Below are 57,671 nucleotides of genomic sequence, written 5' to 3'. Positions count from 1 at the left end.
TTCTGAAATACCAGCAAAGTATTGATTCAAGTCAACATCTGCTAAAGCTTCCGCTACACTTTGGCGATCAAATCGGACCCCTTTGAGTTTGTCGGCTAGTTCAGTAGCGTCTTTAGGGCCAAAGTAATCACCGAAAAAGACCACGTTTTGAATTTTACCGTCATCAATTTGTAAACGGGCATCAATCGTTCCGTTGGTAAAGTGTTGGCGTTTTTTCACTGAAAATTCTGGTGAGTTACCGTAAACCCAATCCCAATTGTTGTAAAGGTCATCAAAAATCTTATCAATAGCAGCATTATCTTCATCTGTTAGCTGGTATTCCTTATCAGCAATTTCTTGAAGGTCGTTCACGTGGAATAATTCCTTCAATAAAATATCTCGAAATTCTGGGGTGGTAATGTTTTGATACTCACCACTAAGGTATGGCTTTAAGTTGGTCACCCGTGACCGGACGGACTTAATTCCTTTGGACTTAATTTTGTCTTCAGGAACGGTTAGAGCTTTGCCTACTACAGACAAATCAACGTCCAACATCAAAGTGCCATGGGAGAAAGTCTTGCCGTGTTTGGTGTACATGGCATTACCAGAGAACTTCTTGCCATCGATTAAAATATCGTTACGGCCACTAACTTCTGCAGACGTTGCGCCCATATCATGTAAAGCGTCCACAATTGGTTGGACAAATGACTTAAAGTCACCAAATTCCTTACTATCACTATCCACCACAAAACTAAAGCACAAGTTGCCTAAGTCTTGATATACAGCTCCCCCACCTGATAAGCGGCGGGTAACTACAATGTTATTTTCATCCACATACTGCTTGTTAATTTCTTCAAGCGTATTTTGGTTGCGCCCTACAATAATACAAGGTCCTTCGATGTAGAACAGAAGCAATGGCTCGTCAAAGTTCTTCTCATTCATTAAGTAAGTTTCCGTAGCTAGGTTTCGACGGATATCATTAGATTTCATTGAAACGTAATACATTGACAGGACTCCCTTTATTTTTGATGAGTTTATCATAGCACTTTTTGTAAGCGATAACAATCTTTCATAAAAGACATTTTTAAGCGCTCAGGGATTACATCCTGGACAAGGAATGGTAGAATTAAGGAGAAAAGAAAGTATAGGTTGAGGTGATAATTATGAATCAACAATACAAAAATGTCTTAGTTCCAGTAGATGGTTCCAAAGCAACTGAACATTTGCTTAAACGAGCTATCGAAGTCGCCAAAGAAAACAACGCCCATTTGGATATTTTGAATGTTTTAGAAGTTAACCAAACCTATGGCGGAGCGGTCAGCGGTGACGTAGTTTTTAAGTTAACTGAAAACACCGAAGAACAGTTGCATAAGATGGAACAAACTGCTCGTGATGCAGGCCTTGATGACGTGGACATCCACATTCGGTTTGGCAATCCTAAACCAATCATTGCCAACGAATTTCCCGTAGATCATAATACCGATGTCATCGTGATCGCCTCCACCGGTCTGAGTGCCGTTGAACGAATTATCATGGGCTCTGTTACTAGCTTTGTGTCCAGAAACGCTAAATGTGACGTTTTAATCGTTAAATTACCTAAAGATGCCAAAAAGTAATTATAATTACCAGGGATTCGGTTACTTGTAGCCGCGTCTCTTTTTTTATTTAAGGGAGAAATATAATGACCAAATGGTTGTTTCACCGCCAACTAGATTCTGCAGTGACCGCTCAAAGCCTTCGCACCTTATTATCCGATGAATGGTTATTGCCTAAATACTTAATCCGGCAACTACGGATCGATCAGCGGGTGTTAGTTAATCATCAATATCATCCCGTCAACACAATTGTCCACGCTGGCGACCAAATCCAGTTAGAGTTTGTTACCTCTGATTTTACCCACCTGCCCCACCCCATTACCGTTGATCCTGCCGGAACCGTTGAAGTAGTGTATGAAGACCACGACCTCTTAATTGTAAATAAGCACCGTGGCGAAAAAACTCACCCTAACCAACCAGGAGAATTAGGCAGCACCCTTAACTTTGCTGCCAATTATTTGGCAAGTAAAGGTGAAGCGCCGTACATGGTTCACCGCCTGGACATGGAAACTAGTGGAGCTCTAATCATCGCTAAAAACCCCGTAGCCGTCCCTATTTTAAACCGCCAAATTAGTAATAAAATTATTAAGCGGACCTATTTAACTTGGGTTCATGGAACTGGATTGCCTAAATCTGGCACAATTGATCTACCTATTGGCCGTGATCCGGAAGATAAACGAAAACGGAAGGTGAACGGAATCAACACTCAATCTGCTCTAACTCATTATCAAGTACTAAAAGAACAAGCTGGAAATTCCTTATTGCAAGTTAACCTAAAAACCGGTCGGACTCACCAAATCCGAGTGCATTTGGCAGCTAGTGGCCATTCTTTAATCGGCGATCCCCTTTACAGTAACGATAATATTGAACAACCAATGCTGTTACATTCCTGGCAGGTGGTCTTCCCACTGCTATTCAGTCATCAATGGCAAACTGTAATGGCCCCCGTTCCAAAAGGTTTCGAGCCATCAAGTTAACCACAAAAAAAGCCAACCGCAAATGCGGTTGGCTTTTTAGCTTAATAAGTAATCAAATTACTTGTTAAGTGGTTCCCACTTCCAGTTTACAACTTCTGGTAAGTCGGTACCTTCTTCACGGATGTAGGCATTGTGCTTAGCAACCATGTTGTTCATTTCGTGAATGAAGCTCATTCCCTTAACGCTGTATTCTGGAGTGTTATTAACAACATCGGCAGCAACGTGGAAACGATCCATTTCGTTAAGAACTCGCATATCAAATGGAGTAGTAATATCACCTTGTTCACGGTAACCATGAACGTGTAGGTTATGGTTGTGACGATCGAAGAAGATTGACTTGATCATGTCTTCGAAACCGTGGTAAAGGAAGAATACTGGTGCATCAGTTGTAAACAAAGTATCAAATTCTTCGTCAGTCAAACCACGAGGGTCAACATCTGGACGACGTAATTTAAGAATGTCAACAACGTTGATGTAACGAATCTTCATTTCTGGGAAGTTCTTGTTCAAGATTGAAATAGCAGCAAGGGCTTCCAAGTTAGGTTCTGAACCAGCAGCAGCGATAACAACATCAGGTTTTTGACCTTGATCAGTAGATGCCCAATCAATGTAGCCAAGACCATTGTTTACCAAGTTAGTTGCTTCTTCAATTGAGTACCATTGTGGACGTGGGTGCTTTGAAGTAACGATCAAGTTGATAGTTTCGCGAAGTTGGAATGCAGTGTTACCAACAGCTAACAAGGTGTTAGCATCAGCTGGTAAGTATTCGCGGATAAGTTCAGGTTTCTTTTCAGCCATGTGAGTAAGCATACCTGGATCTTGGTGAGTGTAACCATTGTGATCTTGTTGGAATACAGTTGAAGTGTTAACAAAGTTCAATGATGGGTAATCATGACGCCATGATTGTTCTGAAGCTTTACGTAACCACTTCATGTGTTGAGTCAACATTGAGTCAACTACTCGTCCGAAGGCTTCGTAAGTTGAGAAGAAGCCGTGACGACCAGTCAAGACATAACCTTCCAACCAACCTTCAGCTTGATGTTCTGAAAGTTGTGAATCGATTAATTGACCTGAGTGAGCAACATCTTCGTCATAAGGAAGGTTGATATCTTCCATCCATTGACGAGGAGTAGCAGCAAGCAAGCCATAAAGACGGTTTGACTTAGTTTCATCAGGACCAAATGAACGGAATGAATCTGGGTTCATCTTAGTAACAGCGCCTAACCATTCTGACCAAACGATCATATCTGATTTTTCTTCGGCACCGTGTTCCTTAATGTCAACAGCAAATTCCTTGTAATCAGGAAGTTTTAATGGTTCTGGGTGGATACCACCGTTAGTGATTGGGTTCATAGCCATCCGTTGGTCACCCTTAGGAGTGGTGTCAGCAATTTCTTGCTTCAATGAACCGTCTTCGTTGAATAATTCTTCTGGCTTGTATGACTTCATCCATTCAACAAATTGATCTGCATCTTGCATATCATTAGCTGAAAGGTTCAATGGAACTTGGTGAGCACGGAATGAGCCTTCGATAGGATCACCATTATCATCAAGAACAGGACCAGTCCAACCCTTAGGTGAACGAACGATGATCATTGGCCATACAGGAAGAGTTGCAGTTTCTGCAGTTTCGTTTTCACGAGCATTCGTTTGAATAGCTTTGATTTCTTCGATAACAGTATCCATAGTCTTAGCCATCTTTTCGTGCATTGGCATATGGTTGTTCCAGTTATCAAGACCATCACCAGTTTCAACGAAGTATGGCTTCCAGCCCATACCTTCGAAGTACTTAGTAAGTTCTTCGTCACTCATTCGTGAAAGAATAGTTGGGTTAGAAATCTTGAAACCATTCAAGTTAAGGATAGGCAATACAGCACCATCTTTAACTGGGTTAATAAATTTGTCTGAGAACCATGAAGCAGCTAATGGACCTGATTCAGCTTCCCCATCACCAACTTCAACAGCGGCAATAACGTCTGGGTTATCAAAGATAGCACCAGTACCATGAGAAATTGAGTAACCAAGTTCGCCACCTTCATGCATTGAACCTGGAGTTTCAGGAGCAGCATGAGAAGCAATTCCGCCTGGGAATGAGAATTGTTTGAATAACTTAGCCATACCTTCTTCATCTTGAGTGATGTTAGGGTAAATTTCAGTGTATGAACCGTCAAGGTATGAGTTAGATACCATAACTTGTCCACCGTGACCAGAACCTTCAATATAGAACATGTTCAAATCATACTTCTTAATAGCACGGTTTAAATGTGCGTAAATGAAAGTTTGAGATGCAATAGTTCCCCAGTGTCCAATAGGCTTAACCTTAACGTCTTCTGGTTTAAGCGCGGTCTTCAACAATGGGTTGTTACGTAAGAACAATTGACCAACTGATACGTAGTTAGCAGCGTTCCAGTACTTGTCAACAAGTTCTAAATATTCTTTTGAATCGTAATCTGCCATCAATTAACACTCCTTCATAAATGTCCAAATTTAAAGTTACAAGAATGTTCGTAAAACTCAAATGTCCTTTGAATATTTTACAACCCCTATCTTAATCGTTTTTTGATAAAAGTCAACCTTTTTATAAATTGATACGGTCCAATTATCCAAAGTTGTAAAATACTCACTGAACACCCCAATTATGGACTGTTTCGCCATATTAGTCCACCAATTGATCTGCAGTTTACAGGAGAAAAATTAAACTGAAATTAAAAAAATAAATTTAATTCAACAAAAAAATCCATCAAATTTGATGGATTTTTTAGCCGTTTTCGTCTAAGTTGACAAACGTATTGTAATTTAAGTATTTATAATGCAAGCGCATATTGGAAACTTCAAACGGAGTTCCGTCGTCTAAGAAGAAAATACCTTCCATAATACCGACTGGTTCCACTGGTTTCAAATTCAATAGCTCTTGATCTTCTGGTGTTGAAGGTGCTGCCGCAATCGTCATGAACGATTTAGTAACCGTTTTACCAGTTGAACCTTCCAAAAAGTTAAAAATAGAACCCTCAACAGTTTCCACTGATAATCCTGGTGCTACCTTGATAGGAATATACCCTAATTCAATCATAAACGGTTGGTCGTCAAAGGACCGTAATCGTTTAATTTCATAAACAAAATCTCCTGGATTCAAGAAGAGTTCGGTCTGCAGTTCTTCATTTGCCGGAATTACCCGAAATTCTAGTAACTTGATACTAGGGATTTTGCCGTCACTCTTAAAACTGTCAGTAACCCCTAGGTTAGAGCCTTCATATTGAAATATAGTTTGGTTTTTTTGGTACAACGGATTAATAAACGTTCCCGATCCTCGTTTTTTAAAAATGATGCCTTGGTTAGCCATAATATTTAAGGCTCGCTTAACCGTGCTGCGACTAACATCGTATTCCACCATCAAACTCCGTTCATCTGGCAGTTTTTGGGTCGGAAATTCATCATTTTGAATTCGTTGTTTCAAATCGGCCAAGATTTTTCGATAAACTAAATCAGCCATGATTGCTCCTATTCTTTTCCATTCGTTGACACTATCACTAGAATAGTATACCAGAAGTAACCCGGAATACCACCAAAAAAAACAATCCTCCCTTTCCTAAACGGAATTCAATAACTATAATAAGTAGATAACAAAACGACTAGGAGGACTTGGCATGTCTAAAAAAAAGGATAAAAAAATCCATAAAACTTTAGTAGAACAAATTCTAGATAAAAATAAAATTAATTATCAACAAATTATTTTCCCTACCTATCAAAAAAACGATGTTGCTCAGTTAGACGTTTCACATACCGGCTACGATGAAGGTCACATCTATAAAACTTTGGTCTTAACCGGCAAAACAACCGGCCCCGTAGTCGGTGTGGTGCCTATCAACACTCATTTGGACGAAAAGAAATTAGCCAAGGCATCCGGCAACAAAAAGGTATCTATGGTGCCCTTAAAGGAGCTCTTAAAAACCACCGGCTACGAACACGGTGCTAACACTCCAATCGGAATTTGGGAAAAATACCAATACCCCATTTACATCGATACCCGGGCCGAAGAACAGGGTGAAATCATCGTTTCTTCCGGCCAAATTGGACGGTCAGTTCAACTCAACGCTACTGATATGAAAACCTTGGTTCACGGTACCTTCACTGACTTAGAGGAGGAATAGCTATTAACCTTACCTTACTTGGACACAATGCAATAATAGTGGCTTTGAATCTGGTTATCATCCCACTAGCCTTTACGGGGGCGTTATCATGGTTAAATCGTCAGACCAAAAAAATACTGGTCACTTACTACGGTCCTAATAGTCAGGTCTGGTTGGGTGGCTTAGGTATCATGATTCATGAAACTAGTCATTTAATTGCGGCCCTTATTTTTAGCCATCGAATTGATGCCGTTAAGTTACTTCAGTTTCCTTCCGCCGACCAGCAAACTTTAGGTTACGTCCGCCACTCTTGGAACCAGCAAAGTAAATACCAACAGCTCGGTAATTTTTTCATCGGTTTAGCACCGGTGGTAGGCTGCTCATTGGTATTAGCTGGATTGGGCTTTTGGTTAGTTCCTAACTTAATGTACACCTTGATGGCTTGGGGGATAAACTTAAGTAGTGGCCAATTGGCGGCCAGCCCTGATCTAAGAATCGACAAATGGTGGCACATCTTATTATTCATTATTTTAGCCACCAACATTAGCTGGGGCGGCTTTGATTTGAGCCCCGCCGATTTGCAAAATACCAGTACCGGAGCTTGGCTTTGGGGTGTCGTTTTAGTAGTTGGCACTTTAACACTAACCTTAGTTAGCCCGCACGGAACTTGGTTAAGTGGTTTGAAATATTTAGGTTGGAGTTGGGCAATTTTGTTAGGCTTTGCCCTACTTTTATCCCTCTTCCTACAATTAATTTTAAGAATCGTAATTCGTTTTACTAAATAAGATTGACGAACCAATTCGCTTAATAATATACTGATAACCTCGCACCAAACGAATTATGAAAATGAGGTTATGAGTGATGAAAATTCCTAAAGTAGTTTGGATCGACGCCATCGGGGTGGGACTATTTACTACGGTGTACTGTTTAATTATGAGTGGGTTTAACTTATGGATGGGTTCCGCTGCTTTTATCACAGTTTCGTATTTTTTTGGAGCCGGCTTTCCCAAGGACAAAACTGGTAATATCTTGCTAAGCTTTGCCTTAGGAATTTTGTGGGGGCTATTAGCTCATTGGTTGCTGCTCAATGCCTGGTTAGCTCAGGTATGTCCATCTGCAATTATGTTTGGCATCTTAACGTTTATTGTCTTATTTTTGCAAGGTACTATTTTGCCCTTTACCATCGTACCGGCTTGGTTGATCGCTTGGGGAACCACCATGCTAATCATTTCCAACCTGACCATTCACAATTGGCTCCTGTTTAGCCTGCAATTATTTGCTTCCATGGTTTTAGGAATTGTGGTGGTTGGCTTTGCATCGGATTATTTCAAACGCTGGCTGCTAAATAAATCTACTAACAAAAAAGGATAATCGCCCTAGCTAAGGGTGGTTATCCTTTTTATTATCCAATACTGCCATCCATTTGATATTTAATCAGCCGGTCTAGTTCCACGGCGTATTCCATGGGAAGTTGCTTTGTGAACGGCTCTAAAAAGCCCATCACAATTAATTGGGCGGCACTTTTTTCGTCTAATCCCCGACTCTGTAAATAATAAAGTTGCTCCGCCGAAATTTTAGACACGTGGGCTTCATGTTCAATCGTTCCGTCGTTGACATCGATATCATTAACCGGAAACGTGTCACTAGCACTTTGATCATCTAGCAAAATCGTATCACATTCCACGTGAGATTTAGCATGGTGCGCCTCTTTGGTAAATTTAATCAACCCCCGATAATCAGCTCGTCCCCCACCATGGCAAATTGCCTTGGAAACGATGCTACTACTAGTATTAGGAGCCAAATGAATCATTTTAGCACCGGTATCTTGGTGCATTGAATTTCCGGCGGCTGCAATCGATAACATCAACCCGGTCGCGTGTTCTCCCACCAAATAAACACTGGGGTATTTCATGGTGACCTTAGAACCTAAATTACCGTCAATCCACTCCATCGTAGCCCCGGCTTCAGCTTGAGCGCGTTTGGTTTCTAAACTGTAAACGTTAGTGGACCAATTTTGAATGGTAGTATATCGGCAATACCCTCCTGGCTTTACAAATACTTCCACTACCGCAGCGTGCAAACTATCTTCGGAATAATTGGGCGCCGTGCATCCCTCAACGTAGTTTACACTCGCCCCCGCTTCCACAATAATTAACGTTCGTTCAAACTGACCAGTCCGACCAGCATTGATGCGAAAATAACTTTGAATGGGAATATCAGCGTGAACGTTAGCAGGAACATACAAGAAAGTACCGCCCGACCACACAGCTGTATTTAATGCCGCAAACTTATTATCGGTTGCCGCAATTAGTTGGCCAAAGTACTGCCGCACCAGTTCTGGATGTCGTTGAAGCGCCGTATCGGTATCCATAAATAAAATTCCCTGTTCCGCCAATTCCCGTTTTAAATTACTATAAACCGCTTCTGATTCATATTGCGCTCCCGAGCCCGCCAAATATTTACGTTCGGCTTCTGGCACCCCGATCCGTTCAAAGGTTTCCTTGATCTCATCCGGTACATCTTCCCAATCACGGGCAACGTGATCAGTAGCCCGCTGAAAATATTGAATCTGATCCAGGTTTAAATTAGATAAATCCGGGCCGTATTTAGGCATCGGCATTTGTAAATAGAGTTGGTACGCCTGTAGTCGTAAGTCTAACATCCATTGCGGTTCTTGCTTAACTGCCGAAATAGTTCTAATAGTTGCTTCATTAATCCCAGCCCCCGTAGAAAAAACCGGAGTAGTATCAGCCGTAGGTCCCCGTTCATCGGTTAAATTTTGATCGTTTAGTTGTGATTGATCAGTCATTTTCGGACCTCCCTTCTTGGATGCCAGTTTGCAGCGCATGCCAAGCTAAAGTCCCGCAACGCACCCGCGTAGGAAAATTATTCAACGTTGCAAACGCCACTAGGTCTCCTAAGCCCTCGGTTGCGGTTGGTTGAGCCAGCACCAGTTTTTGAAAAGCGGTCCATACATCGGCAATCTCCATTACTGTTTTACCTTGCAATAGGCTCACCATCATACTGGCCGAAGCTTTGCTGATAATACAACCGTCCCCGGTAAAACTAATTTCAGCTAGCCGCTGACCATCTCCATCCCATTTACCGTAAACGGTCAAATCATCTCCACAATCGGGATTTTTTAAATGGCATTTAAAATCATAGTCAACTAATTCACTGAAGCCAACCGGATAATTAGCGTGGGTTAAAATAATTTTTTGGTAGAGTTGTTCAATCTCATTCATAATAATAAGCCCTCCACTTGATCTAAAGCGGCTAAAAAGAGTTCCACCTCGGCGCTAGTGGTAGCCGCAGAAATACTGGCACGTACCACACTATCCGTTTGCAAAGCTTGCATTAACGGGGCCGCACACATTTGTCCGGCGCGCACCGCTACGTTGGTAGCGTCTAAAATCGTGGCTACATCGTGGGCGTGAATCTGTTTAAAATTAAAACTTACTGCCCCGTGGTGGTCACCAGCCACTTGCGAGCCATAAATTTGAATCGGAAAATGAGACTGCAGGCCCACCATTAACTGGCGCATTAACTTTTGTTCGTGAGCTTGAATAGTAGTAAAACCTAAGCGTTGCAAATAGTTAATCGCCGCGCCCAATCCTAGTACTCCGGCAATATTGGGGGTCCCTGCTTCTAATCTTAACGGTAAAGGCTGCCAAGTAGCGCCCTGTTGGGTCACCTCTTGAATCATCTCCCCACCAAACTGAACCGGTTGTAGTTGTTCTAATAAGGATTGCCGGCCGTATAACACCCCAATGCCAGTCGGGCCAAACATTTTGTGACCAGAAAAAGCTAAAAAGTCAACTCCTAACGACTGGACATCAATGGGTAAATGTCCTGCAGCCTGAGCAGCGTCAGCCACTAAAATACCACCATGTTGGTGGACCAATTCAGCCACCGGGGCTAACTCTAATTTAGTCCCTAAAACGTTGGAAACCAGGGTTAATGCCACAATTTTAGTATGATCTGTCAGCTGCTGTCTCAATTGCTTAATATCAATTTGGCCGTCAACGGTAACGTTTAAATACTTCAATTGCGCACCAGTTTGCTGAGCTACTTGCTGCCAGGGGACCAGGTTAGAATGATGCTCCATTAAACTCACCATGATTTCATCTCCGGGCTGTAATACTTGCCGGGCGTATCCAGCTGCCACCATGTTTAAACTATCGGTGGTCCCACTGGTAAAGACGATCTCTGCTGAATTAGTCGCATGAATAAAATTTTTAACTTGTTCCCTAGCCGCTTCGTATTGACTAGTCACCTGGTGCGCTAAACCATACATCCCACGGTGAACGTTTACTTTTTGAAACTGGTAATAATTAGTCACGGTCGTTAACACTTCATCAGGCATCGGGGTGGTAGCCGCATTGTCTAAGTAAGCTACTGGTTGATAATTGGTCATTTAACAACTCCCCCTTCTAATACTGGTTGCATAAAAGTGTTAATTAAAATTTGTTCAGCTAAGAATAGCGGTAATCCCCGACTTTGCAAATAGTATAATTGTTCTTCATCGTACTGCCCAATACTAGCAGCGTGGCCAGCTTGCACGTCATTTTCATCAATTAATAACATCGGATTGGCACTTCCTAGCACCTCTGGACCAGCAGTTAATAGCCGATTTTCTTGGTCCGCATTGGCTCCGTGAGCACCGTGTTTAATTTGGCCTACACTGGTGAAGTTCATCTTAGCGTTATCAAATAACACCCCGCGCATTTTAATTCGACTAAAAGTGTGAGGCGCAAAATGTTGAATTTGGGTCTGTAAATTAAATTGATCATCTTGACGAGCTAAACTACCAGCATAAAAGTAACCACTGGCCCCGGGCTGCGCTAATTTAATTTTTAAATTGCCTAGTAACTTTCCCCGTAACTTAGGAATAACCGTCCAACTACACCTAGCAGATTGTTGCACCGTTAACTCCCCTAACAGTAAATGACTGCCCGGTTGTTTCGTTCTTAGTTCAGTTTGATAATCCAATTGACCAGCCACTTCACCAGCAAATACGATGCTACTTTGTGGTGCTTTAGCAGCGAAGTGAAAGGTAGTAGTGAGATTTAGTCGACTATTCGCACCTATGTTGAGTAAGACGATCAATGGTGTAGCGGCTGAGTCGACATTAATTTTAAGCTGGAGGGGCTCGTTAAGTTCTACGTTATCCGGCAAAGTAATCGCTAGTCCCTGCCAATCTTTAGCTAATTGATCGGCTACGAACTGATCTGGTTGGGTAGTCAACCTCGCTAATTGTTCTCTCTGCCAATCCGTTAGGTTCTGACGCCGGATTTGCTTGATAGTTCCGCCCAACTGCGTAAATTTCGTCAAATTGGTTTCAGTCACATTCCAGTCCCAGCATAACGGCTCGGTCACTGCCCAAATAAAATCAGCGGGATCATACTTAAAGCCCATCATTCGGGGGTAATTTTTCAGCGTTGAATTTTTCAATGATTGTCACCAACTCCTGCCAATTGAGAGTAGCCGGTCGCTTCTAATTGGGTAGCTAATTCCGGACCACCAGTGGCTACGATCTGACCATTCATCATGATGTGGACTACGTCCGGCACTACATAATTTAATAATCGTTGGTAATGGGTCACCATCAACGCGCTGAAATTAGCACCGCGCATTGCATTGATTCCCTTAGCCACAATTTTGAGAGCATCAATATCTAGCCCGGAATCAATTTCATCCAAAATAGCTAAACTAGGCTTTAACATCATTAACTGCAGAATTTCATTACGCTTTTTCTCCCCACCAGAAAAATCGGCGTTGAGTCCCCGTTCAGCAACTTGTGGATCAATTTCTAAGAACTCCATGGTTTGTTTAAGCTTCTGTAAAAAGGGCAATACTGGTACTGCTTGGCCGTTATTTTGAGCGTTCAACGCCGCATGAATAAAATCAGCATTAGAAATTCCGGCAACCTCCATAGGATATTGCATCGCTAAAAAAACACCACGTTGGGCCCGTTCATCCACCGTTAATTGGGTAATATCTTCCCCATTAAAAATTAATTTACCAGCAGTAATTTCATAACGCGGATTGCCCATAATGGTCTCTGACAGCGTCGATTTACCGGTACCGTTCGGTCCCATTAGGGCGTGAATTTCTCCAGAATTAATTTGGAGATTCACTCCCGTTAAAATCTCTTTCCCAGCAACTGCGACGTGTAAATCATCAATGATTAAACTACTCATCTTAAACTCCTTTACCGAATTAACTTATCCCAGATGACAACTTGATCTTGTTGCAAGGACTTAGGGACGTCAATAATTCTTTGGTTACTACTGCCACGAAATTGTAAGGTCAAATCTTTCAAGTCTTCCATAAATCGGCCATCAACTAAAATATCTAGATAACTTAGTAGCTCCAATTTGTCGATGGATTCTTGCATTAACTCATCCCATTTATATCCCGTCCACGACCAGATATCTTTGTCATGGCCAAATTCCTTGCGGATTCGTTTGCATAGTCGTAAGCTCACCTGTGTATTCAAAAAGGGCTCTCCCCCTAAGAGAGTTAAGCCCTGAACGTAGCTTTGACTGAGATCTGCGATAATTTGGTCTTCTAATTCTTGCGTGTATGGCCGACCATAATGAAAATTTTGTGCGGCTTTGTTGTAACAGCCTGGACAATTAAATAAACAACCAGAGACATATAAACTACACCGAATTCCCTCACCATCTACCATATTGAAGGGCTTGTAGTCAGCAATATAATTACGACTCCGCTCTGCAGCTAACCATTGTTGTGGTTGCGGGTTGTTGGGAAGCCGTTTAGGTCTATTAGTCATCACTTAAAGCCCCCAATTTCATGTTTTTCACCCGAGAAGCAATTTCTTTATGTCTGCCCTTTACCATCGGCCTAATCATTGGGTTGCCCAAGTAACCACAGGTCCGTTTGACCACGTCACAAGTTTTAGGATCCCGATTGCCACATTGGGGACACTCAAAGCCACGCGCGGTGGGTTTGAAGTCTCCATCGAATCCGCATTGATAACAGTGATCAATGGAAGCATTAGTTCCCAAATAGCCTACGTGATCGTAAGCCCAAGTCCAAACGGCTTCTAAAGCCGCCGGATTTTGTTTAAGGTTTGGATATTCACAGTAGTGGATGAATCCTCCAGAAGCGTACTTAGGATAGTCTTCTTCAAAGGTTAATTTTTCAAACGGAGTCGGATTTTTACGAACATCGTAGTGAAAACTGTTGGTGTAGTATTCTTTATCCGTAATATCTTTGATCCGCCCAAACTTTTCAATATCGTCCTCACAAAAAGTATCAGTCAAGGATTCAGCCGGAGTGGAATACACACTAAAGTGATAACCATATTCTTCTTCCCAGGCAACGCAAGCATCGTGGAGGTATTTTACGATAGCGACCGTAAAATCATGAGCCGCTTGATTAGTTTCCCAATTAGGACCAAAAAAGGCGGTTCCCACTTCGTAAAGGCCGATATACCCTAGTGAAATGGTGGCCCTGCTGTTCTTAAATAGTTCATCTACAGAATCAGTGTCCTTTAAGCGCACTCCGAAAGCACCATTCTTGTACAACGTTGGCGCATTCACCGGTTGGGCCTCTTTACAGCGTTCAATCCGAAATAATAATGCTTTTTTGGTCAAAGCTAATTTATCGTCCAGAATTTCCCAAAATAACGACTCATCCCCCTGAGCTTGTAACGCAATCCGAGGTAAATTAATCGTCACAACCCCTAGATTCATACGGCCACTATTTACTTCTTCTCCCTGTTCATTTTTCCAGCCCTGTAAAAAACTCCGACAACCCATAGGAGCCTTAAAGCTCCCTGTCAATTCTACAATCTTGTCGTACATCAAAACATCAGGATACATTCGTTTAGTAGCACACTCGACCGCTAATTCCTTCACATCATAATTTGGATCAGTTGGATCTAGGTTGACGCCCCGCTTAAGAGTAAACACCAATTTCGGAAAAATGGCGGTCCGGTGTTGCTTGCCTAGTCCTTTAATCCGCACTTGCAAGATTGCCTTTTGGATTTCCTTTTCAATCCACGAGGTCCCTAAGCCAAAGCCCACGGTGGTAAATGGGGTTTGCCCGTTTGACGAGAACAAGGTGTTGACTTCATATTCCAATGCCTGCATGGCATCATAGATATCTTTTTTAGTTTTAGTGCGAGCAAATTCTTCTCGTTTATCAGCCGTTACCCACTCAGCCGCTTCTGAAAGATGCTTTTGGTAGTTTAATTCTGCATAAGGAGCAAGTAATTCGTCGGTCCGATCAGAAGAGCAGCCGCCATATTGGCTAGAAGCTACGTTGGCAATAATTTGAGACATTTGGGCGGTAGCGGTTTGGATAGATCTAGGAGATTCTACTTCGGCGTTACCAATTTCAAAGCCATTAGCTAACATTCCCTTAAAATCAATTAAACAACAGTTAGTCATCGAAGTGAGCGGTGAATAATCTAGATCATGAAAGTGAATGTCACCACGCAAATGGGCCTTAGCCACCGTTTCTGGCATCATCGTTAGTCCCATGGATTTACCCACCATTCCAGCAGTTAGATCCCGACGCGTGCTGAAGATATTACTGTCCTTATTGGCGTTTTCGTGGACTAATTGATCGGTTTCACTAAATAATTGATTTAGCTTGTGTTGGGGGTCAATCGCCTTTTTCCACTTGTTCATATCTTGTTGCCGATATAGATCATACTTGGCTACTAAATCCGCTTGGTCATTAGCTAGTAGCACTCTGCGAAAAATCAACCGAATTTCTTGAACGGTAATTTCAGTTTCTTTGGTATTAATTTGCTCTAAAATTTGTTGCAATAACGTTTGGCGTAATTGAGGATCAGCAGTTAAATTATTTACTACTAATTCGATTTTATAAGAATAAAATTGAACCCGCTCACCATCCATTTTAACCACGGTTGCTGGGCTAGCAGTTATTGTTTGAGTAGTTGATTGAATCGTTTGATTTTCCATAATTAGCCTCCTACCTAAATTTTTAACCATTGTCTAACTCATTGTTTCGAGCTAATTTGACTAGTCATTCGGCCTGACTTTAGGCCTTCAATATTGTTAATCTTACTCGGATAATTTTTGGAATATAAGTCTTGAAGTCTCAATATGTATGTGCTTACTATAAACAGAAACACTATATCTTGTGTTTCAAAGCCATTTGAATATTAAAAAAACTTTCTTGAAATATTTTCAAGAAAGCTTTGAATTACCGTTCACCGTTCCATTCAGCTTTGAATTCCGTTAAATAATCTAGCATCACTTGGTTACGATGGTGGCCAATTTTTTTGGCCGGGGCAGTATTTAATTGATCTGCTAATTTAAGTAACTTTTCGTAAAAATGATTGATTGTGGTTCCTGGTTGCCGATACTCTTCTTTAGTCATTTTTTCTCTCGGCGCAACTAGCGGATCGTAAATTGTTTCGCCAAAATGCCCACTATAGTAAATAGCCCGCGTAATGCCAATGGCGCCAATCGCATCCAAACGATCAGCATCTTGTACTACTTGTCCTTCTAGCGATAGCGTCTGACGTTCACCTAAATTCGCACTAAACGACATATTGCTAATAATATCCATCACCGCACTCGCTTGATCACTTTCAAATTCCGCTGTCGCCAATAACTTTTCCATCTCATTTTGCTTGGCAGCCGGATCAGTGACTAATTTATCATCAGCCAAATCATGCATGTAAGCTGCCGCTAACACAATCGCCCTATTAGCTTGGGGCAGGTCCCGTAAAATTAATTCGGCATTTTTGACTACTCGTTGAATATGATCGAAATTATGTCCGGTTGTATCAGCCTGCATCTGCTGTTGGACGGTTAAGGCAATGAGAGAGATATCTTCAGACATGGAGAAAACCTGACTTTCTGTTTTTCTTTAGAATAACATGAAAACAGCACAATAATTTTATTTAACTCATTTGCTTAATCGAACTTACCAATTGATTTCTAAAAGCAATGTATTCTGTACTCAAGATCTCACTCATATCCATATTAAAATATGGATTAGCAAATTTTTGAGATATTTTTCCAGGTTTACCATTTAAAACATAAATGTTTTGTCCTAGAAAAATTGCTTCATCAATATCATGAGTGATAGCTATAATTCCGTTTTGATTATTTTTCCAAAGTGCCAGTAACAATGAATGCATCTCACTTCTAGTATAGTTGTCTAAGGCACTAAAAGACTCATCCAACATTAATAATGGTGGCTCATTAATAAATGCCCTAGCTAGGGCTACCCGTTGTCTCAATCCGCCTGAAAGTTCATAAATAGGAGTATCTTCAAATTCTAGCAATCTTGTTTCAGATAGCAAATATTGCAGTCTATCTAAGCTTTGATTAGCTGGCATCTTTCTCATTTTAGGGCCAAACAAAATATTTTGTTTAACTGTTAACCAAGGATATAACGCCATATCTTGAAAAACTATGCCCCTTCTCCAATTTGCTCCTTGAACCTTAACTCCCTGCATTTCAATTGTTCCTTGAGTTGGTTTTAAAAATCCAGCTATTAAGTTTAATAATGTACTTTTGCCAACTCCAGATGGTCCCACTATAACGTTTATTGAATTAGGTTCTACGGTTAAATTAATTTCTTGAATAGATGCGTTAGCAGAGTTGGGATACCTAAAACTTACATTATCAATTGTTAATAAATCTGTCATTATTCATCCTTACTCCTTTATATAATTTGCATCAATGAACTTACAGCATTCATTCAGTGTGGGTTTACTATTCAACGTTTGTTGCTTCCCCATAAATAAACATGTTTGATAAAATTGATCCGTAAATTGATTATTCATAAATCGTTTTAATTCAACCGGGTCAAGCCATTGCGACTCACCAACCTGGTTTTTTAGCTTCGGTTGAAGAAATATCTAAATACCTTCCAGTAAGTTGATACGTTTGTTCAGGATTTTGATTATAATATCGGTGTTCTTTTCCTAAAATAGTTAAACATTTAGTCAACAATTCTGGATGCTTATTTCTAAATTGGTTAGTAGCTAACGTAACATTAGCCGTCAAATAGTTGCTTGCTGCCATCTTTTTACTACTAGTAATGGTCTTGGCATCATTTAAATTAGATAAACTTGGTTCCCAAGTATATGCCGCATCAATATCTCCGCGCCGCCAAGCAGCCACAATCTCAGTAGTTTGCATATCCACTAATTTTACTTGGTTCAATAATTTATGTGCTTGTAAAAACATCATTAAACTATAGTGAGATGTAGATGCAAAAGGAGTTGCAATCGTTTTACCCTTTAAGTCATTAATCGAGTTCACCTTAGCAGATTTTTTAACTACCAACTGCTCATTATTTCCAATTACATCATTCACCCACACCAATTTAACAGGTAAGTTAGCAGACATGGCTACCACCGCATTAGTATGGCCCATAGTTGCCATATCAATACTATTTGACATCAGAGCTTTATTAGCATCCACCCCTGAGTCAAAAGTATAATATTTAATCTTATATCCCGTATCTTTTTCTATTGCAGCCAACTTATTTCTTTCCCTAGCAGCCGCAACATCATTTGGAACTCTTAAAATCCCAATTCTAATGACTTTCTCTTCTTGTGATTTTACCCTTTGAGATTTAAACAATGTAACTGAAAAGAATCCAAGGACAACTACCACTATTAAAGAAAAAAATATTTTCTTTCTCATCTTTGTCCGCTCCATTTAACCAGTGCCTTTTCCGCGTTTTTGATAATCATATCTAATAAAATTCCCGTAACTCCAAGTAATATGATGCCGACAAACATGACATCACTCTTCAAGTAGTGTGAAGCATCTATGATCATCCAACCAATACCAGTAGTGGAAGCAATCATTTCAGCAGAAATAATAGTAGTATATGCTACTCCCACAGCTGATCTAATTCCTGTAAAAATATCGGGAAGTGCTGCTGGAAATATGATATGAATAAACAATTGCTTACTATTTGCACCTAATGAGGATGCACTTTGTAGATACTCCTTGTCTACTTTCTTGACAGCATCAAAACAAGCAATATAAATTGGTGGGATTGCAGCCAAGAACAATAGACTGATTTTGGAGATTTCTCCAATTCCTAGCCAAAGAATAAGTAAAGTATAGTAAGCCAACGGTGGAATCGGTCTAATAAATTGAATTATTGGATCTATGATCGCTTTAATAGTCGGGACATATCCACTTAATAATCCTAATGGAATTCCAATTATAATAGCCAAAATTACGGCTATTAATAATCGTTGTAAAGTAATCAAATAGTGAGTTAATAATGATACTCCGTTATATCCGTTAATCGATAACGAAATAAACGTATTAAACACTTTTGCTGGCGATGGTAATAAAATATTAGAAACCATACCCGTAGAAGTGACTAACACCCAAACCAGAATTATAAATAAAATAGTTAGTGTGCTTATAGAAATGCTTTTGGTTTTACTCATTATGAATCCCCTACACAAACAACTAAAACTGGGATCTTTCCTTCCCAGTTTTAGTTGTTTCATTTTTTATAGTAAATCAAATCGATAATTAGTTACGATAGGTTCTCTATCGGTAGTTTGGTCCATAAAGTATTCATATTCACAAATATCTAGGTAAGACCCAGAAATGTTATAAATGTTGGTATAACCCATGTTAACTAAAGCTCTAACAACATTGTAACTACGTTGCCCACTCAAGCAATGAATATAAACTGGTTTATCCGTTGGAATTTCAGAAAGACGATCTCTAAATTCGCTCATCGGAATATTTTTAGCCCCTTTAATATGACCTTCTTCATATTCAAATGATTCTCTTGCGTCAATAATAGTTGCACCAGCTTCTACTAATGGTCGTACTTGATCTACAGTTACTTGTTTATACTCACCGTTTAACAAGTTGGTAGCAACTAAACCGGCCATATTAACTGCATTTTTAGCAGTACTAAACGTTGGTTGGTAACATAATTCTAACGTTTCTAAATCTTCAACATAGTTGTGATTAGTGATCATAGTTGCAATAACGTCTATTTGTTTATCAACAGAACTTTCGCCAATAGCTTGTGCACCTAAAATTTCGCCTGATGGATTGCCAAAAATCAGCTTGAAATAAAGTGGCTTAGCATTTGGCATTAATGCAACCTTATCTTTAGGAATAACCACTGCCACTTCATAGTCAATCTCAGCTTCTTGACATTGCTTTTCAGTTAATCCAGTTGAAGCTACATTCATTTCAAATACTGGGATACACTGAGAACCAATGATTCCACGATTATGAACTTCTCGTCCGTAAATATGATCAACCGCTTGCCGAGCTTCTAACTGAGCAGGAAAAGCTAAATTTAATTTGGTTGGTTTTCTGGTAATTCTATTAACCAGTTCAATTGCATCCCCTACTGCATATACATGTGGTAAATTAGTTTGATAATGTTGGTCTACTTTGATTGCCCCAGTTACCCCCAATTCCACTCCAGCTTTTTGAGCTAAAGCGGTAGCTGGTTTAACCCCAACCGACATAATAACAGCTTCACTATCTAACTTTTTACCTGATTTTAACGTAATACTATTACTGTCAATTTCAGTTAAAACATCATCTACGATTACATCTACACCATTATCTAACATGGTTTTTTGAACAATTTGGGCCATATCATAGTCGATAGTGCCAAGAATATGATCCATACCTTCCACTAAGCTGACATTGTAGCCACCCTTTTTGAGATTTTCAGCAGTTTCAATTCCAATAAACCCACCGCCAATAACGGAAACATTTTTAACTGATTTTTCATCTAAAAATGATTTAATCGCTTTAATATCTTCAACATTTCTAATGGTAAAAACATTATCCCCATTAATTCCTTTAATATTAGATGGCAAAATTGGATCTGCTCCTGGTGATAAGAACAATTCATCATAAGAAACATTTTCTAATTCACCAGTTAAAACATCTTTAACTACCACTTCTTGTTTATTAGAGTCAATATCAACAACTTCATGATTTACAACCGCATTAATGTTATATTGAGCCTTAAATTGTTTAGGATCCATCAATACAATATCGTTAGCATCTGCTATGGTGCCAGATAAATGATATGGCAATGCACAGTTAGAAAATGAGACATTAGGCCCTTTTTCAAACATGGTTACATTAGCAGATTCGTCTAGTCTACGTGCTCTTGCTGCTACTGATGCTCCACCTGCTACTCCACCGATTACAATAATATTTTTACCCATGATTGTTACTTCCTTTCAAATCTAATTTATTTTTTATTTTTAGGTTTATAAATTGGACATAGTGCTAAACGTCCTTGAAAAATTTTAATGGCAAATGCTGCTCCCAAAATTAGGAAAAACATGAAGATGTAACCATGTAACGAAAAATTAGTGATTGCAGAATATAAAGCACCAATGTTACATCCTCTAGCCATTCTGGACCCTAAGCCCATCAATGATCCGCCAATAGCAAAACCAATAAAATCTTGAAAACTCATTTTGAGACTAAATTTAAATCTACCAGCTAAAGTAAATGCGATTAAAGCACCAACTACAATTCCAATATTTCTGATAGTTCCACCATCAACTAATAATGATCCCTTCATTGCTTCAGCAGTTTCATCAAAGGCTGGTGAAGTAAATTTCATTCCAAATAGTTGGAAAAATTTTTGATCTAAACTAACGAATGGTGTGGTTACTCCCCAGGCTTTTCCAGTAGTAGTCAATATAAAAATAGCTCCAATTGCAATTCCCACTGCTCCAGTGACGAATGTCCATCGTTTAACGAAAAAGGTTTGATAAGTTTTCCACGAATTTAATTTAAACGGTTCTTGAGAATTATCCGTGTCCAAAGGTTCCTCAAATTTTTCCCAATCAGACTTTGGATCCAGATACATCCCGTCTTTTTTCTTTTTGTTTTCATAACCTTTGGTAATTAGGAATAGTCCAAACATAATTAAAATTGTAATAGCAATTGCTCCACCATAACCTACATATTGTGGTAACCAAACATTAACTCCTACCTTACCAATGGCAGTATTATCTAATACATACCCTAAATATTGACCTGGAGCCGCAAACAAAACAAAAAATGGTAACGCAACCCAAGCATGCCCTTCGCCTTCACCAAAATCAGAGAGAGTTCCAGAAGCACAACCACCAGCCATGATCATGCCCATTCCAAACAAGAATGCTCCTAAGGCTACCGAGATATTACCAATCCGAACATTTTGAGTACCCGGAATTACTGATTGAATATCTGGATTGGTTATCTGCCAAGCTGGAAGAGCTCCCTTACTAGCAGCGGCCCATTGAATACCAACATTTACAATTGCAGTAATAGTGAATAAAAGTAATAATGCAACGGTCAAACTAGATTCACCTCGATAAAACACCCGTTTTACCCCACCAGCAAATCCAAACCTTGATCGAGTTAGCACATATCCTAATAAAACCCCTGCTACAAGATACACTGGTAATTTGGGAACTGTTGAAGATAAATATGCGCCCCAGATTATCATTAACACCAATAAAACCAAGCCAATAATGGGTTGTTTGCTGTTCAATCCATTATTTTCAAAGCCATCTTTTATCATGTTTGACTCCTTTCAATGATTATGTATTTTTTATCACAACCTTATTTTACGATAGCGGTTACATAAGGTAAAATACGTATATGTTTGTAGATCAATAACCTACAGACTATGGAGCATCATAATTTTAAGGAGGTAACAAGGTGACTAATGATTTCACTTTATTGAATTACCTAAAGGCGGTAATGGCTTCGGGTAGTATTACCGCAGCATCAAAAACTCTCTATATATCTCAGCCGTATTTATCAAAGTACATTAAAGATGCTGAAGAAGAACTAGGTGTACAGTTACTAGATCGTAATCAGCGACCGATTGCCTTAACCAAAAGTGGAGCCAAATATCTGCAAGGTCTTGAAGATATTGATAACGAATATAACACCCTTATAAACGATGTAAGGGAGATGACGTTAAATAAAACTGACAGTATCAGGCTAGGAATTAATCAGTCTATCTCCAGTAAATTAGTTCCAATAATACTTAATCAATACACAGATAAATATCCTAATGACCATATCTCCATCAAAGAATTGCCTTCCATTAATTTGGAGAACATGTTATTAAATAAAGAAATTGATATGCATATTAGAATGTTGCCAATCTTTCCTAATATAATTCACTACCAACCATTAGTAACCGAACCAGTTTATCTAATCATCAATCGATCATGTCCTCTATTCAGTGAAAATAACAAAAGAATTATATCTTTTGCAGGATCTTTGAAACAATTGAACAATTGTGATTTTATTACCTTACATGCTGGTTCTGGGTTTATGCGTTTAATTGAGTTGTTTTTAAATAGCAATAAATTACACATCAAAAAGAAATTTGAAATTAAATCCATAGATACAGCTTCCAATATGGCATTAAGTGGATTAGGTTGTACATTTATTCCTAGTTTTTTTGTGAACAATAACTTTGATTCAACCAAGTGTAATATCTTCAAAATGCCAATTGATGTTTTAAAAGTAAATATCGTGATTTCTTATTTAAAAGAGGAAGCATTAAGCCAATCAATGAGAAATTTCATTAATACTGTTGATCTAAAAATCATTTAAATATTAAAAGAGACTATTTACTTAATACAAAAGTAAATAGTCTCTTTAGTTAATCATTTAAAAAACTTAACATTGATTCATTAAATATTTCAGTTTGTTCTGCCATCAAAATGTGTCCTGCCTTTGGGACTATAAAGAATTGTCCGTTTTGTGCTATTTTAGCAGAAACTTCTGCATGCTTCGCTGGCCAAAAAGGTGATTTTTCACCTGCCATAAATAAAATTGGAACCTGTAGACCAGCAATAACATCTCGCCAATCTTGAAAAGCATGATCATAAAGTAATGGTCGATTTAGCTCATAGTCAAATTTTTCATTCCCCTGCGCTTCCTTAACTATTTTGTAGGTTTCATCATTAATTCGTTGATAAGTAGTATGCACATGATACATTTGTTCTGCAGAAGTGGGAAAATTATCCCATGTTATATCCAGCATTCCATATCGCCAATCATCATCACTAATCATCTTGGGAGATTGATCTACACTAATAATCTTATGAATTAAATTGTCACCATATAAAGAACAATAAGCCCAAATAACCGCCGCGCCCATAGAATTACCAATCATATCTACATTACTTAAGTTTAAAGCATGCAATAATTCAGCAACGTCTTTTCCTTGACGGCTCATTCTTAACCCCTTAGTTGTTGTTTCAGAATGGCCGTGATTACGCCGATCCAAATTAATTACTCGATATCCGTGTTTCAATAATTGTTGTACTTGAGAATGCCAAATTTCCTTATAGCCCGCATATCCTGTCATGATTAGCACTGGTTGTCCAGTGCCTATGTCATCGTAGTTTAGATTCACACCATCACTTGTTAAAAAATGCATTCATTTTACCTCCTCTGTCTCACAATCAAATACCAACCATCTTAGTCGTCATAGTTTGAGCAGTAATAGACCGTATTTGTTCAATCTGATGATCTGCCGAAATATCCAATTGAAAATCAGCTTGTTCTCTAAACGGTAAAACATTTTCTACAAAATTAGGGATATTAATTTGCTGCCAAGCCTGTCTGATAAATTTATTATAATCTTCCCAATTTAATTGATATATTTTGTTCAAGCCTAAATCATGGCATCGTTTTACATACCACTGAAAATTTTGATCTAAGTTAGTATTCAAAAATAAACTCATTGTCAGCATCGAGCGAAACTTTGGTTGCATTACCATTAGCCCTTCCAAAACAATAATATCTGGCATAAAAATTTGTTTTAAATGTTGTTTATCGACATCATTCATGACATGATTGTAGCAAGGGATATTAATCAAACGATTATGATTAATGGCCATAACAAACTTATCAATCATAGTTTGATCATAACTAATAGGAAAACCTTTATATTTCATTAACTGTCGTCTCTGCAATTTTTTATTATCTAATAAAAAATCATCAGTTGAAACAAGATTGCAAATTAATGAAGGAAATTCCTGATAACACAAATCATAAATTTTTTGTGCAAGTGTAGTTTTACCAGAAGCAATATTTCCAGTTATACCAATAACAATTGGTCGATTTTGGTATTGATTTACTTGAATATGATTAATAATTTGCTTTTCCAAATTCTGCTTAATCATTGTCACGATTTTTACCACCTTTTATCGTATTGAAAGGAGCATCAACTTAATTATGAGTATGGATATTCACCAAATTCAATATTTGTTAACCATTGTGGATACTGATTTTAATTTAACCAAAAGCGCTAAACAATTAAACATCTCTCAACCAGCTCTAAGCAAGTTAATTCGTGAAGTTGAAAGTACCGAAAACATTCAAATTTTTATTCATAAAAAAGGGAGAATTGTGGGCCTAACTTCAGTCGGTGAAGATCTAATCCGCCATGGTCGTCAGGTTAGCACAGAATACAATGCTTTGATGCAAAGCCTTCATGATCATGCTAATTTACGTAGTGGCAGGATTCGTGTCGGAATTGCTCCGGTTATTATCTCTACCGTTTTTAATAAAGCCATTCCTAAGTTCATGCAAGAAAATCCAGCCATTGAATTAAAAATTGTTGAAAAAGGCGCTTACGAACTTCAAAAAATGTTGCTGCTTCAAGAAATTGATTTGGCGGTCATTGTATCTCCAGCAACTTTCCCCGCAATTAAAGAATCCATTATTTATCGCGATTCAGTTTCTGTTTGGTTCAACAACAAACATCGCTTTCATGAACTGCATGGTGCCATCCCAATTGAAGAAATTAGCAAAGAACGAATTGTAACTTTGGATGATAGCTTCATGGTAACTTATCAAATTAAACAAAAATTAGAAAATGCCGGAATTGTTCCCAACTTCTTTTTTCAAACTAGTTCTTGGGATCTTGTATTGAATATGTGCAAAGAGATGAGCACAGTTGGTATCATTGCTGCTCCAATTGGAAATAATTATTCTGATAACAAAACTATTGAACATCGAAATTTCGAACCATTTTTTCCTTGGAATATCAGTATTTGCCACGTAGGAGAACAATACTCTAGTACATTAGTTAAATACGTAGAACGCTGGTTTACGACTTATTTCAAAGACGCACAACAGCCTAACAACTAATCATAAAAAGGGACTTAGACACTTCAGTCTAAGTCCCTAATTTTATCTGCTATGCGATTACTCCAACCTCTTGGTTAGCTCGATTAATCGTGTCACCCATAAGTGGTTCCGCAAAAATCCGAGCATCCATGTACTTTAATTTTGAACTAATTTTGGGAATAAAATCCATTTGATCTAAAACGTCTTGTTGTAAATCAATTCCTGGAGCTATTTCAATTAATTCAATACCATCTGCCGTTAGTCGAAAAACTGCTCTCTCAGTTACATAGTAAATATTTTGATTATTTTCATGAGCAACCGGACCGGAAAATGTAATTTGTTCTACAGCTTTAACTAACTTATGATTTCTGCCTTCTTGATCAATTATCAATTTACCATCTTTAATACTTTCACGCAGTCCACCAGCAGTAAAAGTACCAGTAAAGACAACTGTGGGTGTGTTTTGAGTAATGTTTACAAAGCCACCAGTACCAGCAATTTTAGGGCCAAATTTAGAAACATTAATGTCACCTTTGCTATCCAATTCGGCTAATCCTAAGAAGGTAATATCAATTCCGCCACCATCATAAAAATCAAACATATATGGTTGATCAATGGTTGATTCAGGTGCAATAGCACAGCCAAAATCACCACCACCCATTGGCACACCACCAAAAGTACCTGGTTCAACAGTAGTCGTAACCCCTTCTGCACTGCCTTCTTCTTTTAGAATAAGAGAAACTGTCTCTGGATATTTACCAATACCATAATTAACAATATGGTCAGTATCACTTTTAAACATTGCTGCTCTTCTGGCAATAACTTTTTTTGCATCTAGTGGAACTTCAATAGCACCTGCTGGTTTAACAACATCTGCATTAATATAATCTGGATTATACTGCGTTGAATTACTCTGCATAGTCATTTTTTCATCAGCAGTTTCGACAACATAATCTACTAAAAGGCCAGGAATTCGAATATCTTTAGGTTTTAATGCACCCGCCTTAACTACTCGTTTTACCTGAACGAAAACTTTTCCACCATTATTATGAGCTGCCATAGCAATAGAAGTTGATTCCAACGTTAACGGTTCATCATCAAAAGTAATATTTCCATTTTCATCAGCAAAAGTTCCACGTAATATAGCAACATTGGGCTTAGGAACCTCATAAGCTAGGTAATCTTTACCATCAATTTGCATTTTAGAAACTAAATCATAATCTTTAGCAGCATCATTAAGTTTGCCACCTTCAACGTCTGGATCAACGAAGGTACCCAGTCCGACCCTGTTAATTTGAACAGGTTTATGAGCAGCAGAATCACGGAAAATCTGAGAAAGCACTCCTTGCGGAAGATTGTAAGCTTCAAATTCATTGTTGGCAATGAGGGGTTCTAGTTGTGGCGCTAATCCATAATGACCACCAACTAATCTTCTCATAAGACCCTTAACTGCCAGATTGTTGGTTCCTTTACTATCACCATCACCAATACCAGAAGCATGCCAGATTTCAAGTTGCTTTGGGTGACCTTCTTCATCGAATCGTTTTCTAATACTTCTTAAAATTTCTTCAGCTACATCCGAACCCAAAAACCCTTCGAGAGCCACCGTTGCGTTATCAGGAATCAGTTTCGCCGCTTGTTGACTATTAATAAATTCAACTGTCATAATTCATTCACCTCGTTGTTTAATAAATAAATTAATATTTTTAGATTGATGGTATACGCAATGGTTACCGTCAAAAGTTTTCAATTGGATTCAATTTTCACTTAAGGTTCCCAACTTTGTAATTCTTCTAGATTTGCGGTAGTTTCGGTTACACCAGGAACTTCAAATCCATTTAGTTGCATAAATTCTCGACGAAATTCATCGTAACCAGTTAAATCAGTATTAAAGTTTTCTGGTGTAATTTTAGCCATTAACTCCTCAACCTTAGCTTGAATATCTGGACGTTGTTCCCAAGCATCAGGACGAAGACGACCATTATCATCAATTTCTCGTTTATTGCCATAAACCATATCACGGAATAAACGATCTTTATGCATGATTGGAGTTTCATGAGTTCCAGTTTCTTCTTCTACTTTATAAAGAGCTAGGCAGTAAAGTGGGAAAATTGGAATAACCACAGAAGCTTTAGTTGTAACAGCACGCGATACTGAAATGAGTGATTCACCATGAATATCATCAATTTCTTTTTGAATTCTATGTGATGATTCTTCAGCTGCATCTTTAGCAGCCCCTAAAGTTCCTTCATGGTAGAAAGCATAGGTACTCTTAGGTCCAATATATGAGTACAAAATAGTCTTAAAGCCATCTGCCAAAACACCGGCTTTCTTTAATTCATCGACCCAGATTTCCCAATCTTCGCCACCCATAACATGTTTAGTAGCTTCAATTTCTTCCTGGGTAGCTGGTTCAACGGTTTGTTCAAATAAAGTATCTTCTTCAAGGTTAATATTTTCACCAGTAACTGGTTCACCAACTGATTTGATTACTGAACACCAAACTTCATCAGGATTATCGGGGTTTGCTCGTTTGGGTGCAGCAACTGAGTAAACTAATAAATCAATTTTGCCCCCAAATTCATTTTTGATATATTCAATAACTTGATCTTTCATTTCTTGAGTAAAGCAGTCTCCGTTAAAGTTCTTAGCAATCAATCCCGCTTCTTCTGCAGCTTTACGGAAGAAATAATTATTATACCAACCAGCAGTTCCTAACATTTTTTCATCCTTTGGTGGACGTTCAAAGGAAACATTAATAGTATCAGCACCAGAACCAAAGGCAGCTGTAATTCGGCTTGCAAGTCCATAACTGGATGAGCCACCCAAAATTAAGGCTTTTTTAGCTCCGTCGTAGCGTCCTTTACCTTCTACATAAGCAATTTGGTTTAAAATTTCTTGACGACAACCATAAGGATTTACTGAACGAGCAACGTTTCCCTTCATTTTTTCGGTTAATTCAACAATTGTTTTTTCTTCAGCCATAATAAATACCACCTTTTTATTTTTTGTGCTGTATGTATGTCAATCCATTTTCTTGTTAAAACGGTTGAAAGTACTCGTTGATATCAATGAGGACCGTCCCAGCAGTTAAATAAATTAACTCAACAGCCAATATGGTTATTTACCTAGATAACTTAATCGAACTTACAAGCAATGACATTGTGAATCGATTAATTTATCTTCACCAACAATGTAATCCCTTTCAACATTTTTCACCAATATCGCTTTTTTATTTTATACATAACCGTAAGTTATGATTCTAGAGTAACCTTAATTCAATAATTATTTTAGTTTTTAAATTCACAATCTTTTTTTGTTTGTATTATCATTATTAAATTTACAATCATTTAAAAGTTAAAAAGTCTTTAAAACAAAGAAATGCGACCTTATATGTATATAAGATCGCCGTATCAAACTATAGTGAAAAGATTACTTTAAAAATCAAAATACCAACAATAGCTCCCACTGTTGGAGCTAAAACTGGCACCCAACTATATTCCCAATGAGAAGATCCCTTATTAGGAACTGGCATTATAGCATGAATTATCCTAGGTCCCAAGTCTCTTGCGGGATTTAAAGCAGGTCCAGTGGGTCCACCAGCTGAAATAACTAATGTCATTATCAAAAAGCCAATACCAATATTTGCTATATCAACGCTTTGAGAGAAAAACATCCCACGATATAAACCCATTGCGCCAAAGATTAACACAGCCGTTCCAATCATTTCAGTAACAAATCCATTTAAACTACTACCAGTTCCATCGCCAGTAGAAAAGCTAGCTAACACTAACGCCGGATCTTTAGTTAATTTGTAGTGCGGCCAATAAATTGCTATTATCAGTAGCTGTCCAGCCATTGCTCCTAAGAACTGCCATAAAATATATACAGCTACGTGACTCCAAGGAAAAATTCCGGCTACCGCTTGAGCAATGGTAATTGCTGGATTAATGTGATTACCAGAAATAGAACCAAACATCATTGCTGGAATCATTACCCCAAAACCGTATCCTAAGGCAATAAAAATCCAGCCACCATTTGCTTGTCCTGCATCACCATTACCAGTCGTTTTATTTAGAAATGAATTAGCAACTGCCCCATTTCCAAACAAAACCAGCATTAAAGTACCGAAAAATTCAGCTGCATAACGCATATCCCACGATCCACTCATAATCATGATCCTCCTAAATATTTAATTTTGTGTTTCGACGACCTGAACTATACAGGAATAGATTTTCAGCGTAAATATTGATATTTTTTCATAGTAGGTATATCTATATGTTATACATATGTAAAATCTACGCAAAAACAAGCTTTAATTTTGTGTAAATGATTTTATTTTCACAATCTTTTTATTTATTTTCTTTTTCAATGCCTCATAGACTTCCATTAAATCATTGATATCAAGGCATTGCTATTTAAAAAGATTTTGAATTATTTTTCACCAACGGTTGCAATTTAAAAAAAAATCGTTATGATTGGTTTCGAAAGTACTCGTTGATAACCCCCTGAAAATCGAAAGGAAGTTATTAATGATGAATACCCCTAACTACGAAAACATTCTACTCACTGTTGAAAATGACATTGCTACTTTGACCATTAACCGTCCCAAGTCTATGAACGCCCTTAATACTGCTACCTTGATTGAAATCGGACAAGCTTTTGATTTAATTCGAGAAAACCAAGATGAAGTTAAGATTGTCGTTGTTACTGGTGCAGGAGAAAAGGCTTTTGTTGCTGGAGCTGATATTTCTGAAATGCGTGATATGAATTCATTACAAGCAGCAGAATTATCTAAAATTGCTCATAATTCATTCAGCAAAATTGAAAACCTACCACAATTAACCATTGCAGCAGTTAATGGTTACTGTCTTGGTGGTGGTTGTGAACTGGCATCTTCATGCGATGTTCGTGTAGTTTCTTCTAAAGCCAAGTTTGGCCAACCAGAAGTTGGTTTGGGTATCGTTCCTGGATTTGGCGGCACTCAACGACTAACTCGATTAGTTGGTAGAGGTAAAGCCAAAGAAATAATTTCCATGGCAACCATGATCAGTGCTGAAGAGGCTCACCGAATTGGGTTAGCTGACGAAATCGCTGAACCAGAAGAGTTAATGAATAAAGTTAATGAAATTGCAGCAGCTGTTATGAAAAACAGTCCTATTGCAGTCGGTATGGCCAAGTATGTTATTGATCGTGCTGCTGACCTTCCATTAGATATTGCAATTGATTTTGAAACTCAGATGTGGGCTCAAACTTTTGCTACTAATGATCAAAAAGAAGGTATGAGTGCCTTTCTAGAAAAACGTTCAGCTACATTTAATGGAGACTAGTTTTACCAATTAATATTGATCAGCGAAATTAAAAAACCACTTTTAATCTATATAAATTAAAAGTGGTTTTTTAATATATTAATTTATTATTTTTTATCTCTTTGAGCAGGCATAATTTGGGCTTCACCATCTGTAACTACCTCACCATCTTGATTAGTGACGGTAGTTTTTAAAGTAACCAGCTTAAAATGTTTTTTTTGATCAATTTTAGTAATTTCCACGTTAACTACTAAAACATCGTCAAAATGAACTGGTTTATTAAATCGCAATGTCTGCCCTAAATAAATTGCCCCTGGTCCCGGCATCTGAGTTCCGATACATGCTGAAATCATCCCTGCCGAAATCATACCATGAGCGATTCGTTCATGAAATTGAGTTTGGTTAGCAAATCCATCATCCATGTGCATTGGATTAAAATCACCAGTTACCTTAGCAAAATCTTCAACATCTTGCCTAGTTACACGTTTTGAAAAAGTACCCATCATTCCTAATTCAATTTCATCATCATAAATGATTTTATAACTATCCATAAGCAGTGGCCTCCAAAATGCAAATTATGTGATTTATTTCACATTATCCTTATGAATATTATATGCTTATAATAAATAGTTGGCTAATATATAAAAGTAATCCTTTAAATAACCAAAAGTAATACCAAAAAACGCCCAGCTCACGCCCGGCGTTTTTCTTATCCCGCAATCTAATTATATATATTTATTCAGGTACTAAATTATTTCTTTTCGACTCCCCGACCATCATATTCGTCGATCATAATTTGCTTAAGGTCAGCCATTAATGGTTCTTTAGGGTTAGCAGTAGTACATTGGTCTTCGTAAGCCAACTTAGCTAATTCATCAACGGTAGCATCGAATTGAGCTTTATCAACGCCCCAATCTTTCAAGCTAAGAGAAACACCGACTGAATGAGCCAATTCAATAATCTTGTTTACCAAGGCTTCTTTCAATTCTTCGTCACTATCGCCTTTGAGGCCAACGTAGCGAGCAATTTCAGCGTAATCCTTGTCAGCTCTAAATGATTCGTACTTAGGCCAAACGGCAATCTTCTTAGGTAACTTGAAGTTGTAACGAATAACGTGTGGCATAGTGATAGCGATGGCAATTCCGTGGGTTAAGCCAAATTCTCCCCCGAGTTTGTGGGCGATAGAATGGTTAATTCCCAAGAAGGCATTTCCAAATGCCATCCCAGCTAATGTAGCTGCGTTATGCATTTCTGCTCTAGCAGTTGGATCGCCATTGTAAGAATCAGTCAAGTTTTCAAAGACCAACTTGATTGCTTGAAGTGACAATGGGCGAGTGTAATCTGAAGCCATTACGGAAACAAATGATTCAATTCCGTGACAGAGAACGTCCAATCCAGAAGCGGCAACGGTACCCTTAGGAACGGTTTCCACAAATTGAGGATCGATAATGGCAACGTCAGGAGTCAACGCATAATCAGCCAATGGGTATTTAACGTGCGTCTTAGAATCAGTGATAACGGCAAATGGTGTTACTTCTGAGCCAGTCCCAGAGGTAGTTGGAATAGCTACAAATTGGGCTTTCTTAGGCTTATTAAACTTGTATGCCCGCTTTCTAATATCCAAGAATTTTTGCTTAGCTCCAAAGAAGTTAGCTTCTGGATCTTCATAGAATAACCACATGTTCTTAGCGGCATCCAATGGTGACCCCCCACCTAAAGCAATGATGGTGTCTGGTTGGAAAGCCCGCATTTGAGCGACCCCTTTGTTAACCGTATCGGTAGTTGGATCTGGTTCAACACTTGAGAATAATGAGTATTGAATTTCGTTAGGGCGACGCTTTAATTCGTCTAAGACGATATCAACATAGCCGTGTTCTACCATTGATGGACTAGTAACGATGAAGACCTTTTCGATGCCGGGCATGCTGTCCAAGTAACGAACAGAAGTCTTTTCGAAGTAGACCCGTGGTAATTTAATCCATTGCATATTATTTCGCCTCTTTGCGATAGTTTTGATGTTCAAGAGGTCATAATCAGTAACGTTGTGAGAAATTGAGTTAGCACCCCAGGAACCAGTTCCTAAAGTCATGGAAGGAGTCATTTGGTTGTACAAGTCCCCAATTCCACCGAAACCGCCAGGAGTATTAACTAAGACCCGGGCAGCCTTCATTTGCTTACCAAATTCAACGGACAAATCTTCATCAGTGGTTTGAATCCCAGCAGTATGACCAAGGCCCCCATAATTCAGTAAGGCTTCACAAACTGTAAAGGCTTCGTCATGACTGTTAACTCGGTAAAATGACAAGACTGGGCTTAACTTTTCACCAGAAAGTGGGAACTTAGGACCAATTTCATCATTAGCTAATTCAGCAGCAAGAACCTTAGTGTTTTCAGGAACCTTGATACCGGCCAATTCAGCAATTTGGATGGCTGATTTACCAGCGATAGGACCTTTAACGCCCCCCCGCTTAGCATCAAACATTGCGTCAGCCAAGGACGCTTTGTCTTCAGCGTTAATGAAGAAAACGCCGTTACGTTCAAATTGTTCCTTGATATCGTCATAGATGGCGTCATCAACTACCGCACTGTTTTCAGTAGCACAGATCATCCCATTATCAAACGTCTTAGAAAGCACGATGTCGTTTACGGCACGGGCGATGTTAGCAGTTTTTTCAATGTAAACCGGGCCGTTACCAGGACCAACGCCCAATGCTGGCTTGCCAGTTGAGTAAGCTGCCTTAACCATCCCAGGACCCCCAGTTGCCAAGGTGCTAGCAACATCTGGATGATTAATTAATTTAGTAGTGGCTTCTAGACTTGGTTCTTCAATCCATTGGATAATTCCTTCTGGTGCCCCAGCAGCCACCGCAGCATCCCGAACTACTTTAGCAGCAGCGACAGAAGCCTTCATTGCTTGGGGATGGAAACTAAAGATAATTGGGTTTCTAGTCTTCATAGAAATAATCGACTTGAATAATGTAGTAGAAGTTGGGTTAGTAACGGGAGTAATTCCGGCTAAAACTCCAAGTGGTTCTGCCACTTTAATTAATTGGCGTTCCTTGTCATCTTCGATGATCCCAACGGTTTTGTGATCGCGGATGTGGTGCCAAATTTCTTCGGTAGCAAAAATGTTTTTAACAGCTTTGTCTTCAGCAACCCCCCGACCAGTTTCGTCAGCGGCCATAATTGCCAAATCCATGTGGGCATCCAAGCCGGCCATTACCATTTGGTGGGTAATGTAGTCGACCTTAGCTTGGTCAAATGAATCCATTTCGTGTAATGCGGAAACGGCGTTAGCCACCAATCCGTTAATTACATCGTCAACACTAGTAGTTTTTACTTCAACAGCTTGTTTTGGTTTGTTTTGGTTTTCCTTTGCCATGTGTAAGCCTCCAAGAGGAAAATTGATTGTTATTTATTTCACAAAAATATCATATCACGTTTTCAAAAAATGTAAACAGTAATTGCTCAATATTTTACAAATAAATTTAAAAAGAGCTAAACGCTGTTATATCAACGTTTAGCTCTTTTTATTAACTCTATAATTAAGTTATACTTTATGAAAACGATTCCATTACCTTAACGTGAACGATTTCACTTATCATGAACTTTAGGCAATGGCTTAGTAATTATCTCTAACAACTTTTGAGATTCTAGCCGGTCAATAATTGCATTGACGGCTACCTGGAGTAATTTATCATTCAAATTAGTTTCTGCCAGTGCCTGAGTGTTTCGTTGGTTAATGTTTTTCAACGAAAAGGTCAACCGCTTAATAAAGCTGTCATAGGCTTGTTGTGGATAAATTTTGGCAGTTACTTGATCCATCCCTCGCCGAATCGTTTCCAACGAAAAGGTGGGTTTTAACAAACTAATCAAAATAATATCGGCAATTTGCATTGTTTGATACTTCTTCTTGACCGGAGCCATGATAGCCTTTTTCTTAACGTAATTATTAATCATCGCTGGCGTAATGGGATCAATTTCTAGCGGTCCTAACAAACCATTAATCAAAGCAGTCACTTGATCCATGTAGAGTTCGAACTTGGGCAACTCATCCCACAGTGGCAATTCAACCGCTTTAATTTTAGCTTCCCATGCTTGGTAACGTTCTTTTTCTGACATTTTGAGTGCCTCCTTTTTCTATCACCTAGTATACCATACCAGATGACGGGCATTCAAAAACGACATTTTAAACCGCATCCTTAAATCTCTTACTTCGATTCAAATAGCCTACAATTACTCCCTGAACCGCAACATAGACTGGATAAACGGTCAAGATAAGCGGAACAGCAAACAACCAGATAGCCGGATTGAAGAAGGAAACTAGTGAGAATAACGAATTAAAGAAGATGATAATAGTACCAAAGACAATTAAAACTCCCAAGTCTAATATGATTTTTAACCGGTTTAGCGGACGCGACACCATCACTAATGACAGCCAACAAATCGTTCCAGTCAACAACACACACAGCGTCGAAGTAAAGCGATAATCCAAATGGAAAGTAAATCCTAGCACTTCAATCACCATGATGTAACTAACTACTAGCAGTGCTGCTGGTAACGAAATTTTAAGCACCTGCTTCAAAAATTGATTGGTAATTTTACTAAAGTTAGGTTGTAAGGCCAACACAAATGATGGAAAACCAACCATCAAAGAAGTAATTGGCGTTAATTGAATGGGTTCAAATGGATATCCAGTTGTCATAAAAATAAAGATAAACGACAAGGCCACTGAATACATCGTTTTAATCAAGTACATCGAAGCTACTTGTTCGATGTTATTAATGACCCGCCGGCCCTCGTTTAATACTCCGACCATCGAATTGAAATCCGAATCAATTAAGACAAAATCCGCAATACTTTTGGTACTTTCGCTTCCAGAAGCCATTGCGATTCCACAGTCAGCTTGCCGGAGTGCTAATAAATCATTTACCCCATCACCAGTCATTGCCACAGTATGTTTGTCATCTTGCATGGCTTTAATCAACCGTTGCTTTTGATCTGGAGTCACCCGGCCAAAGACCGTTTCACTTAAAGCTGCTTCAGCCAGTTGTTCATCTGGAACTTTACTCATATCCACAAAATTTTGGGCGTCTTCAATCCCCGCATTGCGCGCAATCGTGGAGGCAGTAGTCGGATCATCTCCCGAAATCACCTTGATTTTCACGCCTTGTTTTCTGAAAAAGGCAAAGGTACTAACGGCATTAGGTCGAATCACATCGGTAATTAAGACTAAGCCCCATAACTCTGGAGCTACCACCCGATCACCATCGATGCCACTAGCCGTCGCCACAGCCAAAACCCGAAAGCCTTGTTTGGCATAATCATCAATAGTGGTTTGAACATCAGCAGCCAAGTTGGCATCCTTAAAAATAAATTGGGGTGCTCCTAATACAACTGTGGTCCCATCAGACAGCGTCACCGCACTCCACTTACGGGCTGAAGAAAACGGATGAGTTGCTGTCGGTTGCACATTAGGATCAGCAATCCCCGCTTTGATAGCTCGAGCAGTTTCGTTTTCGTCACCAGTGCCATAAGCTACCTGAGCTACTAATTTGGTAACGGCCGCATCTGATTTAGAATTCAACGGTACAATCTTATCTAGTCGCAGATCACCACTAGTAATCGTTCCCGTTTTGTCTAAACAGATCGTGTCCACCCGCGCTAAAGTTTCAATCGCCGGTAAATCCCGGACCAACACTCGTTTGCGGGCCAAATTAGCCGCTGAAACTGCCAAAGTCACCGAAGTTAACAGCACTAATCCTTCCGGAATCATCCCGGTCATCGCTGCCACCGTTCCTAAAATAGCTCGATTGACGTCGTTACTACTAATCATTTTAGAAATAAATAACGCAATCCCTAACGGAATGATGACGTAGGTCAACGTTTTAATAATTTTGTTAATGGTGGCTAATAAAATGCTATTAGTATCACTACCACTACGAGCTTCTTCTGCCAAATGATTCACAAAAGTGTCCTTACCTACCTTGGTAGCCTTCATCTGTGCTGAACCACTTTCCACGTATGTGGCGGAAATAATAGGATCGCCCACCGCTTTGGTGATTGTTTTGGCTTCTCCCGTAATCTGAGACTCATTAACCTCCAAGTGTTGACTAGTTAAAATCACCCCGTCTACTGGTACCTGGTCTCCGCGTTCCAGTAAAATCACATCATCTAACACTAGCTCTTCTGGCATCACTTGTTGAACCGTACCATCCCGAACAACTTGGACTTTGCCCTCCGCTAGAATGGCCATTTTATCAATCTGGCGTTTAGATCTAATTTCTTGAATAATGCCAATCGCAGTATTGAAGAAAACAATTCCTAAGAACAGTAAGTTTTTATAGCTACCGGTATAAAGCACAAATAGCCCTAACACAACGTTAATTAAGTTAAACAACGTAACAATGTTAGTCTGAAAAATCTCTTTGATACTATGCGTCAACGGTGCCGGAGAAGTATTTTGATTTCCCTTGGCGATTTGTTGGGCTACTTGTTCGCTAGTCAGCCCGGTTATTTTTTCTACTTGTTTTGCCATTGTCAGCACCTCACTTTACCTAATTGTACAAAATTTGGTGCCAAAAACCTATTTATTGACCCCGATCGCAAGAAAAGCTTTAGCACTTTAATTCAAGGATGTTAATTATGTTAAAATAAAGCCATTACAACTAACGGAGGTTCACCATGGAAGCGGATAATTTATTAACCTTAGCAGACGAAAATAAAATGCCCCAAGTGGGGTTTGGAACCTATTTGATCAATAAACAAGACGAAATGGATACTGCTGTCCAAACTGCCTTTGAAGCTGGCTATCGCTTGTTTGATACGGCTCAAATGTATCGAAATGAACAGGTCTTAGCAGCAGCCTTAAACCATAATGGCATTGCTCGTCAGGATGTTTTTATTACCGATAAGGTGGCTAATGAAAATCAAGGTTACGAATTAACCGTGGCCAGCGTGGACTTTTCTTTGGAACAACTAGGTACCGATTATATCGACTTAATGTTAGTCCATTGGCCCATCAACACCAAGTTCTTTGATACTTGGCGGGCATTAGAAGACGTCAAAAAAGCCGGTAAAGTCAAGTCTATTGGAGTAAGTAACTATAACCGCGCCATGTTAGAATTACTCAAAACTCAAGCTACTGAAATGCCAGTCGTTAACCAAATTGAAAACCACCCTTACCTGACTTCTCAAGGGTTAGTAGATTACGATCAGGCAGAAGAAATTATCACTCAAGCTTGGAGTCCTCTTGGTCGTGGTGCCGTGTTGGACAACCCAATGATCCAAAAAATGGCTGACCACCACAACCGAAGTGTTGCCCAAATTATTTTACGGTGGCAAGTTCAACGCGGACTATCTATGATTTCTAAGTCTGTTAATCCAGCTAGAATTAAAGAAAATCTGCAAATCTTTGACTTTGAACTAAGTGCCGATGAAATGTCGATGCTAGATATTCTTAATCGCAACGAACGAACCGGTAACGATCCAGAAGAAGTTTACGAATTGGGACATCAATATAGATAACTAAAAAAGATCGAACTAGCTAGATTCTGCACAGAGAATTACTAATTCGATCTTTTTAATTTTTAACTCAAAATTTATTTAATCAATTTCAATATGGTGTGCGCCAGTAGCTTCTGGATCCTTCTTAGGTAACGTAATGGTTAAGACCCCACCATCATAGCTAGCTTTGATCATTTCAGCATTCACGCTAGGTAGATAAAATGACCGGGCAACGTTTTGGTTAGAGCGTTCATGCCGAATTACCCGACCATCATCATTGTGGACTTCAGATTCGGATTCGTGTTGGGCCTTAATAGTTAAGTTGTCGTCTTGATAACTAATATGAATTCCCTTCTTCTTGAAACCGGGAAGCTCAGCACTAACCACAAAGTTATTATCGTTTTCGACGATATCCACATCAAAACTACCATTATTAACTGAACCTAAAAATGCTTTGCCAAAGTTACTAAAAAAGTCGTCTTGCGGATCAAAAATTCCAAAATTACGATTGTTATTTGTCATAGTCTAATCTCCCTTCAAAATCGTGATGCAGAGCTATTTCTAATCACTCTTCACCAGCTTTTTACTCTTCTAGAATACCACCACATTAATAAAAGATTAAGAAAAACGACTTGAACGATAATATCGCTTTTAAAAACTTGGTTGGTCAGCGTATAATAGGGAGTAGTTTGGTATTTATACCAAACAATTTAATTCTAAGGGAATTTTTTATACCAGAAATGAGGAATAAAATTGGCTGACAGTCAGATATTTATCAATTTGACTATTATCATTATCACCTTCATCGCGGCAGCTTTCTTTGTTGCCAGTGAATTTGCTTTGGTGCAATCTCGATTAAGTGCTTTAGAAGAGCGCCGAAAAGAGACGAAGGGAAATAGCAAAAAAATTGACCGTGAAATCAAAATGGTCACGAACCTAAACGAATACCTCTCAACCACTCAAGTGGGGGTATCACTTGCCGGAATCATCTTAGGGTGGTTAGGTGAATCGTTTGTCGTTACTATTTTGGTGGATATTATGGAAATCCATAATTCACCAATCAACCCCACTACGGCTCATGCCATCGGTGCGGTAGTCGGAATTATTATTTTGACTTACTTAGAAGTGGTGTTGACAGAAATTGTTCCTAAAAATATTAGTATCGACATGCCACTTAAAGTCTTAGATATTGTTTCCACACCATTACACTACTTCCACATTTTGTTTTACCCATTTGTTTGGTTGTTGAATACCTCAGCCAGTGGGATCGTCAAAATGATGGGGATTAAGGTAGCAGATGAAAATGACGAGGCTTTTTCTCAAGCTGAAATCTTGAATCTATCTCGCAACGCCGTTAAATCTGGCGAACTAGAACAAAACGATTACTTATACATGCGTCGGGCTTTTGAGCTAAACGATAAGGTTGCCAAAGACATTATGATCGACCGGACTCAATTAGTGGTTATTGACATTACCACTACGGTTAAGGAAGCCGTCCAAATTTACTTGCAAGAAAAATTCAGTCGCCTTCCCGTCGTTGCCGATAACGATAAGGATAAGATCTTAGGTTACGTTTACAGTTATGACTTAATTCGGCAATCCCAAGTGGATTCATCAATCCGCGTGGATCGCTTACTTAGAAACATTTCTACCACCCCAGAATTAACCCCGATCGCCGATGTTTTACATCAAATGATTCAAAAACGAAACCCAATTGTGGTAGTAGTGGACGAATACGGTGGAACTTCTGGAATTATCACTGATAAAGACATTTATGAAGAACTTTTCGGAACCGTTCGTGATGAAATCGATCCCGCCTTTACGGAATACGTCTTCAAGCAACCAAACGGTACCTATCAAGTCAATGGACGAATTACCACCCATGATTTTGAGCGTTACTTTAACCGCGACGTTCCGGAATTTGAAGATTCCGACTCAGTTACAATGGCCGGCTACTTCTTAGACAACTACCCTGACCTAAAACGGGGAGACATCATTTCTTTAGATCACTTTGAATTTAAAATTGTAGATTACGAAAATTCCTTTATCAATTGGTTTGAAGTTACCATTAACGAACCTACTAAATCTGATCCATCATCAGTTGATGAAGAATTCGATTCTGAATTTTAAATACGAATAATCAAGAGTAAATCTTATGCTGGGGCTTGCTCCAGCATTTTTTATTAATACAGAATTCATTAGGTTTTTACCTGGAGGAACCCATTTTGAAAAACATATTCAAAAAAACCCCGCTGATAATCCCATATACCATTGCTTTTGCTTTACTGGCTGGAACTATGTTTGTTTGTCTAGCGATGGCAGATAAATCTTTCGTTTGGTTTAAAGACGGGATGGCACAACATTTTCCCATCCTAACCCAACTTCGTTCAATGTTAGAACACTTCATTAGTAATCCTAGCGCTGGTTTTACCCATTGGGATTGGTCATTAGGCTTAGGGGCCGACCAATTAACTAATTTTTCGTACTATGTAATTGGAGATCTTTTTAACTACTTAATTATCTTCTTCCCTAAAAATAGCATCGAGTTTGCTTACGGTGCTTTGATTTTATTACGTCTTTACTGTATTGGATTGGCGTTTCTGTTATACACCACCAGTTACAAATTTAGTAAACCTAGCAAATTAATTGGTACATTATCTTATACCTTTGCCGGCTTTGTTTTATATTCCAGCCTACATCACCCCTTCTTTTTATTACCAATGATCTTCTTTCCACTATTGGCCTACGGAATTGATCGAATCGTTAATAACCATTCATTCTTACCGTTTTCATTAGCGGTCTTTTTGGTAATTCTTGGGAATTTCTACTTTGCATGGATGCTAGCCATTGCTACTGGTATTTATGCGCTAATCCGCATTGGTAGTTGCTTTAAACAAGATCAATTCAAGTTGTGGCGTTCCGTAGGACGTATGTTTGCTGGCGGAATTTTAGGTGCCTTAATGGGCCTATTAGTATTCCTGCCAACTGTTTTGTTTGCACTAAAATCTACTCGAATTTCTGGAAAATTTGCAAGTGGATTACTATTTTATACACCACAATATTACCTAGGAATCCCTAATAGTATCTTAAATATCGGATCATTAAATTTCTGGTTAATTATCGGAGTTAGTTCTATTTCATTCTTAGGAGTTGTGTATTCCTTTAAGCATTTCCGGGAACATTTATGGTTAAACATTGGTAACTTAATCGTTTTAATTGGAATTTTAATCCCAGCTGTAGGTGCTATTTTCAATGGTCTATCAGCTCCCTCTAATCGGTGGGCATTATTAGGAGTATTAGGGTTTAGTTTTGCTGCAATGATTTTAGTTGATAATGTCAATACTCTCTCTGGCAGTGATATCGCAACCTTTTTAGTAACTTCTATCCTACTCATCTTTTTAGTTTGGTTAGGTCACGGTGGCATTTTAAATCTTCAACACCATGAGTACATTTCTTACGGTCTTTTGTTATTGACCCTTATTGTAATTATGATGTCTATCATGTTTGGTTGGAGTAAAACTACCAGTGGCATTGTGATAGGAGTATTAGTTACATTTAATCTCTTTACCAATATCTTAGGCACATATAGTTTAAACAGTGGTTCAGCAGTTAGTTCTCAATTAAATAAGGGATTAGCTCAACAGTACAGCAATAATTACTATAATGGTGCCAACAAGTATGTAGCTAAACAAACTGGATTTTTCAGAACCGCACTTATGAATCACTATCTACCGGGTTCTGTGTCTAACTTTACAAATACTAATACAAATATAGGAATGAACAGCGGAGTTAATGATGAATCCTCCTACCTTACCCTCCAAAATGGTTATATAGGTGATTTTTCAACTGCAATTGCAAATAGTCAGTTTTCCTTTAATACTCCTTTAGCTGAAAATGATTATCGAACTGCAGCTAATAACCTACTTGGAGTTAAATATTTCTATGTAAAAGCAAACAAATTAGATGATGCTGTTCCCTACGGTTATCAACCAGTTAAAGATGCAGATGGTAAAATTAAAACTTTCCAAGCCAAATCTATTAAAAACTATTCACATTATGTTGATAACCCATACAACACTGTTTTGGTGAAAACAAATAATGCATTACCTCTTATCTACACCCAAAATCAAACTATCTCTGATAATGTCTTTAATAAGATGGACGGTTTAGATCGGGAACGAGCTATGACTCAAGGAGCCCAGGTTTCAGAACCCAAAAATCAAACTGCTGAATTAAAATACAAATCACCAAAAAAGAATATCAAGTATAGCGTTCAAGTAAACACAAATAGAGTAATTGACTCTCAGCAACAATTAGCAGCTTCTCGTTTAGGCCTTTTAGGGAAAAATTCTCAAACAATTGAAAAAGCATTAGATGGTAATCATGCTCAATTAAATTTAGATAGTAATTCTACTAAAACTGATAAACTAATTAGCCAAAATAAATTGCTGATTCAACAAAACAAACGCCAAAATGCTAATAGTTTAAAAGAAATGATATCTGATAGCAACGGACATCAGCTAAAGTATACATTGAATGTGAATAATCCTAATCAAACTAAAAACGCCGAACTTTACTTAGTATTAGATGGTATTTCTATTGACGATAATACAGTTCAAGATAAAAATAATATCGATACTAACAACCATATTCTCAACAACACCAACTATTCTAAAATGGCACAAATTACAGATCAGCGAAATAACTTCTTATATCCCAATTATGCAGCTTATAATTTAACGGCCAAAACCTTTAACAACAATACCGGTTTTTCTCAATACCCATATACTAGTCTCTCAAATTACCAACCTATTAAATCAGTCACTCTCAATCTAGGTTATTCCAATAAGACACGTCGAAAAGTCGATCTTAACTTTACCGCCGTTAAGGGTCTAAAATTCAAGAGTGCTAAACTAATAGCTATGCCATTTAACAAACAATATGATACTCAAATGCAAAAACTGAAAAAGACGGGCTTAACTAACTTAAACGTAGATCAAAATACGGTTACTGGAACTGCCAATAATCAAAAGAGTGGCATCATGGTTAGTTCCATTCCTTATTCCACTGGTTGGCAACTCACCATTGATGGCCAAAAAGCCAGCACCTTTGTAGTTAACAAAGGCTTCGTTGGCGCTCGTATGCCTGCTGGAAAACATCAAATTAAATTAACCTACACGACCCCGGGATTACAGATTGGTAAAATTGCCACCATCATTGCTTGGATCATCTTTGGCGGACTAGTAATTTTACGCTTAGTTCTTAGAATTAGACGGCCGAAAAAGTCAGACAACTTTTAACCTTAATTACAAAAAGTATGCTAACATGAAATAAAATGTCTGCCGCTAAAAGGAGGAGCCACTTTGGAACCAATTAGATTACTCTATATTTCTATAGAAGGAAATACCCGCTCATTTGCGGATAAATTACAAAATTACGCCAATGGGATGCATGATCAAAATAGTTCTTTCCCTCAGGTAGAGCTTAAAGAAATTTCAGATCAATCTGATTTTGAAAATGAAACCATCCCCTACTTCATCTCCGTACCGACCTACTTAACTGGCGGTAACGGAATTGATTCTGGCGTAACGGAGTTAATGACTAACAGTTTTGGCGAGTATCTCGCTTACGGTGATAACGCCAAATACTGTTGGGGAGTTATTGGAAGTGGCAATCGCAACTTTAACGAACAATACTGTCTAACGGCCCGTCGCTATGCTGAAGCATTCGATGCTCCATTCATTGCGGACTTCGAATTACGCGGTACCGGTCGGGATGTTGAACGAATTTATCAAATTTTAATTGCAGAAACTAATAAACATTCTAAGTAAAATAAAAACAAGCTAATATCTTTTGATATTAGCTTGTTTTTATTATTAACTAATGGCTTAGTTGCTTGGTGTTTCGCCGATTTTTAATCATTAGTAATACCAAGAAAATCATTATCAAGGCCGCACTACTAGTAAAGAGTACTTGATAAGTAGAATGTTGAAGCAAAAGGCCACCGTAAACTGGACCGATCGCCCGCCCGGCAGAAACAAAGACGTTGAACATCCCTTGATAAGTTCCCCGTTGTTCCGGCGTAGATAAAGTATCAATCCAGGCTGGAATTCCCGGAAAGCCAATAATTTCACCTAAGGTGGTAGTAATCATCACAATTACGAACGCTGAATACTCTTTGGCAAAACTCAGTGCCAAAAACGAGAGGCCAAATAATGCTACGCCGACATAAGTTTGCGAACTCAATTTGAAATGACTGCCAACCCGGTTAGCAATTGGTTGCAAGGTAACAATCATGAGACCATTTAAAGTCCATAAGAGACTATACTTTTCAAACGAAATTCCTAAACTAGTCATATGAACGGAAAGGACACTTTCCCATAAAGCGTAGGCCATATATAAAGTTAGGACTACAAAACAAATCAAAAGGACTAAACTGTTTAACTTACCCTTTACGTGACCCGTATTCTTCTTTTCACCAGCCGTTCGTTCAAATTTAACGTTGAAATCCACAATGGTGATAAACAATAAAATTAAATAAAAAACGGCAGCAACCGTAAAGACCACGGTTACTCCTTTAGCCAGCAAGAAACCAACTAACAAAGTCCCGATCACTACCCCCAGGTTGGTCCCCATGTATAAAATGTTAAACACCGTTCTAGTCGAACGACTCTTAATAGTTGCCGAATACGAATTTAATAACGTCAAGCAAGCCCCGTCACCAAATCCAACGAACATTAACATAATTCCAAAAACTGGCCAATCATGGGCAAAAATTAAGGTAACAATTCCGATCGTAGACATTAACACACTAATAATCGCCGTTTTATATGGCGACCACCGATCAAATAATAAGCCCCCCACGTAGTTTCCTAACACCATAAACATTGACATTAAAAACAGCGTGACTCCAGCTAAAGTTAACGATTTATGTAGATAATTATGCATATACACCGTTACCAGCGGCCATAAGAAAGCCGAGCCAGCATTCAAAAGTAGCGAATAGATTAACACCGAGCTAAAGCGAATTTCAGTCCGTTGCTTTATCACTTTTTATCAAACCTTCTTTCTGATTATTCTCCTGTTCTTATTGTCGCATACTTTAAGCAACAAATCAGGGAGAAGTAAGTTTTAACCAAAACAAAAAATAAGAACTGACTCTTTTAAAAGAGCCAGTTCTCATTTTTGATTAGTTCAACTTAAATTACTTCAAGTTAAAGTAGTAAGTTGCGGCTGGACGACCAGCAATACTTTGTTTAGTAACTTTTTCGTTACTGTTAACTAAGTAGAAACGTTTGTTGCTACTGAAGTGAATGTAGAACTTCTTAGTAGTCTTGCTACCCTTTGCCTTGTAGCTAATTTGCCAGAATTGTGGTGAGTTAGCTTTAACATTATATGATGCGTAACGGACAACGTTCTTCACTTTTTTACCATTCTTGTAGAGGTAAGAGTTGAAACCTTTAGATTGGCTAAATGAATATACCAAGTTGTAGCCGTTGTGGCTGTTTGATTTCCAAGTTCCAGTAGGAGTAGCAATGTTTACGTTACTGGTTTTGTTGCTTGATGCAGAAGATGAGTCGGTTTTTGAAGTGTTAGATGTGTTAGCTGCTTTTGCTTGAACCGTAACGATCCGGTAGAAGTAAGAAGTAGATGAACGACGAGCATAAACATAAAGTTTTTGGTTAGTCTTAACAGCTGACTTTAATTTAACAGTATATTTTCCGGTAGTTTTGGAAGCAGTCGACTTAGCAAGCGTTTTGCCAGCTGAGCCTCTACCAGTCCGAACAACAATCCCGACTCCTTTAGTTGCCTTTCCAGTAACCGTTTTTGAATTGTTTACCACTGGATTAACACTAAGTGAAGGTGATGCAGTTTTAGCGCTGGCAGCAGTAGTACCAACGAAAAGAGCAACAGCCAAAGCGGCAATAAATGATGCAAGTTTGAATTTCTTCATTCTAAATGACTCCTTCGTCAAAATTTTTTTCAAAGCTAATTATAACTACCTTGTTAGCATATTTCATTATATTTTACTAAACTCCTTGGTTCTTTATAGATTTCTTAACAATCCGTTCGACTTTGAATAATTAAAGTTCACCCTTTTGTTAAACCGCTTTCTGGTATATAATATTTTCTGAATGGTATAGACATATATATGCCGCTCTACTTAGTTAATAATGATGAGATAGGAGTGAACGATTTGCCAAAAGAAAGACGCGCATTAATCATGTTATTTGGAGGAACTGGGGACCTTGCTACCCGTAAGTTATACCCAGCCTTATTTAACCTTTACGAAAAAGGGAGTTTACAAGATCACTTTGCAGTTATCGGTACTGCTCGTAACAAAATTAACGACGCTGAATTCCAAGAACTTGTAGCTAAATCAGTTGCTAAAGAAAGTGATGATAAAAAGTTAATTGCTGACTTTGCTAGTCATTTTTATTATGAAGCTCACGACGTTACGGATGTTAAGCATTACTCCGTACTACGTGAAAAGGCTGATGAATTAGACAAGAAGTATGACTTAAAGGGAAACCGGGTATTTTACATTTCCATGGCCCCTAACTTCTTTGGTACCGTAGCTAAAAACCTTAAAACTCAACACTTGCTAACTGAAAACGGTGAATTCAACCGATTAGTAATCGAAAAACCATTTGGTCGCGATTACGAATCAGCTAAGCAATTAAACGATGAATTAAGTGCTTCATTTAATGAAGACCAAATTTTCCGCATCGATCATTACCTTGGCAAAGAAATGATTCAAAACATCGAAGCTATTCGTTTCGGCAACACTATTTTCGAAGCCCTTTGGAACAATCGTTACATCGATAATATCCAAATCACCTTGGCTGAAGATTTAGGGGTAGAAGAACGAGCTGGTTATTACGATAATTCTGGGGCCCTTAGAGATATGGTGCAAAACCACATTATGCAAATTGTTAGTTTGCTAGCCATGGAACAACCAGTCGCCTTCAAGGATGTTGATATTCGTTCTGAAAAGGTCAAAGCTCTTCGCAGCCTTCGCGTTTATGACGTGGTCGAAGCTTCAGCTAACTTTGTTCGGGGCCAATATGATTCTAACGATGCTAACAAGAGTTATCGTGAAGAAGATGGTGTTCCTGACGATTCTAACACTGAAACTTTTGTGGCTGGTAAGTTATTATTTGATAACTACCGCTGGTCAGGTACCCCATTTTACATCCGGACCGGTAAGAAATTAGCTGGTAAATTTACCCGGGTGGACGTTGTCTTCAAAAAACCATTAGTAGATATTTTTGCCTTCCCACAAAGTGGTAGCACACCATTAAACGATAACGTTTTGACTATCTTCGTTGAACCTAACCAAGGCTTCTCATTACGCGTTAATGCTAAAAATAATGAACAAGGTTTCCATACAGAACCAGTTGACCTGGAATACATGGAAGACCAAAAGAACACTCCACAACCTTACGAACGTTTGATTCATGACGTTTTAAAGGGTGACGGAACCAACTTCTCTAGCTGGGCTGAAGTAGCTTCTGCTTGGAAGTTTGTTGATCAAATTCGCCGAGTTTGGGATATTCAACAACCTAACTTCCCTAACTACATCCCTGGTTCAATGGGTCCCGTAGCTGCAGATGAATTATTAGCTCGTGACCATCGCCAATGGGTTTACAAGATCAACCGTTAATTTAAATAACCAAAAGCCTTTAGTTGTAACAACTAATAGGCTTTTTTTATTTAACTATTTACTTTCTTAAAGTTAGTTGTAAAATTAATGTCACAGCGTTTTCAGAAATTTCAGCTGAAAATGAGTTTTTGTTTCACAATTAAATTGTGAAGTGTTACACTACTGATGTAACAAATTTTATAATTAAAAAGGATGGGATCTAATGGCTGATCAAAAAGCAAATATCGGCGTTGTTGGAATGGCCGTCATGGGTAAGAACCTTGCCCTAAACATCGAAAGTCGCGGTTATACAGTTGGTATTTACAACCGTAGTGCATCAAAAACTGAAGACGTAATGAAGGATCACAGTGAAAAGAAACTGGTACCTAGCTACTCAGTTGAAGACTTTGTGAACTCATTGGAAACTCCACGTCGGATCATCATGATGGTTAAGGCTGGTAAACCAACTGACGCTGTCATTGATGAATTACTTCCCCTTCTTGATAAAGGTGACGTTTTAATCGATGGTGGGAATACTAATTTCCACGATACAATGGAACGTAACGCTCGTTTAGATAAATCCGGAATTAACTTCATTGGTATGGGAGTTTCTGGTGGTGAACTTGGTGCCTTACAAGGACCATCCCTTATGCCTGGTGGTCAAAAGGAAGCTTATGATTTGGTAGCTCCTATCTTGAACCAAATCGCTGCTAAAGCTCCTGAAGACGGTGAAGCATGTGTTGCTTACATCGGCCCTAACGGTGCTGGCCATTACGTTAAGATGGTTCATAACGGTATCGAATATGGTGACGAAGAATTAATTGACGAAAGTTACAACATTTTACGTAACGTTGCTGGCTTATCCGTTCCAGAAATGGCTGATATTTTTGCTGACTGGAATGAAGGTGAATTAAACAGTTACTTGATCGAAATCACTGCTGATATCTTAACTCGTAAAGATGATTTAGGTACTGATAACCCAATCGTTGACATGATCTTAGATCGTGGTGCCAACAAGGGTACTGGTAAGTGGAGTTCACAAGACGCCCTTGAAATCGGTGTTGATCAATCAGTAATCACTGAATCAGTTTACGCTCGTTTCATTTCAATGATCAAAGAAGAACGGGTTAAGGCTTCTAAAGTCCTTCCTGCTCCTTCTGGAGAAGTTGAATTCAACCCAGATGAAATCGTTGAAAAAGTTCGTGAAGCCCTCTACTTCGGTAAAGTAATGAGTTATGCTCAAGGCTTTGCTCAATTAAAGGCTGCTTCTGAAGAATACGATTGGAACTTGAAGATGGGCGAACTTGCTAAGATTTGGCGTGCCGGTTGTATCATTCGGGCTCAATTCCTTCAAAACATTACTAATGCTTACGAAAAGAACCCAGAACTCGATAACTTATTGCTAGATCCATACTTCACCGATATCGCTGCTAAGTATCAAGATGCTGCTCGTGACGTAGTTATTTTAGCTACCAAAGCTGGTGTACCAGTACCATCACTTTCAGCTGCTGTTGCTTACTATGATTCATACCGGGCAGAAGTATTGCCACAAAACTTACTTCAAGCTCAACGGGATTACTTCGGTGCCCATACTTATGAACGGGTTGACCGCCCAGGTAACTTCCATTACCCATGGTATAAAGAACAATAATATTTCAAAACAAAAAGGACTGAATTATCAGTCCTTTTTTATTTGCTATTCATAATTAGTACCAGCTAACCGCCGCCAAGCTTGACGTCTTAACTCCCCTGGTAATTTACCTTGATCAGCTGCAGTTGCCATTAAATGAGTAGCTACTCTTTGAAATTCGAATCGGGGAACTCGAATTGCCATAACCGCTTGAGTATTTATTAGTTCCGCTACCCTGGCGGAAGTCGTTGCTACTTGAGGTTCAGTTAACTCAATTTTCTTTGCCATTTCGTTGCCCTCCGATCATTTAGGATTACTTAAATGATAGCAAGACCAACAATGAAATTCGAATTTAACGCCTAATTATTGTCCCTGTTCCAAATTAATTGCGTGTTCGTGATACCACTCATCCCAAGTTCCTACTGTCAGTTGTCCTTCGGTAGTATAGCCAGGATTAATTTGGGTTAGAATTTTGGTAAAGGCTGGTTGGTAGTCTTTTAATAATAACTTACGTAATTCTTCTGGTTGATAAGCCGAATTTTCCGCAATAAATTCGTTAATATCACTCATCCAGTAATCTACTGAGTACTGAGCAAATATTTCCAACGTATTATTTTGGTAGTGCTTGAGGTAGGCAACGATAAATTCTTTTACTGCGCTAATAGTCGCTGCTTCATCTAATTCTTGAATTGTGTTGTTTACTGCCATGGTTAACCTCCTAAAAGTATCTAATTCCATTATGACACTTTTTAGTGATTTGAAGCAGTTTATTTACCAAAAGATAATTTGATTCTTGAAAGTTGCTTTTTATTAATAAGCCTGTTAAACTAGTAATTGAAATGAATATGGATTAGCTGTTAGGTGAGGCTCCTATACGGAAAACGCTACTGCTCAGAAACGTCGAAAAACGCCAATGAGTCAGCTGTTCTTGTCAAAATAAGGCTTGAACTAACGTAGCTGTTATTTTATAACTACGCTGTATAGTGCTAAAACTCAACGATTGGCTGTAATTTTTGGTGTGCAGTCAATCAAACGGCTGGACGCTTTTTCATTTCATAAAAAATTTTCGGAGGTGAACGTTGATGACAGCTGAAGTCTATGACCCTGGATCGTCGTCTAAACATCAGTCTAGCATGGGAAAATCGGTTGGCATTAACGTCGCTGATTTATAATCACTAGAGAAGTTTCCCAATTGATTTTCCCATCAACATCAAATTGTTTTTTCAATTCTGTTTTAGCTAAGCTTCTTTTAAACGACTTTTATTAGTCGCTGCTCGCTAAAGAACGAAAAGTTTAATGTTTACTAAAACAAAGGGAAAGTCGTTTGGGATAACTTCTCGGTGGTTTCAGGTCCTCTAGGGCTGGCGCCTTGGGATCTGATCGAAAATCTCGATACGCTTCACTGGTCAGGGAACTGATTGGGGAGATTTTATTTCAACGCAATTCAACCGATAGCCGGGTAATCACGAGGGACATACCTCTAAGAAGTTACGGAAGTACTTCTTATATACTGACTGCCCATTATCGTTAATAAAATTATAAAAGACCTAACGTTCAAGCGTTAGGTCTTTTTTGTGTGGTGAAGTAGTCAAGATATGTTCTAAAACGGCTTCACCTCACTTATTTTCTTAGTGCTCAGAAATAAACCACGTTAGGCTTAGCACTCTAGCTTAGATTTTCTCTTCTAAAGTTTACCAACTCATGCGTAATTTCTTTCGTTTGGTTGTAAACCTTAGCATAGGTCTTGTGCAATTGTTTGTATTTTTCAACGTTTTCTGGATTTGGTACAAAAACGTTAGTATATTCCACAAATTTTTCAGTACATTCATGAATATCCTTAAACCAGCCCATACCAACGGCAGCCAACATTGCAGCTCCCATCCCAGGACCTTGTTCGTTCTTCAAGGAAACTACCTTAGTATTGAAAATATCGGCTTGAATTTGTTGCCACATAGCACTCTTAGCTCCGCCGCCAATTGCAACTACGGTATCAAATTTAGCACCCTTTTCACGGTAAATTTCCATAATGTCTTCAAATGAGAAGGTAATCCCTTCTAAGACGGCCCGGACAAAGTCACTCTTCTTGTGAATACCATCAATACCAATGAAGCTACCACGTACATCTGCATCCGCATATGGTGCCCGTTCTCCTACAATATAAGGAGCAAATAGTAACCCATTAGCTCCGACCGTAGAATCAGCCGCACTATTAACAAAGTCGTTAAAGTCTTCATCAGCCCCGAAGGTTTTCTTAAACCAGCTTAATGAGAAACCAGCTGCTAAAGTAACTCCCATTGAATAGTAAGAGTTAGGAACGGCATGGTCTTCAAACTGAAGAACCCCATTATAGTTAGTTCGAGCATCGTCTTCAAACTTCAAGATAACGCCAGAAGTACCAATACTAGACAAGACTTTGTTAGGCGTATCAATTCCGGCACCGACCGCCCCACAAGCGTTATCAGCCCCACCGCCAAACGTCTTAGTGGCGGTAGAAAGACCAGAAAATTCTGCGTATTCTGGAGTAATGTTGCCAGTATCTTCGATGGATTCCACTAATGGTGGGCACATTGTAACTGGAATTTGGAAGACGTCCAAGATTTCTTGGCTCCAATCAGCCTTTTCAATATCTAACATCACGGTCCCAGTCGCGTCAGAATAATCCATCGCTAATTTACCGGTCATCCGGTAACGCAAGTAGTCCTTTGGTAATAGCATGGTTTTAGCCTTGGCAAAAATTTCCGGTTCGTTTTCTTTCACCCAAAGTAACTTAGGCAAAGTGAATCCTTCTAATGGGCGGTTATGGGTAATATCAATGAATTTTTGCCCCATAGCCGCCATAATTTCTTCGCACTGCTTAGTAGAACGGGTATCGTTCCAAAGCATTGCTGGACGCAGTACCTTACCATTTTCATCTAGTAAAACTAAGCCGTGCATTTGGCCAGAGTAACTAATTCCTTCGATTTCATCGACGCCAATATGATCGTTTAAGATCAAACGGACAATCGAAACTGTCGTTGCGTAAACCCAATCTTCGGGATTTTGTTCAGCGTAACCTGGCTTTGGTTGTTTTAAATCATAGTCAACGCTTTCCTGCGCTGCAATTTTTCCTTCTGGAGTAACTGCAGAAACTTTCACGGCACTGGTACCTAAATCAACGCCAAGAACATATTGAGCCATAATTTCTTCCTCCTGACAGAAAAGGGATTGGCTCATAGCGAACCAATCACCTTTTTTGTTTGATTAACTATCTTAGTTGTTACCCAAAGTGTTAACGATGTAGTGGTTAATCGTATCTTTGATTTGTTCCAAGTGGTCTGAGTGAGTAGCAGCAATCAAGTCTGATTGTGGAATGTCAATTGCGTATTCTTCAAGTGACTTGAAGTCAGCCTTGCCGTTTTCGATATCAGCACCGATTCCTGAGTCAAATGATGAGTAACGCTTGGAAACGATGTCTTCAAGGTATCCATCGCTCTTAAGCTTGTCAGCTACCCGCAATCCAGCTGCAAAGCTATCCATACCGATGATGTGACCATAGAAGAGGTCTTCTGGTTCAAATGATGAACGACGTGGCTTAGAATCAAAGTTCAAACCACCTTTAGGTCCGATACTACCTGCTTCAAGCACTTCGTACATAACAGCAGTAGTTTCGTATAAGTTTGAAGGATATTCATCAATATCCCAACCAATCAACTTGTCACCTTCGTTGGCGTCCAATGAACCTAACATGTTAGCTTCACGGGCAGTCCGAACTTCGTGTTGGTAAGTGTGACCAGCCAAGTTAGCATGGTTACCTTCCAAGTTCAACTTGAAGTCTTTGTCCAAGTCGTAATCTTTCAAGAAGTTCATAGTAGTAGCAGCATCAAAGTCGTATTGGTGAGTCATTGGTTCTTTTGGTTTTGGTTCAAGTAACATTTGGCCATCGTAACCAATTTCGTTAGCGTAATCTTTAGCCATGTGGAAGAACTTAGCCAAGTGTTTTTGTTCACGCTTCATATCAGTGTTCCAAAGTGATTCGTAACCTTCACGACCACCCCAGAAGACGTAGTTTTGTGAACCAACTTGCTTAGCAATGTCCAAACTGTTCTTAAGTTGAGCAGCTGAGTAAGCAAAGATGTCAGCATATGGAGAACTTGCACCACCGGCAACGAAACGTGGGTTGGTAAACAAGCTTGAAGTGTTCCAAAGAACTTGCATGCCAGTTTCTTTTTGGTTAGCAACGATCTTATCAACTACTTTTTGCAAATTAGCGTTAGTTTCACGAAGAGTGTTACCTTCTGGAGCTAAGTCCCGATCGTGGAATGCGAAGAATTGAACGCCTAATTTTTGGTAGAATTCAAAAGCATAGTCTACTTTAGCCATTGCTAAGTCCATTGGGTCAGTGTACTTGTCATATGGACGTTGAGCAGTACCATCACCGAATGGATCAACTAAACGTTGGTCAAATGTGTGCCAGTAGGCAACTGAGAAACGCAACCAGTCTTTCATCTTCTTACCAGCAATAACTTCTTCTGGGTTGTAGTAGTGGAATCCTAAACCAGAATTAAGGTCTGAATTACCAACGTATTCAATCTTGTTAATACCTTTCCATAAATCACTCATGTTTGAATGCCTCCGAATATGTGTTTTGACTTTTTAGTTTGTTTACACAACCAACTTACAAAATTCAGTATAATTGTTCATCAAAGAAAATGCAAGCACTTTCAGGCAGTTTTTTCTAATTTTTTGCCTTCATTATAAGTAATTAGATTTAAACTTATTTGGATACTATAAAATAACGATCTTTTTGAAAGCGGTTGCCATTTTTAAATTTGTGGGATATACTAATAGCTGTTTAATAAGTTTATACAACCAACCAACTGACTTTATTTTGAACTTAGCAATTTTTTGAGGTGAAATTAATGCAAAATATTGATAATAGTGGGACTAAAACCCACCATGTTTCAGCCGCTTTTGTTTATTTCTTCGGCGCATTAGGCGGATTACTCTTCGGTTACGATACCGGGGTTATCTCAGGAGCCATCTTATTCATCGAAAAACAACTTAAATTAAACGCTTGGCAACAAGGTTGGGTTGTTTCTGCCGTACTATTAGGGGCCATCTTAGGGGCCGCTGTTATTGGACCAATGTCTGATAAGTACGGTCGTCGTAAATTAGTTCTTTTATCTTCAATTATTTTCTTCGTTGGGGCTTTAGGTTCTGCTTTCTCCCCTGAATTTTGGACTTTAATTATTTCTCGAATCATCTTAGGGATGGCCGTTGGGGCTGCTTCTGCTTTGATTCCTACTTACTTAGCTGAACTATCACCAGCTGACAAACGGGGTTCCATGTCTAGTTTGTTCCAATTGATGGTTATGACTGGGATCTTAATCGCCTACATCACTAACTACACCTTCTCAGGCATGTACACTGGTTGGCGTTGGATGCTTGGTTTTGCTGCTATTCCAGCTGCCTTGCTTTTCTTTGGAGCTTTGATCTTGCCAGAAAGTCCTCGTTTCTTAGTTAAACAAGGTAAAAATGAAGAAGCTAAGCACGTTTTAGCTACTATGAATAACAACAACATGACCGTTGTTAATGAAGAATTAACTGATATTAAGGCTCAAGCTCAAATCAAGAGTGGTGGCTGGAAAGAATTATTCAGTAAATTCGTTCACCCTGCCCTAGTAATTGGGGTTGGCCTTGCTATCTTCCAACAAGTAATGGGATGTAATACCGTGCTTTACTACGCCCCAACCATCTTTACTGACGTCGGTTTTGGAGTTTCTGCTGCTTTAATCGCCCACATCGGAATTGGGATCTTTAACGTGTTAGTTACTGCTGTAGCCGTAATGATCATGGATAAAATTGACCGTAAAAAGATGTTAATCGGTGGTGCCATCGGAATGGGAATTTCTCTTTTAATCATGAGTATTTCCATGCACTTCTCAGGTGGTAGTACTTTAGCCGCTTGGATCTGTGTATTAGCCCTTACTGTCTACATCGCTTTCTTCTCCGCAACTTGGGGACCAGTTATGTGGGTTATGATTGGTGAAGTTTTCCCACTTAACATTCGTGGTTTAGGTAACTCATTTGCCAGTGTTATTAACTGGTCTGCTAACATGGTAGTTTCATTAACCTTCCCACCACTATTGAACTTCTTTGGTACTGGTAGTCTCTTCATTGGTTACGCTGTTCTTTGTTTCGCTTCTATCTGGTTTGTTCATGCTAAAGTTTTCGAAACTCGGAACAAATCTTTGGAAGAAATCGAAGAAAAACTACGTCAAGAATCTGCCAACTAACATTTCCATCCTATCTCTTAATAAATAAAAACGACTAACTTTTCAGTTAGTCGTTTTTTTGTGCGTTTATTTAGTTAAATCGAAATGAAGGTCATAATCCATCATATCAAGCACTCTGTGAGTGATTAAAGAACATGAACCCAATAATGTAGCCATGTCGGCATCAGCTATCAAATAGACGTCAGGAATGCTGCTATCAATCGTTCTCATTTGCTCTCCAATAGCATTTAACATTTCTGGCATCTCTTCAATTAATGGTGAACTAATAAAGAAGGAATGAGTATCAAAAGTTTTAGCAATATTAAACATTAAGAAGGCAATAGTTTCCACAAATAGATCTAACCGTTTAATAACAATTGGATTGCTCTTCCGGTACAGATCCACTACGTCGTTTCTAAACAGTGGTTCACCGTACTCTTCACTAATTGCCGTAATAATCGCATCTTCTGAACAAATGGATTCTACCGTTTGATATTTACCGTCATGCATGGTCAATGTACGGCCCACTTCCCCCGCTTCACCGGTAGCTCCACGATAGATTGTATGGTTTAAAATGATTCCAGCCCCAATCCCTTTATGGATACTAATGGTAATCGAATTTTCGGTTGATTGTTCATCGTTAAAATCACGTTCGTATAAGGCGGCCATATTGGCTTCGTTATCAATGGTAATTTTAACATGTGGATACATTTTCCATAGTTCTTGTTTTAAGTCGATTCCGTCTAAGTCCAGGAAGGGAGAATACAAAATCTGTCCATCTTTAACAATTCCGTGATACGAAATAGAAATTCCCATCAAACCAATTTCATTTTCAATTTCTGGCAGAGTCGATTCAATTAAATCATGAATGACGTCCAAAATTTCATGAATATCACGTTGATAGATTCTAATTTCACCGATCTTAACAATTTCACCGTTTAAGTAATTAAACATGTAGTGGAGATTACGATAAGCAATATCCAGGCTGACCGTAACACCATGAGTTGCATTAATAGTTACCATTGTTGGTTTGCGGCCACCATTATTGGAAGCTTCACCATCGCCAACTTCTTTTATTAGTCCGGTTAACATTAGATCATTATAGATCGACGATACCGTTGACTTGTTAAGAGATAGGTCACGAGCTATTTGGGCTCGAGAAGTAGTTCCAGAATTAAAGATATTCTGCAAAATTAATTTACCGTTAGTTTGGCGTACTAGTTGTTTGCTGGTTAGTCCATCATCCATAGGATTATCCTTTCGAATTCGATTTAATGATTTAATTTTAAAACGTTTCAACTATATATAATATAACATTTTTAGACGTTGATTTGTTTGCTAAACCAACTTATTTACTATTTATTCACATTTTATAAGATAACATAGTCAGCGCGTTATTTGGTATTTATTACTTCTTTTAAGATACAAAAAAGGACCTCTATTTCTAGAGATCCTTTTAACAATTAGCGTGGCAACGTCCTACCCTCGCAGGGGGCGATCCCC

General features: G+C 38.8%; 48 protein-coding genes and 1 riboswitch (1 of these 49 running past the window's edge). Of the genes, 15 read left to right on the top strand and 33 right to left on the bottom strand.

Annotation, left to right across the window (positions count from 1 at the left end):
- Nucleotides 1–984, bottom strand: partial view of a lipoate--protein ligase gene (locus OXT66_RS02355; RefSeq protein ID WP_268595484.1) — the 5' portion only. It extends 27 nt beyond the left edge of the window; only the first 984 of its 1,011 coding nucleotides appear in the window; the start codon lies at nucleotides 982–984; its stop codon lies beyond the left edge, outside the window.
- Between the two features lie 158 nt (nucleotides 985–1,142).
- Between OXT66_RS02355 and OXT66_RS02350 the strand changes: the two genes are divergently transcribed.
- Nucleotides 1,143–1,595, top strand: a complete 453-nt coding sequence (locus OXT66_RS02350; protein WP_268595483.1) for a universal stress protein — start codon at nucleotides 1,143–1,145, stop codon at nucleotides 1,593–1,595.
- Between the two features lie 65 nt (nucleotides 1,596–1,660).
- Entirely contained in the window at nucleotides 1,661–2,551 is an 891-nt protein-coding gene (locus OXT66_RS02345) for an RluA family pseudouridine synthase (protein WP_268595482.1), read from the top strand.
- Between the two features lie 57 nt (nucleotides 2,552–2,608).
- On the opposite strand, the gene OXT66_RS02340 is transcribed toward OXT66_RS02345, so the two are convergent.
- Both OXT66_RS02340 and OXT66_RS02335 read right to left on the bottom strand, forming a co-directional pair.
- Nucleotides 2,609–5,011, bottom strand: a complete 2,403-nt coding sequence (locus OXT66_RS02340; protein ID WP_268595481.1) for a phosphoketolase — start codon at nucleotides 5,009–5,011, stop codon at nucleotides 2,609–2,611.
- A gap of 298 nt (nucleotides 5,012–5,309) precedes the next feature.
- Nucleotides 5,310–6,041: a GntR family transcriptional regulator gene (locus tag OXT66_RS02335; protein WP_054671261.1), complete on the bottom strand. Its 732-nt coding sequence runs from the start codon at nucleotides 6,039–6,041 to the stop codon at nucleotides 5,310–5,312.
- Nucleotides 6,042–6,195: 154 nt separating this feature from the next.
- On the opposite strand from OXT66_RS02335, the gene OXT66_RS02330 reads away from it, so the two are divergent.
- The 3 genes from OXT66_RS02330 to OXT66_RS02320 all read left to right on the top strand — a co-directional run bounded on the left by OXT66_RS02330 (nucleotide 6,196) and on the right by OXT66_RS02320 (nucleotide 8,049).
- Complete coding sequence (locus tag OXT66_RS02330) at nucleotides 6,196–6,699, top strand: aminoacyl-tRNA deacylase (protein ID WP_268595480.1); 504 nt, start codon at nucleotides 6,196–6,198, stop codon at nucleotides 6,697–6,699.
- A gap of 38 nt (nucleotides 6,700–6,737) precedes the next feature.
- Nucleotides 6,738–7,463, top strand: coding sequence for a hypothetical protein (locus tag OXT66_RS02325; protein WP_268595479.1), 726 nt, complete (start codon nucleotides 6,738–6,740; stop codon nucleotides 7,461–7,463).
- Between the two features lie 76 nt (nucleotides 7,464–7,539).
- Nucleotides 7,540–8,049 (top strand): DUF1097 domain-containing protein, encoded by a 510-nt coding sequence (locus OXT66_RS02320; RefSeq protein ID WP_268595478.1) that lies wholly within the window; start codon nucleotides 7,540–7,542, stop codon nucleotides 8,047–8,049.
- Between the two features lie 31 nt (nucleotides 8,050–8,080).
- Here OXT66_RS02320 and sufB read toward each other — a convergent pair whose 3' ends face one another.
- From sufB to OXT66_RS02255, 13 genes are all read right to left on the bottom strand, one after another.
- A complete protein-coding gene (gene sufB, locus OXT66_RS02315; protein WP_268595477.1) occupies nucleotides 8,081–9,487 on the bottom strand; it encodes a Fe-S cluster assembly protein SufB in 1,407 nt (468 codons plus the stop codon).
- Entirely contained in the window at nucleotides 9,480–9,923 is a 444-nt protein-coding gene (sufU, locus tag OXT66_RS02310; RefSeq protein ID WP_268595476.1) for a Fe-S cluster assembly sulfur transfer protein SufU, read from the bottom strand. Before sufU ends, sufB begins: the two co-directional genes overlap by 8 nt.
- Nucleotides 9,920–11,095: an aminotransferase class V-fold PLP-dependent enzyme gene (locus OXT66_RS02305; RefSeq protein ID WP_268595475.1), complete on the bottom strand. Its 1,176-nt coding sequence runs from the start codon at nucleotides 11,093–11,095 to the stop codon at nucleotides 9,920–9,922. The genes sufU and OXT66_RS02305 overlap by 4 nt, the downstream gene beginning before the upstream one ends.
- Complete coding sequence (locus tag OXT66_RS02300) at nucleotides 11,092–12,132, bottom strand: SufD family Fe-S cluster assembly protein (protein ID WP_268595474.1); 1,041 nt, start codon at nucleotides 12,130–12,132, stop codon at nucleotides 11,092–11,094. Before OXT66_RS02300 ends, OXT66_RS02305 begins: the two co-directional genes overlap by 4 nt.
- Nucleotides 12,129–12,881 carry a Fe-S cluster assembly ATPase SufC gene (gene sufC / locus OXT66_RS02295; RefSeq protein ID WP_268595473.1) on the bottom strand — a complete coding sequence of 251 codons (753 nt, stop codon included), beginning with the start codon at nucleotides 12,879–12,881 and terminating at the stop codon, nucleotides 12,129–12,131. Before sufC ends, OXT66_RS02300 begins: the two co-directional genes overlap by 4 nt.
- A gap of 11 nt (nucleotides 12,882–12,892) precedes the next feature.
- Nucleotides 12,893–13,477 carry an anaerobic ribonucleoside-triphosphate reductase activating protein gene (gene nrdG, locus OXT66_RS02290; protein ID WP_268595895.1) on the bottom strand — a complete coding sequence of 195 codons (585 nt, stop codon included), beginning with the start codon at nucleotides 13,475–13,477 and terminating at the stop codon, nucleotides 12,893–12,895.
- Nucleotides 13,470–15,641, bottom strand: coding sequence for an anaerobic ribonucleoside-triphosphate reductase (gene nrdD / locus OXT66_RS02285; RefSeq protein ID WP_268595472.1), 2,172 nt, complete (start codon nucleotides 15,639–15,641; stop codon nucleotides 13,470–13,472). Before nrdD ends, nrdG begins: the two co-directional genes overlap by 8 nt.
- Before the next feature lie 244 nt (nucleotides 15,642–15,885).
- A complete protein-coding gene (locus OXT66_RS02280) occupies nucleotides 15,886–16,530 on the bottom strand; it encodes an HD domain-containing protein (RefSeq protein ID WP_268595471.1) in 645 nt (214 codons plus the stop codon).
- Nucleotides 16,531–16,591: 61 nt separating this feature from the next.
- A complete protein-coding gene (locus OXT66_RS02275; protein ID WP_268595470.1) occupies nucleotides 16,592–17,344 on the bottom strand; it encodes an ABC transporter ATP-binding protein in 753 nt (250 codons plus the stop codon).
- Nucleotides 17,345–17,519: 175 nt separating this feature from the next.
- Nucleotides 17,520–18,350 carry a MetQ/NlpA family ABC transporter substrate-binding protein gene (locus tag OXT66_RS02270; protein ID WP_268595469.1) on the bottom strand — a complete coding sequence of 277 codons (831 nt, stop codon included), beginning with the start codon at nucleotides 18,348–18,350 and terminating at the stop codon, nucleotides 17,520–17,522.
- Nucleotides 18,347–19,117 (bottom strand): ABC transporter permease, encoded by a 771-nt coding sequence (locus OXT66_RS02265; RefSeq protein ID WP_268595468.1) that lies wholly within the window; start codon nucleotides 19,115–19,117, stop codon nucleotides 18,347–18,349. The genes OXT66_RS02270 and OXT66_RS02265 overlap by 4 nt, the downstream gene beginning before the upstream one ends.
- A 66-nt stretch (nucleotides 19,118–19,183) precedes the next feature.
- Entirely contained in the window at nucleotides 19,184–20,887 is a 1,704-nt protein-coding gene (locus tag OXT66_RS02260) for an FAD-dependent oxidoreductase (RefSeq protein ID WP_268595467.1), read from the bottom strand.
- A gap of 26 nt (nucleotides 20,888–20,913) precedes the next feature.
- The gene (locus OXT66_RS02255) at nucleotides 20,914–22,242 is read right to left on the bottom strand and encodes a YeeE/YedE family protein (RefSeq protein WP_268595466.1); all 1,329 of its coding nucleotides are present in this window, start codon (nucleotides 22,240–22,242) and stop codon (nucleotides 20,914–20,916) included.
- Nucleotides 22,243–22,382: 140 nt separating this feature from the next.
- On the opposite strand from OXT66_RS02255, the gene OXT66_RS02250 reads away from it, so the two are divergent.
- Nucleotides 22,383–23,294, top strand: a complete 912-nt coding sequence (locus OXT66_RS02250; protein WP_268595465.1) for a LysR family transcriptional regulator — start codon at nucleotides 22,383–22,385, stop codon at nucleotides 23,292–23,294.
- A gap of 49 nt (nucleotides 23,295–23,343) precedes the next feature.
- Here OXT66_RS02250 and OXT66_RS02245 read toward each other — a convergent pair whose 3' ends face one another.
- Together OXT66_RS02245 and OXT66_RS02240 are read right to left on the bottom strand one after the other, a co-directional pair.
- Nucleotides 23,344–24,126 (bottom strand): alpha/beta fold hydrolase, encoded by a 783-nt coding sequence (locus OXT66_RS02245; protein WP_268595464.1) that lies wholly within the window; start codon nucleotides 24,124–24,126, stop codon nucleotides 23,344–23,346.
- Nucleotides 24,127–24,151: 25 nt separating this feature from the next.
- Nucleotides 24,152–24,874 carry a hypothetical protein gene (locus OXT66_RS02240; protein WP_268595893.1) on the bottom strand — a complete coding sequence of 241 codons (723 nt, stop codon included), beginning with the start codon at nucleotides 24,872–24,874 and terminating at the stop codon, nucleotides 24,152–24,154.
- Nucleotides 24,875–24,926: 52 nt separating this feature from the next.
- Here OXT66_RS02240 and OXT66_RS02235 point away from each other — a divergent pair, with 52 nt between their 5' ends.
- Nucleotides 24,927–25,844 (top strand): LysR family transcriptional regulator, encoded by a 918-nt coding sequence (locus OXT66_RS02235; protein WP_268595463.1) that lies wholly within the window; start codon nucleotides 24,927–24,929, stop codon nucleotides 25,842–25,844.
- 49 nt (nucleotides 25,845–25,893) lie between these two features.
- On the opposite strand, the gene OXT66_RS02230 is transcribed toward OXT66_RS02235, so the two are convergent.
- From OXT66_RS02230 to OXT66_RS02220, 3 genes are all read right to left on the bottom strand, one after another.
- Nucleotides 25,894–27,489 carry an acyl CoA:acetate/3-ketoacid CoA transferase gene (locus tag OXT66_RS02230; RefSeq protein WP_268595462.1) on the bottom strand — a complete coding sequence of 532 codons (1,596 nt, stop codon included), beginning with the start codon at nucleotides 27,487–27,489 and terminating at the stop codon, nucleotides 25,894–25,896.
- Nucleotides 27,490–27,590: 101 nt separating this feature from the next.
- Nucleotides 27,591–28,808 (bottom strand): enoyl-ACP reductase FabV, encoded by a 1,218-nt coding sequence (fabV, locus tag OXT66_RS02225; RefSeq protein WP_268595461.1) that lies wholly within the window; start codon nucleotides 28,806–28,808, stop codon nucleotides 27,591–27,593.
- A gap of 433 nt (nucleotides 28,809–29,241) precedes the next feature.
- Nucleotides 29,242–29,994 (bottom strand): MIP/aquaporin family protein, encoded by a 753-nt coding sequence (locus OXT66_RS02220; RefSeq protein ID WP_268595460.1) that lies wholly within the window; start codon nucleotides 29,992–29,994, stop codon nucleotides 29,242–29,244.
- Nucleotides 29,995–30,358: 364 nt separating this feature from the next.
- On the opposite strand from OXT66_RS02220, the gene OXT66_RS02215 reads away from it, so the two are divergent.
- Entirely contained in the window at nucleotides 30,359–31,153 is a 795-nt protein-coding gene (locus OXT66_RS02215) for an enoyl-CoA hydratase-related protein (protein WP_268595891.1), read from the top strand.
- Between the two features lie 86 nt (nucleotides 31,154–31,239).
- On the opposite strand, the gene OXT66_RS02210 is transcribed toward OXT66_RS02215, so the two are convergent.
- The 4 genes from OXT66_RS02210 to OXT66_RS02195 form a co-directional block, all read right to left on the bottom strand.
- Entirely contained in the window at nucleotides 31,240–31,683 is a 444-nt protein-coding gene (locus OXT66_RS02210) for a MaoC family dehydratase (protein ID WP_268595459.1), read from the bottom strand.
- 200 nt (nucleotides 31,684–31,883) lie between these two features.
- Complete coding sequence (adhE, locus tag OXT66_RS02205; protein ID WP_268595458.1) at nucleotides 31,884–34,514, bottom strand: bifunctional acetaldehyde-CoA/alcohol dehydrogenase; 2,631 nt, start codon at nucleotides 34,512–34,514, stop codon at nucleotides 31,884–31,886.
- Between the two features lie 212 nt (nucleotides 34,515–34,726).
- On the bottom strand, nucleotides 34,727–35,254 hold the full coding sequence (locus tag OXT66_RS02200; protein ID WP_268595457.1) for a DUF1836 domain-containing protein: 528 nt from the start codon (nucleotides 35,252–35,254) through the stop codon (nucleotides 34,727–34,729).
- A 67-nt stretch (nucleotides 35,255–35,321) separates the two neighbouring features.
- Entirely contained in the window at nucleotides 35,322–37,670 is a 2,349-nt protein-coding gene (locus OXT66_RS02195; RefSeq protein WP_268595456.1) for an HAD-IC family P-type ATPase, read from the bottom strand.
- Between the two features lie 146 nt (nucleotides 37,671–37,816).
- Here OXT66_RS02195 and OXT66_RS02190 point away from each other — a divergent pair, with 146 nt between their 5' ends.
- On the top strand, nucleotides 37,817–38,659 hold the full coding sequence (locus OXT66_RS02190; RefSeq protein WP_268595455.1) for an aldo/keto reductase: 843 nt from the start codon (nucleotides 37,817–37,819) through the stop codon (nucleotides 38,657–38,659).
- Nucleotides 38,660–38,737: 78 nt separating this feature from the next.
- On the opposite strand, the gene OXT66_RS02185 is transcribed toward OXT66_RS02190, so the two are convergent.
- Nucleotides 38,738–39,160: an Hsp20/alpha crystallin family protein gene (locus tag OXT66_RS02185; RefSeq protein ID WP_268595454.1), complete on the bottom strand. Its 423-nt coding sequence runs from the start codon at nucleotides 39,158–39,160 to the stop codon at nucleotides 38,738–38,740.
- A gap of 231 nt (nucleotides 39,161–39,391) precedes the next feature.
- Between OXT66_RS02185 and OXT66_RS02180 the strand changes: the two genes are divergently transcribed.
- From OXT66_RS02180 to nrdI, 3 genes are all read left to right on the top strand, one after another.
- Nucleotides 39,392–40,768: a hemolysin family protein gene (locus tag OXT66_RS02180; RefSeq protein WP_268595453.1), complete on the top strand. Its 1,377-nt coding sequence runs from the start codon at nucleotides 39,392–39,394 to the stop codon at nucleotides 40,766–40,768.
- Between the two features lie 95 nt (nucleotides 40,769–40,863).
- Nucleotides 40,864–43,938, top strand: coding sequence for a YfhO family protein (locus tag OXT66_RS02175; protein ID WP_268595452.1), 3,075 nt, complete (start codon nucleotides 40,864–40,866; stop codon nucleotides 43,936–43,938).
- 63 nt (nucleotides 43,939–44,001) lie between these two features.
- Entirely contained in the window at nucleotides 44,002–44,469 is a 468-nt protein-coding gene (gene nrdI, locus OXT66_RS02170; RefSeq protein ID WP_268595451.1) for a class Ib ribonucleoside-diphosphate reductase assembly flavoprotein NrdI, read from the top strand.
- Nucleotides 44,470–44,518: 49 nt separating this feature from the next.
- Here nrdI and OXT66_RS02165 read toward each other — a convergent pair whose 3' ends face one another.
- Both OXT66_RS02165 and OXT66_RS02160 read right to left on the bottom strand, forming a co-directional pair.
- Nucleotides 44,519–45,688, bottom strand: a complete 1,170-nt coding sequence (locus OXT66_RS02165; RefSeq protein WP_268595450.1) for an MDR family MFS transporter — start codon at nucleotides 45,686–45,688, stop codon at nucleotides 44,519–44,521.
- Nucleotides 45,689–45,842: 154 nt separating this feature from the next.
- Complete coding sequence (locus OXT66_RS02160) at nucleotides 45,843–46,592, bottom strand: Ig-like domain-containing protein (protein WP_268595449.1); 750 nt, start codon at nucleotides 46,590–46,592, stop codon at nucleotides 45,843–45,845.
- Between the two features lie 243 nt (nucleotides 46,593–46,835).
- Here OXT66_RS02160 and zwf point away from each other — a divergent pair, with 243 nt between their 5' ends.
- Both zwf and gndA read left to right on the top strand, forming a co-directional pair.
- Complete coding sequence (zwf, locus tag OXT66_RS02155; RefSeq protein ID WP_268595448.1) at nucleotides 46,836–48,305, top strand: glucose-6-phosphate dehydrogenase; 1,470 nt, start codon at nucleotides 46,836–46,838, stop codon at nucleotides 48,303–48,305.
- Nucleotides 48,306–48,507: 202 nt separating this feature from the next.
- Nucleotides 48,508–49,935 carry an NADP-dependent phosphogluconate dehydrogenase gene (gene gndA / locus OXT66_RS02150; protein WP_268595447.1) on the top strand — a complete coding sequence of 476 codons (1,428 nt, stop codon included), beginning with the start codon at nucleotides 48,508–48,510 and terminating at the stop codon, nucleotides 49,933–49,935.
- A gap of 45 nt (nucleotides 49,936–49,980) precedes the next feature.
- Here the strand turns inward: gndA and OXT66_RS02145 are convergent, their stop codons facing one another.
- The 4 genes from OXT66_RS02145 to xylA form a co-directional block, all read right to left on the bottom strand.
- Nucleotides 49,981–50,202 (bottom strand): hypothetical protein, encoded by a 222-nt coding sequence (locus OXT66_RS02145; RefSeq protein WP_268595446.1) that lies wholly within the window; start codon nucleotides 50,200–50,202, stop codon nucleotides 49,981–49,983.
- 75 nt (nucleotides 50,203–50,277) lie between these two features.
- The gene (locus OXT66_RS02140; protein ID WP_268595445.1) at nucleotides 50,278–50,622 is read right to left on the bottom strand and encodes a hypothetical protein; all 345 of its coding nucleotides are present in this window, start codon (nucleotides 50,620–50,622) and stop codon (nucleotides 50,278–50,280) included.
- Between the two features lie 138 nt (nucleotides 50,623–50,760).
- Nucleotides 50,761–50,926: riboswitch (M-box (ykoK) riboswitch) on the top strand.
- 653 nt (nucleotides 50,927–51,579) lie between these two features.
- Nucleotides 51,580–53,091 (bottom strand): xylulokinase, encoded by a 1,512-nt coding sequence (xylB, locus tag OXT66_RS02135; protein WP_268595444.1) that lies wholly within the window; start codon nucleotides 53,089–53,091, stop codon nucleotides 51,580–51,582.
- 72 nt (nucleotides 53,092–53,163) lie between these two features.
- Nucleotides 53,164–54,513 (bottom strand): xylose isomerase, encoded by a 1,350-nt coding sequence (xylA, locus tag OXT66_RS02130; RefSeq protein ID WP_268595443.1) that lies wholly within the window; start codon nucleotides 54,511–54,513, stop codon nucleotides 53,164–53,166.
- A gap of 299 nt (nucleotides 54,514–54,812) precedes the next feature.
- Between xylA and OXT66_RS02125 the strand changes: the two genes are divergently transcribed.
- Entirely contained in the window at nucleotides 54,813–56,189 is a 1,377-nt protein-coding gene (locus tag OXT66_RS02125) for a sugar porter family MFS transporter (RefSeq protein WP_268595442.1), read from the top strand.
- 66 nt (nucleotides 56,190–56,255) lie between these two features.
- On the opposite strand, the gene OXT66_RS02120 is transcribed toward OXT66_RS02125, so the two are convergent.
- Nucleotides 56,256–57,416, bottom strand: coding sequence for an ROK family protein (locus OXT66_RS02120; protein WP_268595441.1), 1,161 nt, complete (start codon nucleotides 57,414–57,416; stop codon nucleotides 56,256–56,258).
- Nucleotides 57,417–57,671: the final 255 nt, after the last annotated feature.

The organism is Lentilactobacillus senioris (assembly GCF_026798195.1).
GTDB lineage: Bacteria > Bacillota > Bacilli > Lactobacillales > Lactobacillaceae > Lentilactobacillus > Lentilactobacillus senioris_A.
The sequence above is the reverse complement of the archived record's forward strand: the minus strand, read 5'-3'. Positions and strand labels throughout refer to the sequence as shown.

Bases quoted from the DNA above. Each gene is read 5' to 3' on its own strand.
- OXT66_RS02350 (WP_268595483.1), top strand. From the start codon at position 1,143: ATGAATCAACAATACAAAAATGTCTTAGTTCCAGTAGATGGTTCCAAA.
- OXT66_RS02345 (WP_268595482.1), top strand. From the start codon at position 1,661: ATGACCAAATGGTTGTTTCACCGCCAACTAGATTCTGCAGTGACCGCT.
- OXT66_RS02335 (WP_054671261.1), bottom strand. From the start codon at position 6,041: ATGGCTGATTTAGTTTATCGAAAAATCTTGGCCGATTTGAAACAACGA.
- OXT66_RS02330 (WP_268595480.1), top strand. From the start codon at position 6,196: ATGTCTAAAAAAAAGGATAAAAAAATCCATAAAACTTTAGTAGAACAA.
- OXT66_RS02320 (WP_268595478.1), top strand. From the start codon at position 7,540: ATGAAAATTCCTAAAGTAGTTTGGATCGACGCCATCGGGGTGGGACTA.
- sufB (WP_268595477.1), bottom strand. From the start codon at position 9,487: ATGACTGATCAATCACAACTAAACGATCAAAATTTAACCGATGAACGG.
- sufU (WP_268595476.1), bottom strand. From the start codon at position 9,923: ATGAATGAGATTGAACAACTCTACCAAAAAATTATTTTAACCCACGCT.
- OXT66_RS02305 (WP_268595475.1), bottom strand. From the start codon at position 11,095: ATGACCAATTATCAACCAGTAGCTTACTTAGACAATGCGGCTACCACC.
- sufC (WP_268595473.1), bottom strand. From the start codon at position 12,881: ATGAGTAGTTTAATCATTGATGATTTACACGTCGCAGTTGCTGGGAAA.
- nrdG (WP_268595895.1), bottom strand. From the start codon at position 13,477: ATGACTAATAGACCTAAACGGCTTCCCAACAACCCGCAACCACAACAA.
- nrdD (WP_268595472.1), bottom strand. From the start codon at position 15,641: ATGGAAAATCAAACGATTCAATCAACTACTCAAACAATAACTGCTAGC.
- OXT66_RS02280 (WP_268595471.1), bottom strand. From the start codon at position 16,530: ATGTCTGAAGATATCTCTCTCATTGCCTTAACCGTCCAACAGCAGATG.
- OXT66_RS02275 (WP_268595470.1), bottom strand. From the start codon at position 17,344: ATGACAGATTTATTAACAATTGATAATGTAAGTTTTAGGTATCCCAAC.
- OXT66_RS02270 (WP_268595469.1), bottom strand. From the start codon at position 18,350: ATGAGAAAGAAAATATTTTTTTCTTTAATAGTGGTAGTTGTCCTTGGA.
- OXT66_RS02265 (WP_268595468.1), bottom strand. From the start codon at position 19,117: ATGAGTAAAACCAAAAGCATTTCTATAAGCACACTAACTATTTTATTT.
- OXT66_RS02260 (WP_268595467.1), bottom strand. From the start codon at position 20,887: ATGGGTAAAAATATTATTGTAATCGGTGGAGTAGCAGGTGGAGCATCA.
- OXT66_RS02255 (WP_268595466.1), bottom strand. From the start codon at position 22,242: ATGATAAAAGATGGCTTTGAAAATAATGGATTGAACAGCAAACAACCC.
- OXT66_RS02245 (WP_268595464.1), bottom strand. From the start codon at position 24,126: ATGCATTTTTTAACAAGTGATGGTGTGAATCTAAACTACGATGACATA.
- OXT66_RS02240 (WP_268595893.1), bottom strand. From the start codon at position 24,874: ATGATTAAGCAGAATTTGGAAAAGCAAATTATTAATCATATTCAAGTA.
- OXT66_RS02235 (WP_268595463.1), top strand. From the start codon at position 24,927: ATGAGTATGGATATTCACCAAATTCAATATTTGTTAACCATTGTGGAT.
- OXT66_RS02230 (WP_268595462.1), bottom strand. From the start codon at position 27,489: ATGACAGTTGAATTTATTAATAGTCAACAAGCGGCGAAACTGATTCCT.
- fabV (WP_268595461.1), bottom strand. From the start codon at position 28,808: ATGGCTGAAGAAAAAACAATTGTTGAATTAACCGAAAAAATGAAGGGA.
- OXT66_RS02220 (WP_268595460.1), bottom strand. From the start codon at position 29,994: ATGAGTGGATCGTGGGATATGCGTTATGCAGCTGAATTTTTCGGTACT.
- OXT66_RS02215 (WP_268595891.1), top strand. From the start codon at position 30,359: ATGAATACCCCTAACTACGAAAACATTCTACTCACTGTTGAAAATGAC.
- OXT66_RS02210 (WP_268595459.1), bottom strand. From the start codon at position 31,683: ATGGATAGTTATAAAATCATTTATGATGATGAAATTGAATTAGGAATG.
- adhE (WP_268595458.1), bottom strand. From the start codon at position 34,514: ATGGCAAAGGAAAACCAAAACAAACCAAAACAAGCTGTTGAAGTAAAA.
- OXT66_RS02200 (WP_268595457.1), bottom strand. From the start codon at position 35,254: ATGTCAGAAAAAGAACGTTACCAAGCATGGGAAGCTAAAATTAAAGCG.
- OXT66_RS02195 (WP_268595456.1), bottom strand. From the start codon at position 37,670: ATGGCAAAACAAGTAGAAAAAATAACCGGGCTGACTAGCGAACAAGTA.
- OXT66_RS02190 (WP_268595455.1), top strand. From the start codon at position 37,817: ATGGAAGCGGATAATTTATTAACCTTAGCAGACGAAAATAAAATGCCC.
- OXT66_RS02185 (WP_268595454.1), bottom strand. From the start codon at position 39,160: ATGACAAATAACAATCGTAATTTTGGAATTTTTGATCCGCAAGACGAC.
- OXT66_RS02160 (WP_268595449.1), bottom strand. From the start codon at position 46,592: ATGAAGAAATTCAAACTTGCATCATTTATTGCCGCTTTGGCTGTTGCT.
- gndA (WP_268595447.1), top strand. From the start codon at position 48,508: ATGGCTGATCAAAAAGCAAATATCGGCGTTGTTGGAATGGCCGTCATG.
- OXT66_RS02145 (WP_268595446.1), bottom strand. From the start codon at position 50,202: ATGGCAAAGAAAATTGAGTTAACTGAACCTCAAGTAGCAACGACTTCC.
- OXT66_RS02140 (WP_268595445.1), bottom strand. From the start codon at position 50,622: ATGGCAGTAAACAACACAATTCAAGAATTAGATGAAGCAGCGACTATT.
- xylB (WP_268595444.1), bottom strand. From the start codon at position 53,091: ATGGCTCAATATGTTCTTGGCGTTGATTTAGGTACCAGTGCCGTGAAA.
- xylA (WP_268595443.1), bottom strand. From the start codon at position 54,513: ATGAGTGATTTATGGAAAGGTATTAACAAGATTGAATACGTTGGTAAT.
- OXT66_RS02125 (WP_268595442.1), top strand. From the start codon at position 54,813: ATGCAAAATATTGATAATAGTGGGACTAAAACCCACCATGTTTCAGCC.
- OXT66_RS02120 (WP_268595441.1), bottom strand. From the start codon at position 57,416: ATGGATGATGGACTAACCAGCAAACAACTAGTACGCCAAACTAACGGT.